Origin of the sequence: Campylobacter massiliensis, assembly GCF_014253065.1 — a bacterium.
Classification (GTDB): Bacteria; Campylobacterota; Campylobacteria; order Campylobacterales; family Campylobacteraceae; genus Campylobacter_A; species Campylobacter_A massiliensis.
Genome location: NZ_JACLZK010000001.1, coordinates 1,093,203 through 1,150,873, shown reverse-complemented (window position 1 = coordinate 1,150,873; position 57,671 = coordinate 1,093,203). Strand labels below are relative to the sequence as shown.

Sequence of the window (57,671 nt, the reverse complement as noted above, 5' to 3'; positions counted from 1 at the left end):
GGAGAGGGCGACGACGACGAAAAATACGAGATCCTAGCGACGCTGAAATATGAAAATTTCATCCAAAATTTGCCAAAAGATAAATACGAATTTATCGACGCTAAAAATATCGTCGTAAGCGCGTTTAGCAAAGCAGAATTTGACGCGCTCATCGCAAAATGCGGCGAAGATGGGCTGGCGGACTGAGCCGTTTAGCTAGTGGCGGCGATTTGCCTCCTGTGCTATAAATTTAGTGGCATAGCTAAATTTATAGCCGAATTTGACCGCCGCCTTACCCCAAAACAGTGCCAAATTTGACTCAAGATAGATCAAATTCGGCGTCAAATTTAAAGCTCCGCAAAGCCGTAAATTTAACCACGATCCCAAAATATTGATTTGCGCCGTCCCCTTTAGATAAAATCAGCCGCAAGAAAACACAAAGGAGATCAAAAATGCGAAAAACTTTCCTGCCTATTTTATGCGCCTTCCTGCTAGGCGGATGTACTACGTACGGCATCGGCCCCTCTAATATATTTTTAGAAAACAAAGAGCTATCCCAGCTAAAAGGCCGCCATATCCTAGATATGGAAAAGTACTCCGGCGGCTGGTCGCATATCGAGATAGGTATGCTTTCAAACAAATTCTATATGCAATACGAGCCTCGCGAAGTGCTATCGGTTAATAGATCGTGCAACTTCTGGGGTTGCAGCGTAACAGGCGTCAACTACAGCACCTACGGTTTTGTATACTTTACCACCGATAAGGACGGCTATATCACGGACTACGCCGAGGACGGCGACGCGATAAGGAGCGTCAAGCATAAATTTAAAGACCTGCTAGTACTGGAGAACTAAGATGAAAAAGACGGTAATAACATTATGCGCATTTGCGATCACTGCGGCGTTTGGGCTCTCTAACGAGGATTACGATAAATTTATAGCGCTAGACGATAGCGGAAAATATAAAGAAGCACTGGCCTTTATCAAACCTAGAGCCGATAGCGGCGACGCCAGAGCGGTCGCGCTCGTGGGTTACCTATACGAGGTAAGGATGTCTAATATCGGTGAAGGCGTAAAATGGTACAAAAAAGCCATGGGACTAAATGATTCGCTCGCCCACTCCAATATGGCGCGGATCTACTACCGCATGACGGATTATAAGCTAGCCGCACAGACCTTTGAAAAGGCAAGCAAACTAGGCGACACTGGCGCGGACGCAATGCTAGGAAATATGTATCTAAACGGGATACATTTTAAAAAAGACTATAAAAAAGCGCTCATCTACATCCAAAAAGCCGTTGCCGACGACGACCCGCACGCTCTAACCGATCTAGCTATATGCTACGAGAACAGCTACGGCGTCGCAAGGGATATGGATAAAGCCATAGAGTTCTACAAGCGCGGAGCAGCGGGCGGTAACGAATACGCCAAAAGAGCGCTAGAGAGGTTGCAGTAGTAGGCTACGCCGGGCAATATCAAATATATTTACCGCCCGCAAACAACACGCATATCAAGCGGTAAATTTGACCGCATCAGTTGCGCAAATTTCTGCCCGTTTTTAGATTTGAAAATACTTTTGCATTTTGAGTATCTCGGTTAAATTTTATCCTTTTTAGACTAAATTTCTCACTCCGTCGTTGCAAATTTGACTAGCTTCGGCTGTGCGATGCGCTCGTAGTCCTTTGTGTTTAAAATGATAGAGCGATCTAACAAGCCTGCATTAAAGGCGAGCTCGGCATAGCGCGCAAGCAGGCTGGGATCAGCGATCAGCTCTAGCTCCTCGTGAAAGCTAAACGGCGGAACGCTACCAAAAACGCAGTCAGTGAGTCGCATAGCCTCGTCAGGGCTCGCTAGGCTAGCTCTCGTACCGCCAAACGCCTGTGCGATGAGCTGCAAATCGGCCTTGTAATCCGCCGGCAGCACGGCCAAAACATATCGTTTGGCGCCGCCGCCTTTTACGACGCAAACGAGCGCCTTAGCCCCCTGCCCTAGCTCTGTGCCGCGCGCTACGGCGACCTCGGCCGAGGTTTTAGCGCTAGCGTGAGATACCGCGCGAAAGTCCGCATTTTGCGTGCTTAGCAGCTCTTTTAGTTTCTCGAAAATTTGCTCGGACATTGTTGTTCCTTTATTTAAAATTTAGTTTAAATTATACAGCAAATTTTAAAACCGCCCTGCTCTTTTTTGAAAATTTAACAAGATAAACGCGTCCAAATTTGAGCCCGTCTTAAACCGCCTAAATTTAAATATTTTTTGGCTATCATTTTGCAAATTTGCCTTAAAATGAACGTAAAGAAAAAGAGCAAATTTGCAAAGGAAAATCATGCAAATCGATAAAATCCAAATCGAAGCAGGCTGGAAAGAGGTGCTAAAGGAGGAGTTTTTGAGCGAAAATTTCGCCCGCGTGAAGGAAAATTTCCTGCGAGCAAAGGCTGCTGGCGAGGTCTATCCGCCAAATGCGCTGATATTTAACGCCTTTAATCTCACGCCGTTTAACGCCGTCAAAGTCGTGATCCTAGGTCAAGACCCATATCACGGCGCGGGGCAGGCGATGGGGCTAAGCTTCTCCGTACCGCGCGGCGTCAAGATCCCGCCGAGCCTCGCCAATATCTATAAGGAAATCCACGACGATCTAGGTATCGCGGAGCCAAACTCGGGCGATCTGAGCTACTGGGCGAAGCAGGGCGTGCTACTGCTAAACGCGACGCTAACCGTTAGCGCTGGGCAGGCTAACTCGCACTCTGGTTTTGGCTGGCAGGAGTTTACGGATGCTGCGATTAGGAAGCTTAGCGAACGCGCCCAGAACGTCGTTTTCATGCTCTGGGGCAACCCAGCTAAGGCCAAAATCCCTCTCATCGACGCTAACAAACACCTTGTACTAACGGCGGCTCATCCAAGTCCGTTAGCGCGCGGCGCGTTTTTTGGTTGCAGGCACTTTTCAAAGGCGAATTTGTATCTCGCCGAACACGGCAAAGCGCCGATAGATTGGGATTTAAATAACGCGGTTTAGGATGGTTTGATTTTGGCTACGATAAAGCGCACTTTTGTGATTTGGACTAAATAGACTACGTCAAATTTGCAATAAAAAGCTCGTCAAACTATCTCTGGCGGGTTTAAAATTTGCTTTTGGCTTTACTCGATAAAAGCGGCTCAAATTTTCTATAAAACAGGCCTACTTTTGCGCTTTCTCCGCCCTCATCTCGTCTAGCATAGATTTTATCTTGGCCGATTCGCGCTCGCAAAATTTCTCGTCGCCGCTTTGTATGATTAGCGCCGCTTGGCCATCCTGCGCTTTTTGTAGCTCGCTAAATTTAAGCTCAAAGAGCCTAAAGGCCTGCGGATCGTCTTTTAACTGCTTGGATTTTATTTCGTAAAGCTCGTTTAGGTAAATTTTGCTTTGATTCACGTACTCCTCGCACGCGTTTTGAGCGCCAAAAGCCAGCGCGCCGAGTGCGCAAAATGTCAATACTTTTTTCATCATCGTCCTTTAAATTTGTAAAATTATACACTTTTTTAGGGTTTAAATTTTATAATTTTCAAAAATTTAAAGGCGGAAAATGAGACGAAAAGATAGAGAACTAAGCGCTCAGGAGGGGCTTGCGATCATCGATGCGTGCGAATACGGCACGATCTCTTGCATTGGTGAGGCGGGTGAGATCTTTAGCGTGCCGATTTCGGTCGTGCGCGAGGGAGAGAGCGTATTTTTGCACGGCGCTCCTGCGGGTTCTAAGGCAAGACTGCTAAAGGACGGCAAGAGCGTGACGCTAGTTTGCGTGAGCTACGCGCAAGTGCCGGTTTTGACGGATGAGCAGCTATACGCGATCAAGGACGACGGCAAGGCGCTTGGCGCGAAAGTCTTTACGACCGAATACAAATCCGCCGTCGCCGTAACCAAGGCCTACGCCGTGACGGACGAGGCGGCGAGGCTGCATGCGCTACGGCTACTTAGCGAAAAATACACGCCAAAGTATATGCGAACCTTTGGCGTCGCGGCGGCTCACGGGCTAAAGGCGATGAATATCTACGAGCTAAAGATCGCGAACATAACGGCAAAGGCGAAGATTATTCGGGATTAAATTTACGTTTTATGCTTCCTTGCGGCGGTAAATTTGACGTTAAATTTTGATAAATCTACATAAAATTTGATGGCGGCAAAAATTTGAAAAAGCGAATATTTACGAGTCAAATTTAAAGGTCGAAATCACAGCCAAATAGCTCAATCAAATTTGAGCAAATTTACTGCCGCTGTAAACGCCAAATTTAAAAAATTGCCGCAGTATTTTCGCCAAATTTACGCAATAAGCAAAAATTACTGCGTTTTGACAAACCTACATTTAAATATTATTGATATCTAATTTATTCTTAAGAAAAGAATCGTTAAAATCTGCTTATAATTTAGCACTAATTATCAATATTTATATCTTAACACAAAGGGTATGTCATGGGTAAATTTAGCATCATTGCGGCTACGGTTTTGTTAAGCGCAGCCTCGGCTCTCGCGCAGACTGGAGGAGTGGATAGCAAATTTAAGCGAGCCGATAGCAATGCAACCGGATCTGTAAAGCTAGATATGGTTTCCGTCACGGCAAACAGGAGTGAAACAGACGTCGCTAAATACGCGGGCCAAGTCAGCGTCCTAAATCAAAACGACCTAGTTAAATCGCCGTCCGTTATCGACGCTATCGGCTCGGTGCCTGGAGTGATGCTCGGTAACGACCACGGTAGACAAGTCGGCCAATACTACAACATCCGCGGCTTTGGTTATCAAAGCGAAGCGCGCGTCATCATCGAACAAGACGGCATAAAGCGCTCGCCTTCGCTTTTTTCTAATCAAATTTCAACCTTTCGCGTGGATAACGACTTGCTACAACGCGTCGAGGTCGTAAAGGGCGCTAGCTCCGTGCTACACGGTAGCGGCGCGGTCGGCGGTATCGTTAGTATGAGAACAAAAGACGTGAGCGACTTTATAAACCCGGGCAGCGACTACGGCGTCACGATCGGCCACCGCCAGGAAAGTAATCACATGAACTCGAATCGAGCCGCCGTCGCAGCTAAGCCGATGGAAAATTTCGGCATTTTACTATACGGCAAGCATGTGGATTTCGGCAAGATAAAGATGGCTAGAGACGGCAAGCGATCTGGCGTAAAATACGCGGAAAACGACGAACGCGTAAACACCGTCTTTGCTAAAACAGAGTGGGCTATAACCGACGAGCATGCCTTGGAGGCTAGCGTATTTAACTATCACGAAAATTTTATTAGCGGTTGGCAGTCTCTTTACTGGAGCGAGGCGGGTGCCATACCTACCGTGGGACGACTAAAACAGCGAGACTATAGCGTGATATACAAGTATACTCCGCTTAATAATAGATGGATAAATTTCTCCGCTCAGTACTACAACGCCAAAGCTCTAAATCATAGGGTTAGAACGGGCTTTAGCAGGGGCAATCCCGTCAATGTCGACTACAAAAATAAAGACGACAGGTGGGGCGTCAGGCTCAAAAACGAAAGCCTCTTTGACACCGGCGTGCTAGAGCACAGGCTAGTCACCGGTATTGACTACGAGCATAGAAAAGAGGACGCGATATTTTGGTACAACGGCGAGCTTAGCGACTTCGGTTCGTTTCCGAATTTTTATAAAGACCTCGGTATATACGCGCAAGACGTATTTAGCGTAGGTAGATTCGAGTTTACCCTGGGCGGTAGATTCGATAAATTTAAACGCGGAGTCAAAAAAGGCGATCGCAGCTCATACTCCGAGTCTAGATTTTCTCCAAAACTCGGCCTTGCGTACGAGGTCTTTGATGGCGTAAATTTACTCGCAGGTTATGCAGAGACCTTTAGGGGACCTACTCCAAACGAAACGTCATCGGCCGGCCCGCTAAATCCGCACTACTGGTACATACCAAACCCCGACCTAAAACCTGAAATCGCAAAAGAGTACGAAGTAGGCTTTTCTATCGACAAACAGGGGCTTTTAGCCGATGACGAGCTATATTTTAAGGCTACCTACTACGACGGCAATATCAAAGATATGATAAATTTAAAAGCAAGACCGGACAAAGGCAATCCGCCGTTTGACGCCGAAGCGCCGGGCAGACGCTACGGTATGTACGAAAACGTCGATAACGCAAAACGCCGCGGCATCGAGATCGAGTCCAAATATGCGATAAACAACCTTACATTTTCGCTTGGATACGACCACACGAAAATTTACGACAAAGCGACCAAAAAGATACTCACCGTCTATGCCGACAAGCTAACTTTAGGCGCAATGTATAGATACGAGCCGTGGGGACTGAGCCTCGGCGGCGATATGACGCACTGGTTTAGGCCTAACAACGACGAGAAATACTACGTCGTGCGCGGCCAAAAATACGAAAACGTAGATGAAACCTTTACTATCGTAAATTTTAAAGGCCGATGGGAACCGAAAAATTTCGACAGCCATCTGCTAAACAAGGGGCTAAAAATCAGCTTCGGCATCAACAATATCTTTAACAAAGAGTACATTTTCGCTAACGGCTTAAAAGATACTTCAAGGGTGGGCAAAGGCAGAAACTTCTACGTAGATTTTGAAAAGACGTTTTAAATTTGACGCGGCGAGCGAGCTAAATTTGGTTTAAATTCGGCTCGCTTTCGCCGTTAAATTTACCGTTTTTGACGGCTCGTTTTTGTCTAAATTTGAGTTTGCGAGGGCAGGGCGCTAACGTCAAATTTACCTTTTCTTGCCCGCCCAAATTTAACCCGTTCGCTCCGAAAATCCGCTTCTTAATTTAAATTTGACTATAATGTCTTAAAATTTAAAAGGAGCAAATTTGCAAAATTTCGCCTTGAAATTTCGTCCGACGAGTTTAGACGAGATCTGCGGACAGCGCGAGCTGGTGGGCGTTTTTAAAAAATTTATCGAAAATAAAAAAATCCCGCACAGTATATTTTACGGACCCGCAGGCTGTGGCAAGACGAGCTTTGCTCGCGTCATCGCGCGGTCGATGGAGTATGATTTTTATGAATTTGACGGCGGAAATCTCAAGATCGAGGAGTTTCGCAAAATCCTAAAAAACCACGAAAATGCGCTTTCTAAGCCGCTATTTTTCATCGACGAGATCCACCGCCTAAGCAAAACGCAGCAAGAAGCCCTGCTGATACCGATGGAAAACTACCGCGCCGCCATCATTGGAGCTAGCACCGAAAATCCATATTTCACGTTAAGCTCTGGCATCCGCAGCCGCTCGATGCTCTTTGAGTTTAAGCCGCTTGCGAGCGAGGATTTTGAAAAGCTGCTTGAGCGCGTGAGGGGCGAGGTTAAATTTGATATCTCAGACGATGCCAGAGCCTATCTCGTAAAAAGTAGCGGAGGAGATGCACGCGGGCTGCTAAATTTGCTCGAGTTTGCCGTGAGTCTGGGCGAAGAAATAACGTTAGAGAATTTAAAAACGCTGCGAGCTAACGCAGTTAGCGAAGGCGTTAGCGAGGACGACGTGCATTACGGGCTAGCAAGCGCATTTATAAAAAGCTTGCGCGGTAGCGATGAAAACGCCGTTATGTACTATCTGGCACGGCTTATCGACGCTGGCGAGAGTGCTGATTTTATCGCGCGAAGGATGGCGATATTTGCCAGCGAGGACATCGGTAACGCCAACCCTAACGCGTTAAATTTAGCCGCTAACGCACTTGCTGCCGTTAGCAAGATCGGCTTCCCAGAAGCGCGTATAATCCTCGCTCAGTGCGCGATGTATCTGGCTCACTCGCCAAAGTCAAACTCCAGCTACAAGGCCATAAATGCAGCGTTAGCCTACGTCAAAAACGAGCCGCCGCTAAAGATCCCGCCCTATCTCATAAACACCGCTCCTGAGGCCAAGGACTATCTGTATCCGCATAGCTTCGGCGGCTGGGTAGAGCAAAAATACCTCGAAAAGCCGCTTAAATTTTACGAGAGCAACGGCATCGGCTTTGAAAAAACGCTGGACGAGTGGCTGGTTAAGATAAAATCCAAAGTCTAAAATTTGTAAGGCTTGTAGCTGGCGGCAAAATTTAAATGGCTTACATTAAATTTATGCCGATCAAATTTGCCATGTCGTTTCGTCAAATTTTATAAAAAGCGGCGGGGTCAAATTTGCTGCGTTTTTAGTTTTTGGGTTTTACAGACTTGTTAAATTTCTCGGCAAAACCTCGTAAAACTGCCGTCAAATTTGTAAAGCAACGAGAAGGTTCAGCCAAAATAAAACCCGCTGCCTAAATCAAGAAATCCTTTAAAAATCGTCTGCCTTGTCAAATTTAACTCAAATTTTACCTATATTTTTAAAATAGGCTAAAAAATTTTTATTATTTATTTTAGTTTTATATTTTTTTAAATATACTTGAAAAATTTTAAAAAATAAAGGCAAATCCATGCTCACCGACCTCGTAAGCTCTATAAATTCATTCCTTTGGGGGCCGTATTTCCTCATCGCGCTACTTTGCGGTACGGGGCTTTACTTTACGATTAGGCTTCGTTTCGTGCAGATTTTTAAGTTTAAAATGGGACTTAATAGGCTTTTCGGTAACTTCTCCCTGCACGGCGAAGCGGCGGGAAAATCGGGCATGAGTTCGTTTCAGGCAGTCGCTACGGCTGTTGCGGCGCAGGTGGGCACGGGCAACCTCGTGGGTGCCACAACCGCGCTCATCATGGGCGGACCGGGCGCGATATTTTGGATGTGGTGCGCGGCGTTTTTGGGTATGGCGACGAATTTTGCGGAGATCTGCCTCGCGCAAATTTACCGCACCAAAGACGACAGCGGCCATATGATCGGCGGGCCGGCGTTTTATATCAGTCGCGGGCTAAAGAGCCGCTACGCCAAAGTTTTGGCGGCTTTTTTTGCGCTGGCGATCATTTTGGCGCTCGGATTTATGGGAAACATGGTTCAAGCCAACTCGATCTCGGACGGCTTTAAGGGCGCGTTTGGCATACCGCAGTGGGCGAGCGGACTATTTTTGGCGGCGATTTGCGCTATGATCTTTATCGGCGGCGTCAAAGCCATTGCCAGAGTCGCCGAAAAGATTGTGCCTATCATGGCGATCCTCTACGTCGCGGTCGGACTTGTGATCATTTGCTTTAATCTTGATAAAATTCCCGGCGTCATAGCGCTTATATTTGAAGCCGCGTTTAATCCGTCCGCAGCTTGGGGCGGCGCGACCGGAGCCACGATAGCTACGGCGATGAGATACGGTATCGCGCGCGGACTGTTTTCAAACGAAGCGGGCATGGGCTCAACCCCTCACGCGCACGCCGCGGCTAACGTCAAACACCCGGTAGATCAGGCGGTGCTCGGCATCATGAGCGTGTTCGTCGATACATTTATCGTCCTAAATATCACCGTTTTCGTCGTGCTTAGCGCCGACGTGATACATTTTGAAAACGGCAAAGCCGTGCTAACTGGCATCTCGCTCGTACAAGAGGCCTTTTCGACGCATGTTTTGGGGCACGCTGGCGGCTATGGATTCGTGGCGATTTGCTTGTTTTTCTTTGCGTTTACGACGATTTTGGGCTGGTACTATTTCGCAGAGATCAACGTGCGTTACCTTTTTGGAGCCAAATTCGTGCGAATTTTGCAGATATTTGTCGTCGGATTCGTCTTTGCTGGCAGCTTGCTAAAGATAAATTTCGTCTGGGAGCTAGCCGATATGTTTAACGGCCTCATGGTGCTTCCAAACCTGATCGCCATCATCGCGCTTAGTCCCGTCGTGGTTAAGCTTTTAAAGGATCACGACAAAGGCAAAGAATACGATCCAAAAAATTACATTTAGGATAAATTTCACTCCGAGAACTTAAAATTTATAGTAGTTATAACTATTGTAAATTTTAAGTATTTTTTATTTAAGTTTTTATTGTATTTTTCGACTTTTTAATCAAATTTTGAAGCATGTTGTATAAATATAGACGCTTTTATTCGTCCCTTAAAGCAAAATATAAGGCAAGTCAAAATAACTAGTAGGCAATATTATACCAACACCGATAACTATTACTACTCCACAAAATAGAATAGAACAGTATTAACAAAAATATAAAATAGAACAAATTATCTTTGTATTATGCTCGGCTTTACTGTCTCGAGATAGGGCAACCACACTAACAGTAATCGACTCTACTAAAAAGTATTGGATCAACAGAACCTACTTATCCCCTCTCCATGTTTGTATTGAGCTCTGTTGAGCCTTTTTAGTATGATTTTATAAATTCATAAGCAGCTTGCCTTTATTTAGACAATTAAGCTGCTAGAATATTTTGAATATAGGGGCTAGTATCTAACGTTATTAACCTTCAAAAAATCCCTCAGCGCTTCGTATTCGCCACTTTCAAAATATCGCCATTTACCGGGCTTTAGCATGCCAAGATCTACGCGACCGAAACTAACGCGTTTTAGATCCATCACCTCAAGGTCGAAATAGCCAAAAAAGCGGCGTAGCTCACGGTTTTGTCCCTCGTTTATCACGACTTTTAGCTTCGTAAAGCCGCCGCTCGAGCCAAAAATTTTATAGTCCAAAAACGGCTTAAATTCCATCGATTTTATCGCAGTTTTAGCATGCGCGCCCTTGGTGGCGTCCGCAGCAAAAAAACCCTCGTTCATCGCCGTTACCACCTCAGGCGTTATCTCGCCCTTTACTTTTAGATAGTATTCGCGCTCTACGTCGCTGTTCATCAGCGCAGTAGCGATTGCTGGAGCGTCCGTTAGCAAAAGTAGCCCCTCGCTAGCGTAGTCAAGCCGCCCGATACTAACAAATTTTGCAAACTGACGATCCAAACTATCATAGATCGTTTTGCGTCCGCGGTCGTCCTTTTTACTAACGAGTTCGCCCTTTTGTTTGTGATAAACGATCACGGTAAATTCTTTTTTTAGCCTTACTATGCGGCTGTTTATCTTTACTTTATCCTCTTCGCTAACGCTAGTAGCCAGCTCGCTAACGACGCGGCCGTTTACGCTAACTTTGCCCTGCTTTATTAGCTCGTCAGCCTCTCTACGCGAATAACTCGTGTTATGCGATATAAATTTGTTTAGTCTGCTTTTTTGCATTTTATAGTCCTAAATTTGCAAGGTCGTGTATATGTAAAACACCGACCGGAACGCCGTTTTCTACGACGGCTAGGAGCTGGATCTTGTACCGCTCGATGAGCGCTAACGCATCGATTGCTAACATCTCTTTATCGTTTAGCTCTTTTGGCTTTAGCGTCGCGTATTTGATAGCAGCATCGTTTAGATCAAAGTCCTCTCTCATCAGCGCGCGCCTAAGGTCTCCGTCGCTTAAAATCGCATCCAAAACGTCGTCTTTATCGACGATCAAAACTGTACCGAGTTTGCCGTGCGTCATCGTGTCGATCGCCTGCTTTAAGCTCGCATTCCAGCGTACTATCGGTAAATTTTCGCTTCTCATTACGTCTTTTACCTTTAGAAATAGTCTCTTGCCGAGACTTCCGCCTGGATGAAAATTTGCAAAATCCTCTTTTTTAAAGCCCCGCTTTTCCATCAGACAAACGGCTAACGCGTCACCCAAAGCTAACGTTAGTGTCGTCGAGCTAGTCGGCGCGGCATCTAGCGGGCAGGCCTCTTTGCTAACGTCAAGCTTCACAAAGGCGTCGCTAAATTTACCAAGCGTGCTAAATTTATCCCTCGCCATCGCAACTATCGGCACGCCAAAACGCTGCACGTGAGGCAGGATTTTGGTTAGCTCCTCGCTCTCGCCGCTAAAGCTAATAGCTAGTAGCGTATCATCCTTGCCGATCATACCTAGATCGCCGTGCATCGCCTCGGTCGGATGCATAAAAAAGCTAGGCGTACCAGTGCTAGCAAGCGTCGCGGCGATCTTGGCGCCGACGTGTCCGCTCTTGCCCACGCCCGTGACCACGACTTTGCCTTTGGTTTTGTATAAAACCTCAACCGCTTTTTCAAATTCGCCGTCTAAAATCTCGGCATTTCTCGTTAGCTCGTTAGCCTCTGTCTTTAGCACGTTAGCGGCTATTTTTATCATCTCGCTCATTTTGCGCCCTTACATCAGATATATGATCGGCACGATGGTCGGGTACTTTTTGACTTTTCTAAAGATGTGTTTTCGGATAACCTGGCGCACCTGGCCTTCGAGCATCCTGCCGTCTTTTAGAAGCTCCTCTTTGACGTTGCTTAGATACTGCTCCAGCACGCCCTCCATCTCTTTTCTAAACTCGCCGTCTTGCTTATCGCCCACGAGCCCGTAGCTGATGACGCGAGGCTTATTGATGAGCTTAGCGCCGTGGCGGGAAATTTGCGCGATGATCATCACGACGCCCGCTTCGGCCAAATTTTGCCTATCGATCACGACGTCGTCTGAAATTTGCTTGTTGATTTGGTTATCGATAAATACCTTGCCCGTTTTTACCGTCTTGGCGCGCTTCATGTATTTTTGGCAAATTTCCATCTGATCGCCGTCGCTCATCAGATAGATGTTTCGCTCGTCCACGCCGCAGGATACGGCCGTTTCTTTATGCTTTGCGATATGGTTGTACTCGCCGTGGACCGGGAGGAAAAATTTAGGCTTTATTAGGCGCAGCATCAGTTTTTGCTCCTCCTGTGCGGCGTGACCGCTCACGTGTATCTCGCTAAAGTCCTGATACGCGACGCTAGCGCCTGATTTGATGAGAAAATTTAGCACTGTAGAAACGCTGCTTTCGTTACCAGGAATAGCCTTTGAGCTGATGATGATCTGATCGGTCGGCTTTATTTTGATGTATTTGTGCTCATCCGTAGCCATGCGGTACAGCGCGCTCATCGTCTCGCCCTGAGAGCCGGTGGTGACGATCAGCACCTCGTTATCTTTAAATTTGCCGACTTCGTTAGCGTCGATAAAAATTTTCTTATCGAGTTTGATATAGCCAAGCTCCATCGCCGTATAGAGGTTGCGCTCCATGCTGCGGCCGATGACGCAGACCTTGCGGTTGTATTTTAGTCCCCAGTCGATCGCCTGATAGACGCGGTGGATGTTGGAGCTAAACGTGCTCATTATCACGCGGCCTTTGGCTTTGGAAAATATCGCGTCAAAGGTCTTACCCACGCTACTTTCGCTTTTAGTAAAGCCCTCTCTGTAGCTGTTCGTGCTATCGCTCATGAGGCACAGTACGCCGCGCTCACCGTAGTATGCGAGCCTGCCAAGGTCTGTTGGGTAGCCGTCGATCGGCGTGTGGTCGATCTTAAAATCGCCAGTATGGATGATGGTGCCCGCCTTTGTCGTGATGGCTAGCGCGCTAGCGTCGATGATAGAGTGGGTGATATGTATCCACTCGACCTCAAAGTCTCCTATCAAATACGGCTTGCGCTTTTCGACCGAACGGAAAAGCGAACGCTCCTGTTTTAGCCCGTGCTCTTCAAATTTATTATTTATCATACCGAGCGGTAGCGGCGTGGCGTAAATAGGAAATTTAAACTCTTTGTAAAAGTAGGGCACCGCGCCGATGTGATCCTCGTGTGCGTGCGTGATGATGACGCCTTTTATCTTATCTTTTATCTTGCGTACGTAGTCAAAGTCGGGGATCAGGATATCCACGCCGTGCATACTCTCGCTAGGAAAGCTCATGCCGATATCCACGATGATCGCGCTCGTGTCGGTCTCAAATATCGTCATATTTCCGCCGATCTCGCCCAGTCCGCCAAGAGGCGTGACGCGGATCCTGTGATCGGTCGAGTTTAGGTATTTCATCGGCTCGAGGCGTAGTTCATGGACGGCTTTGTTCGCCTCCATCGCGCTAGCTATATCTTGCTGCCACTGCTCGTTTCCGCTTAGCTTGGCGGGTAAATTTTTCTTAGGTTTTTTCTGTTTTTTAGGCTTAGCTTCAACTGTTTGATTTTCGGCGTTAGCGGCTTGCTTGTTAGCGTTTTTATTTTCGCCTTGCGCGCCGTTTTGGGAGTTTTGTTTATTGTTTTTACTGCGATTTTTTTTGCCGTTTTGTTTGTTAGCGTTAGTATGTTCGCCGTTTTGGGCATGCTGTTCGCCGCCGTCAAAAGGTTCTAAAAAGAAATTATCTATCACGCTTTGACTGGCTTTTTGTTCGCCGTTTTGCGCGTTTTGATCTAAATTTTCTTGTTTATTTTTATTTCTCGGGCGAAATCTGCGCTTTTTATTGCTCTTGCCCTGAGAGACCACCGCTTTTTCTTCGTTCTTGTCGTTCATTATCTTCCTTTAAATTTTTAAATACTTCTAGATAAAGATCGACATTTAGTTCGTGCGGACGGATGTTTGCGCTCAAATTTAACATGCTAAAAATTCGCTCGACTTCAGGCTTATTATAGCTTGAACTCAAATTTTTCATCAGCGTTTTTCTAGGCGCGCTAAAGGCGATTTTGAGGTAAGTTTTAAATTTTTCGTATTCAAATTTACTCTCAAATATACCCGTTTCGCCTATTAAATTTTTACTTTTTTGCAGTTTTATAACCGAGGAAGTCACCTTCGGTGGCGGGTTAAAGCAGCTCGCATCCACGTCAAAAAGCAGCTCGCAGCCGCCTTGAAGCGAGGCTAAAATCGCCAAAGAGCTAAAATCTCTATCGCCGCTTTTTGCGCTAAATTTGAGCGCGACTTCCTTTTGTATCATCACGACCAGGCCGCGACATTTCTCGTCTTCGATCGCATTTAGGATCATCTTCGTAGCGACGTAGTAGGGCAGGTTTGCCGCTAAAAAATACGGCTCGTCGTTTAGGCCGCCTTCGCTCCACTGATCCAGCGCATCTTTGCAAAAAAGTTTCAATCGTCCGTTTTGAATTTCGTTTGCGAATTTTTTCTGCAGCAGCGCAAAAAGCTCGGTATCTATCTCATAGCTAGTTACGCCGCAAATCCGCAAAATTCTAAATGTCAAATCACCTAAGCCAGGCCCAATTTCAACGATATTTTGCGTATCTTTGGGAATCGCTTGGATGATTTTGTTTAGCGTCGCTTCGTCTTGTAAAAAATTTTGCCCGAAGCATTTTTTTGCTTTAATATTTTCCATTTTAACTCCGCAGAGTAGCGAAGCCACTCTTTACGGGCGGGAGCAAGCTCCCTGCACCCACCTAAAGCACACCGATGTTTGCGGCATCGGCGTAAATTTACCTTAAAATTTCGCCGATTTTACCCAAAAATATCTTATGTAATGATTAGATAAGTCAAATTTAGCTAAAATAAAGCCAAATTTTAGCTAAAGAATAGTGATGAATCATTTTGCAAAACGCATAATCCCATGCCTAGACGTCAAAGACGGACGCGTGGTAAAGGGCGTAAATTTCGTAGGTCTCGTGGATGCGGGCGATCCGGTCGAGATAGCCAAACGCTACAACGAGGAGGGCGTGGACGAGCTGTGCTTCCTCGATATCACGGCGTCGCACCTTGAGCGCGATACGATCGTGGACGTCGTAGAGCGGGTCGCGCGCGAGCTTTTTATCCCGCTGACCGTGGGCGGCGGCATACGCACGATCGACGATATCTCGCGCCTGCTAAACGTCGGCTGCGACAAAATCAGCCTCAACTCAGCTGCGATAAAAAATCCGAATTTGATAGACGAAGCGGCGAATAAATTCGGCTCGCAGTGCGTCGTAGTCGCAATCGACGCGAAGAGGACGGGTGATGGTTATAGCGTTTTTATAAACGGTGGCAGGCTAGATACCGGCAGGGATGCACTTGCTTGGGCAAAAGAGGCGCAAGAGCGCGGTGCGGGCGAAATTTTACTCACGTCGATGGATTGCGACGGCGTTAAAAACGGCTTTGAGTTAAATTTGACGAGTATTTTTAGCGCGCTTGATATCCCCGTCATCGCAAGCGGCGGCGCGGGCAAAATGGAGCACTTTAAGGACGCATTTTTAGCGGGCGCAGACGCATGCCTAGCGGCATCGATCTTTCACTTTAGAGAGATCGAGATAAAGGCACTTAAAACATACCTCAGACAAAACGGCATCGAGGTCAGACTGTGAAATTTGAGCTCAAATTTAGCGCGCAAAAGGGCAGGGCGTGATTATCTCAGCGGGACGAAACGAGATATTTCCATTCGCGCTACCTATGGGCGTCGGGCTAGTGGATATGAGCATAAATTTGACAGCGCTTTTACAAAAGCGAGCTATGGTTGATGGTTGCGGTAGATACGAGCAAAATTTGACAGCTAATCGGCAGCTTGACGAGAGGCTAAATTTGATTGATTCGCCTATTTTGCAAAGCGCGAAAACTTCGCAAAATCCGGATAAAATTTTAAACGCACTGCCGAGAGAAATCATTTTTATAGGCTCGGCAGGACTTTACAAGGAAGGTGAAATTTTTGAAATTTACGAGAGCTCGTCTGTGGCAAATATCGAAATTTCAAGCCTAGAAAACAAGAGCTATTCGCCGATAGAAAGTGAAATCGCTTCTATTGTTCCACGTGGAACATGCAAGGTTAATTCATCAAATTTCATCACGACCGACCAAAATTTGGCTCACAAGCTTTTCGATCGCGGATATTTTTTAGAAAATATGGAATTTTTTGCCGTTCTTAAAGTCGCGCAAAAATTTCAAATCCCGGCTTACGGCATATTTGTAGCGACGAATTTTTGCGACAAAAACGCACATGTTGATTTTATAAAAAACCACGAGCAAGCCAAAAAAGAGCTCGAAAACTACCTAAAACAAAAGGAAATCATTTGAAAAATTTGCTTGATTTTACGTTAGACGAGCTAAAAGAACAGCTATCGCCGCCGTTTCGCGCGAAGCAAATTTTCGAGTGGCTATACAAGAAAAACGCGACGAGTTTTGACGAGATGCTAAATTTGCCAAAGGATCTGCGCGCAAATTTGGCGCAGGAGTTTTACCTCGACCCACTAAAATGCGTTAAATTTGAGCAGAGCAGCGACGGCTCGATCAAATATCTTTTTGAGCTCAAAGACGGACTACGGATAGAAAGCGTGCTGCTGCCGATGAAGGAGGAGCTCAGCGATGAAAACGGCGAGGTGGCGCGTCACGCTCGTTATACGATCTGCGTTAGTTCGCAGGTAGGCTGCCGCATGGGCTGTTCGTTTTGCCTGACGGGCAAGAGCGGACTAACGAGAAACCTAACGCCGGGCGAAATAGTGGGGCAAATTTTGTGGATAAAAAGAGAAAATAAAATCCCCTATGAACGCCGCGTAAACGTCGTATATATGGGTATGGGCGAGCCGCTAGATAACCTAGAAAACGTTAGTAAAGCTATAAAAATTTTAAAAGAAAACGATGGGTTAGCTATCGCTCCGCGCCGCCAAACCGTTAGCACGAGCGGGTTAGGCAGCCAGATAAAAAAGCTCGGCGAGATGGATCTGGGCGTGCTGTTAGCGATATCTTTGCACGCCGTTACTAACGAGCTACGCAGCAAACTAATGCCGATAAATAACGCCTACAAAATCGAATCCGTTATGGAGGCAGTGAGGGGCTTTCCGATCGATATGCGTAAGCGAGTGATGTTTGAGTATCTCGTCATAAAAGACATGAACGACGGTATAAAAGACGCTAAAAAGCTCGTTTCGCTGTTACACGGCATCAAAGCAAAGGTAAATTTGATCTACTTTAACCCGCACGAAGGCAGCGAATACGGACGCCCGAACACGGCCGATATGGAGGCATTTCAGACGTACCTACGCGATCACGGCGTGACCTGCACTATCAGGCAAAGCAAGGGCCTGGACATCAGCGCGGCGTGCGGTCAGCTAAAAGAGCGCGACAATCAAACAAGCGGCAAAACGATAGCCAAGACGGCAAAATGACTCTACTTGATATATCCCAGATAGTTTTCGTCTGCATCGTGGTTTTTATAGGGCTCGGTCTAATCATAAAGACGGTTTTTTATGACAAATCCAACCGATGAAATAGCATTTTTAAGAGAGCAAATAGACAGAAATAACGACAACTCGTTTTTCGTTTTACTCTATGATTTTTGCTATTTTGATAAGAAAATTTTTAAGAAAATTCTAAAAATCTGCCTAGAAACCGAGATAGAAGATAAAAATTTGCGTGCCGAAATTTTAGATATTTTACACTTTACGACCTATTTGATGCTCTGTCATCGCGATAAAAAAGATGCGTATAAGATAAAAAATTTCAAAAAAGTAGAAGAAAAATTCGGAGATTATTTTCAAACTATAAGGCAAATCAGTAGAAAATTTATAACACAATAGCGCTAAAGTAAAACCCTAGATTTTATTAGTTGCAATTAAATTTTATTTTTTAATAAACATACAACACTCCGTCACCGTAGCTAAATTTATCCTGCCGCTTTACGCTATCGCCCACAAATGTAATCGGATTATAAGCCTTCCGAAGCTTTGGTACATTATGCTTCCAACCGCAAGGAAGGTAGCCTAAATTTAATATTTTTATCAAATTTGTATTGAAGTCAATGCGGAAATTCGGACAAATTTTACGTATGCCGTACTCTTGAAATGCACGCAGAACAATCAGAAACACCGAATAATCATAAGTTTCGGTCGGCAAGCCGTTCGTCCGGATATCCTTAATAAAACGATCTTTTTTAACCGATAAAATCTCCCTAGCCGCGCCTGCGAGCTCATCCATCAGCGAGTATTGCCGTAAAATTTGATCGCTAAAACGACAAATTTCGGGAAATATATCAAGGTCGATATCGTTCCACTCGTTTGATTTTAGTAGCCTTGATAGCTGCTCAAATTTTGCAAATTTAACGCGAAACGGAGTGGAAATTTCATCGGCATCTAGCGAGTGTTTGCCAACGCTTTTAAACCAGTTTTGCGCATTTAGTCTGCTTTCAAATTCTGATTTTAACTGCTCGATATCTAACTTCATTGCTTATCTTTTATTTTGATTTTACGAGGCTATAAAACTCGTTTCTAGCGTCAAATTTGGATTTTATTTTGTACTCTACGCCGTCAAATTTAAAACTAATTTCATCCGAATGCAGCAGCAACCTCGGAGCGCCGGTCGTTAAAATTCGCTCGCTTTCGCTCATCTCTTTATCTAAAATTTTCTCGATTTGCGGTCGCGTTAGACCATATAGCGGTTCGCCCAAAATCTTATGTTCCACGTGGAACAAATGCAAACGAATTTGATGCTGTCTGCCCGTGAGCGGTACGGCTCGCACCAGAGTCGCATCGATATCGGCAAAATACTCTATCGGAGAAATCTCCGTCACAGCGCTTTTGCCATCCTCGCAAATTCGCATTCGCATTTTTACGTCGTCGTAGTCGTTTGCCAGATCCATATTTGCTTCGATACGCAAATTTTCGCTTATCTTTCCGTGCGCGAGTGCGACGTAGCTTTTATAAACCTGTCTGTTTTCAAAAAGTTTTTTCAAATTTACGACCGCATTTTTGTCTTTGCCTACGACGATGAGTCCGCTTGTTTCGCAGTCTAGACGGTGCGCAACCGACGCCTCTCGGCCGTAGAGCGACCAAATTTCGTCATTTAACGAGTACTCGCAGTGTCTGCCGTTTGGGTGACTGAGCACGCCGCTAGGTTTATCAAAAACCGCAAATTTATCGCACTCAAAAATCGGCTTTAGCCCGCGCGGATTCGTCTCGTACTCTATCAGGCAAATTTCGCCGCTTAGCAAGGTATTTTTTTCACCGACGACCGCGCCGTCGCAGATAAGTCGGCCTTTGTCGATTAGGCACTGAGCTTCGCGCATTTTATAGCCGTTTTGCAGCAAAATTTCATACGCTTTTTGCCCTTGGGCATACGCGATAAATTTATGAATATAAGGCAATTTTCACTCTTTAAATCTAAAATTTAAGGGCAAATTTAGCGGATACTAACCGCCTTTTCAGCCCAGTTTTTATATAATCTTTCCTTAAAAAATTATACAAAAATTCGCATAAAAAAGGCTAAAGAGATGGTAGAGAGATATTCGCGCGAACAGATGGCGCAAAAGTGGGATATGCAGGCAAAATACGGCGCATGGCTTGAGGTCGAAAAGGCTGCGGTCAAGGCATGGAATAAGCTAGGCTTCATCAGCGATGCGGACTGCGAGAAAATTTGCAAAAACGCAAATTTTGACGTGGCGCGTATCGACGAGATAGAAAAGACGACTAAGCACGACGTGATCGCGTTTCTAACGAGCGTGAGCGAGAGCCTGGGCGATGAGAGCCGCTTCGTGCACTACGGTATGACTAGCTCGGATTGCATCGACACCGCCGTCGCGCTTCAGATCAAAAGCAGCATGGAGCTCATCATAGAGGACGTAAAAGGCCTAATGAGCGCGATCAAAACCAGAGCGCAGGAACACAAAAACACGATGATGGTCGGCCGCAGCCACGGCATCCACGGCGAGCCGATCACATTCGGACTCGTGCTCGCGGTGTGGTATGACGAGGTGGCGCGCGCGCTAAAGTTGCTACAAGATGCCAAAGAGGTCGCCGCCTACGGCAAATTAAGCGGCGCGATGGGGAATTTCGCTCACGCTCCGCTCGAGTTTGAGGAGCTAACCTGCGCCGAGCTCGGCCTAAAGCCAGCCCCAGCGTCAAACCAGGTCATCCAGCGCGACCGCTACGCCCACGTCATCAGCGCGATCGCCGTCCTAGCCGCCACCTGCGAAAAGATCGCCGTCGCCGTGCGCCACTTCCAAAGGACGGAAGTTTACGAGGCCGAGGAGTACTTTAGCCCCGGTCAAAAGGGTTCCAGCGCGATGCCGCACAAGCGCAATCCCGTGCTTAGCGAAAATATCACCGGCCTTTGCAGGATGCTGCGCTCATACGTGACGCCTGCGCTTGAAAACGTCGCGCTCTGGCACGAACGCGACATCAGCCACAGCTCGGTCGAGCGATTTATCCTGCCCGACGCCTTCATCACGGCCGATTTTATGCTCGCGCGCATTACGAATTTGATCGCAAATTTGGTAGTTTATCCGGAAAATATGATGAAAAATCTAAATTTAACCGGCGGGCTCGTTTTTTCTCAGCGCGTGCTTTTACAGCTTCCGCAGCGCGGGATTTCGCGCGAGGACGCGTACAAGATCGTACAGCGTAACGCGATGAAGGTCTGGGCGGATCTGCAAGAGGGTAAAAAAGCGATAAACGAAAACGGCGAGAGCCTATTTTTACAAAATTTGCTCGCCGACGAGGAACTACGAGCAAGCCTAGGCGAGGCAGAGATAAAAGAGTGCTTTGATTACGCGTATTACGCCAGGCACGTGGACGGGATTTTTAAAAGAGTTTTTGGAAAGTAAATTTAGAGGCAAAAATGTCAAATAGAAAACAGATAGAAATAATAGAAAAACATATTATAGAGGCAGAAGGATATTTAAATAAAAAGCCTAAAGAAATTTATGATTTTTTTACTCGTTTAAATGGAATATATAAACATATAGAAGAAATTTATATTCGTGCTCCATCGCCTGCTCTAACCAGCCATTATTATGGTACTCCAATAAATTACGATAATTATAAAAAATATCTTGAAATGTTGATAGATAAATTAAAATTACATATGGCTAAATTACAAGATGAGGATGAAAAAACTATGAGCTCAAATCAATCAAATTCCGTCACAATAAATAATAACAATACAAATACAGCGAGTGCTAATATTGCTCAAGATATTAGCATCAAAAGCACGATAGAAAAAATAGATCAGATTCCAGATGAAATTCTTGCTAAAAATTTAAAGGATGAATTAAAAGGAATGCTTAGAGAACTTGAATATTGCAAAGATGATCAAGAAAAAAAATCAAAGCTAATGGAAGTCGTTAAATGGCTTGGAGATAAAACAGCTGATGCTTTTATCGCTTGTTTGCAGCATTTTGCTGGACTTGGTTTATAAAATATAGATAAGGAACAAAATTTGAAAGTAATCAAACGAAACGGACGCACCGAGGAGCTTGACGTAAGCAAGATCAAAAAATACACGAGCGAGGCGGTCGCGGGGCTAGCAAACGTGAGTCTAAGCGAGCTTGAGGTGGACGCGAAAATTCAATTTCGCGATATGATAACGACCGAGGAGATCCAACAAACCCTCATCAAAACGGCCGTCGAAAAGATCGACATCGATCGCCCAAACTGGACCTTCGTCGCGGCGAGGCTGTTTTTATACGACCTTTATCACAAGGTTACGGGCTTTAGCGGCTACAACCACCTACGCGACTATCTGCAAAAAGGCGAAAAAGCAGGCCGTATCATCCCTGGACTAAAAGAAAAATACGACCTGGACGACCTAAACGACTACATCAGACCCGAGCGCGACTTGCAGTTTGCATATCTAGGCATCAAGACGCTATACGACCGCTACCTGATCAAAGACCGCAGCGGCGCGCCGATAGAGCTACCGCAGCAGATGTTTATGGCCATAGCGATGTTCCTCGCGCAAAATGAACTAGACTGCCAAGGCTGGGCGAAGAAATTTTACGACCTCATATCTAAATTTGAAGTCATGCTCGCCACTCCGACGCTATCAAACGCCCGCACGACGCGCCATCAGCTAAGTTCCTGCTACGTAGGAAGCACGCCCGATAATATCGAGGGGATTTTCGATAGCTACAAAGAGATGGCGCTTCTTAGCAAATTTGGCGGCGGTATCGGCTGGGACTGGTGCAAGGTGCGCGCGATGGGCGGTAGCATCGACGGACATAAAAACGCAGCCGGCGGCATCATCCCTTTTCTAAAAGTCACAAACGACATCGCCGTCGCCGTCGATCAGCTAGGCACGAGAAAGGGCGCGATAGCCGTCTACGTCGAGCCGTGGCACATGGACGTGAGCGACTTCCTGGATCTGCGCAAAAACTCGGGCGAAGAGCGCCGCAGAGCGCATGAGCTGTTCCCTGCGCTTTGGATAAACGACCTTTTCATGAAACGCGTAAAAGAAAACGCGCGCTGGAGCCTATTTGACCCCGCAGAGGTCGCCGATCTGTGCGATCTATACGGCGATGAGTTCGAGGCTCGCTACCTAGCGTACGAAAACGACGAAAAGATCCAAAAAAACGTCGTCATGGCAAAAGAACTGTGGAAGAAAATTTTAACTAGCTATTTTGAATCGGGCATGCCGTTTTTGTGCTTTAAAGATAACGCAAACAAAGCCAATCCGAACGACCACGACGGCATCATCAGGAGCTCAAATTTATGCACCGAAATTTTCCAAAATACGCAACCAAACTACTACAAGATCAAGATCACGTTTGAGAGCGGCTCCGAACGGCTATTTGACGAGGAAGAAGACGTCACCGTTGATAGCGGCATAACCAAAAAAGCCAAAAAACTAAGCGCTCTAGATAGCATCGGCGGCGAGCAAATTTTCATCGTCGAAAAAGAAAGCGTCGAGGGTAAAACCGCCGTGTGCAACCTCGCGAGTATAAATTTAAGCAAAATCAACAAAAAAGAGGACATCGAGCGCGTCGTGCCGATCGCCGTACGCATGCTAGATAACGTCATCGATCTAAATTTCTACCCGCACAAAAAGGTAAAACACACCAACCTAACCTCCCGCTCGATCGGCCTTGGCGTCATGGGCGAGGCGCAGATGCTAGCCGAACGCGGCGTGAAATGGGGCAGCTACGAGCACCTAGCGCTGATCGATAGCGTGATGGAAAATATTAGCTTCAACGCCATCTACGCCAGCTCAAATTTGGCGGTAGAAAAGGGCGTGTATCCGCTTTTTGAAGGCTCGAAGTGGAGCAGGGGAGTGATGCCTATCGACACGGCAAACGCAAACGCCAAAGCGCTTCTAAACGACAGAGGCGGGCTATTTGACGAGAACGCCTGCGACTGGAGTAAACTACGCGAAAAGGTCAAAAAAGACGGCATGCGAAACGGCTATCTGATGGCGATTGCGCCGACATCGAGTATCAGCATACTCGTAGGCACCACGCAGACGATCGAGCCCGTGTACAAGCGCAAGTGGTTCGAGCACAACCTAAGCGGTATGATACCAAACGTCGTGCCAAATCTCAGCCCTGAGACGTGGCAGTTCTACACGCCTGCCTATGAGCTAGATCAGCGCGTGCTCGTGCGTGCCGGCGCCATCCGCCAAAAGTGGATCGACCAGGGACAGAGTCTAAATATTTTCATGAGCCTAGACAAAGCTAGCGGCGGATATCTGAGCGAAATTTACACGCTTGCGTGGGAGCTGGGACTAAAATCAACCTACTATCTACGCTCCGAAAGCCCTGATAGCGAAAAACTAAACAACGTCGCCGATCGCTCGATCGAGTGCGAGGGATGTCAGTAAAATTTACATCAAATTTGACTGACGAGTGCTTAAATTTGCTTGGATTTCTGGCAAATTTAAGCTCGGCTCGCTTTTTACTGCATTTAAATTTACCCAAACCTCTACACAGCTAAATCGCTGGCGTTGACAAAAAATAATTTTAATTTTATGGATATTAGTTAAAATTTGATATCGTTATATTAAAAGATAAAAAGCAAATTTGACCGTAAAATTTGATAGTTTATGCAGAAAAGACCGCTCTTGCGGTCTTTAAATTTATCGGCTTACATGCACCCGCAGCCGCAGCCTCCGCTTGATTTTATCGCGTCAAATACCGCGTCGTAGTTTGGCTCCTCCGCGATCTCTGGGACGATTTGCTTATGGATGACGACGCCGTCTTTGATAACGAAAACGGCTCTAGCCAAAAGCCCCACAAGCGGTCCTTCGCCGATGATTACGCCGTATTTTTCGCCAAATTCTCTAGCTCTAAAGTCGCTGCCGACTTTTAAATTTTTGATGCCCTCCGTAGAGCAAAATCTACCCATCGCAAACGGCAGATCCATCGAGATCACGCTTAGTTTGATCGCCGCTTTGGCTGCCATTTTTTCGTTAAATTTACGCGTTTCCGTCGCGCAAACGCCCGTATCCAGAGACGGAACGGCGACTAGTATCTCGATGCCGTTATTGCCGCCGACCTTAAACTCGCCTAGATCCTGCCCTACGAGCGCGACTTCTGGCGCATATGAGCCCACAAATACCTCTTCGCCTTTTAGCGCGACGTCCGCGCCGTGAAATTTGACTTTTGTCATGTTTTTCCTTTGTTTTAAATTTAATCGTAACGCGGATATTACCATACTTTTAACAACGGCTGAAAAACAAAAGCATGCAGCGGAATTTAAGACGGTAGTTATCTACAAAGTGCTATACTATTTGACATCAATTATCAAGGAGTGACAAATGAGCGACAAAGAAATCCTAGCTTCGCTTGAGGCAAAGCGCACGAAATGTGTCGTTTATACCCGCGTAATGGGCTACCACCGCCCTGTAGAGAGCTTTAACCTCGGTAAAAAAGGCGAGCATAAAGAGCGCGTCAAATTTTGCGAGCCTAAATCCCGCTAAACTCCTGCGAGTAAAACGTGAAAAACGACGATTTTCCGCTTTACTCGCTCACCCCCTTTACGACCCTCGACTACCCCGACAAAACGGCCTGTATAGCGTGGTTTGCGGGCTGCAACATGCGCTGCGCCTACTGCTACAACGTTCCTATCGTCACGGGTGCCGGACAGATCAGCTGTGCCGAGTTTATCAATTTTTTAGACAAGCGCAAAGGCAAACTTAGCGGCGTAGTTTTTAGCGGCGGCGAATGCACGCTTAGCCCAGCGTTTTTACCGCTAGCTCGCGAAGTAAAGTCGCGCGGCTTTTCGCTCAAGGTCGATACCAACGGCTCAAATTTGACCATCATTGGGCAGGTTATCTCGCTAAATTTGATCGACTACATCGCGCTTGATTTTAAGGCGACGAAGGAGAAATTTATCAAGGTTACCGGCTCGAATTTGTATAAAAATTTCTTGCAAACGCTTGAGTTTTTGTTGCAAACCGGCTTTAAATTTGAGGTTAGAACGACGGTGCACGCGGACTTGCTAGACGAGGCCGATATCTCTGTTATGAGCGAGATTTTGTACGAGCACGGATACAGAGGCGTTTACTATCTACAAAATTTCCTCGACACGGGCGAAAATTTTGGAAATTTGATGCAGGCGAAGGCTAAATTTGATCCAAATTTGATCCGTTCAAATTTGGAAATAGGGCTTAGGAATTTTTAGTAAATTTAATCAAATTTGATGCTCAAAAGGACAAATTTGACGCGCAAAATCTCGCAAATCATCACTTCCAGTTGTGATATTTACTAATTTTAATAAACGTCACGATCTTTTTTAGCTCGGGCACATCGCTTAGAGCCTGTACTTTTACGCTATATTCGCCTTTTTCGAGCTCTGCTCGGAGCAAAACTTTATCGTGCGCAAAGCCTCCGTTTGGCGCGCTGTACCATGAAGTCGCGCCGTATTTTGACAGATCAAAGGTTTCGGTTAGGGCGCTTAAATTTTGTTTTAGATCGTTCGCCTCGCCGCCTTTTACGTAGCTTATTTTGCGGTTTTGTAGAGATTTGAGCATAACTTTTAGTAATATTTTTTCGCCCGTGCAGGCCGCTTTTTCCTCTTCACTCGTGCCAATTGGCTCAGGGACGCCTTGCGTCGTATAACCGTAGTATCCGGCTAGCTTAGCGGCTGTAGTTTTCCGGCAAAACCATTTCGTAAACTCGTCGCTGCCGTATCCCGGGAAGGCCTCCTCGCTGAGCTTTTCTTCCTCTTTTTGCTTTTGCGGATCTTGCGCGTAGATGAAACTTATCTCGTAGATACCGGCCTTTTTGACGGTAAAATTTATGTCGGTTGCGCTACCGACCTCCGACATATCGACCTCTTTGTAAATGCCGTCATCAAGCGCATCGCCTCCCAAAAAATCAAATCCGTAATAAGTAGCCGCATAAAAAGCGCCGCTAAAGAGCAGTAAAAATATGCAGAATTTGATCTTCAAATTTGAGGTTTTATCTGTTTGGCGCGTAGGTTTTTACCTCATATAGCAAGAAATCATACACGCGCTGTTGCACGAGGCCTTCGTATTCGTCGGCGTCGATGAGCCTGCGTAGGTGCTCGAAGTCGATCTTTAGTGCGTAGTTTTTATTCGCTCTGATGGCCTGATCGATCGCTAAGAGCAAGCTATCAAGCGTCATCGGGTCTTTGCGTTTAATACGGGAGACGTATTCTTTTGTGGTTTCGATAAGTACGCGTTTGCGGTTTTCGTCGCCGCCGTAAATTTCGCTCGAGATATCGTATAAATTTTCAAAATCGTCCTCTTCGGGATTGAGTTTGGCCGAGATGATAGCCGCAAAGACCTTCGCGCGAAACTCCAGCGAGCGATGGTGATAGACCAAAAACTCCCTAAACAACGACAAAAATTTACATTTTATATCAAATCCCATATTGCCGCCTAAAATATATTTAAGTAAAATTTGAGTAAAATCGCTCTTGCCCTTTCTTAGACCTGTGCAATGTCTCTTCTAGGCACCGCTTCAGGGTGGGAACACAGCAGAGCACTTAGGCTAGGCGTGTGCCGCAGTCATCTGAGAGAGGGTTTTTAAACCTGCAAAAGCGAAAAATGCTCCTTAAAATCATCGCAAACTTTTAAAAAATTCACTCCGTCCAAGCTCTGATTTTTCTGAAAAAATTTATCCATATTATTAAAGCCTTCGGTTAGTTCGTTTGACTTCACGCCGTAGCTGATCGATATCCCCGCCTCGAAAAACGCCGCGAGTTTATCGCAAAATTTAAGCGCTTTACCGTCGATCGCGTTAAATTTATCCTCGTTTACGTTTTCCATCGTGCCCTCGTGATGTAGAGGTTTTTTCTCGCAGATCCTGTTTTCAAACTCGTTTTTGATAAATTTGCCCTCTTCCATACGGATACCCAGGATATAGCTAAACTCGTCTCTAAAATTTTCAGGCACGAAAGGCAAAATTTTCTCGTCTATCAGGCGCATTTCGTATTCGCTGATTATCTCGTTTAGACCTTCGATACCGTATTTTACGGGGCTAATAATATCGCGCGTTAGCGACTCGGGCAGGTCGTGAAAGAGCGCGCAAAAGAAGTTGTTTTCTAGCCTTGATTTGCAGGCCTTAACCTCAAGAGAGTAAAAATAACTCAAAATCGCCACGACTAGCATGTGTCCTAAAACCGCCGTTTCAGGGATGCGCGGCGTCTGTGCCCAGCGCTTTTGAAAGCGCAGTCTGCCGGCTAGATCGACTAGCTTGGCTAGCTTTTGATTCATCACGATTTTGCGCACGCCTATTAGCTCGTAATAATCCTCCAACTCCTCCTCCACGCGCGCTTTTAGTTCGTCTATGTCGCTTAAAAATTTGCTCGTTTGATAAACGATCGAAAACTCCCAGCGCGTCGCGAGATAGCTAGCGGCCTTTAGGATCAGGCGCTCTTTGGCGTGAGCCTTGTCTTTGTGTGTGAGATAGCGGCGCATCCGCTCTAAAAATTTACCGCCCTCGACGTCCTTTACGAGCCCTTCTAGGATTGTTAGCACCCAAGCATTTATCTGCTCGTTTTTGGTTTTTTGCATCTGATGAAATACGTCCGGGCGTATATCCGTAACCACTACGCGCGCGAGAAACTCGAAAATACCCGCCTCGATGATGTAGTTCATATCGGCATTATGCTCGAGTTTTGCGATAAAATACGCGATGATAAATTTATGCGCCTGCTTATCAAGCTCGACTAAATTCGTCATCTTCGGATAGTCGTTCCAGCGCGAGATCGACGCGGCCTTAAAGATGTGCTCGATCAGCTGCGCGCTTATCATTTATCTTCCGATGATTTTTTCACGACTCTAGCGCGCTTTTCGCCGGCAAATTCAGGCTTTTTAAAGCCCTCTTTGCTGCCTGTTCTTCGCGGTTTATCGTCAAATTTATCTTTACTCGCGCGAGGTTTTCTATCGCCGGTTTTTGTATCTCTTCTATCGGCTCCGAAACTCTTACCGCGAGAGCCGTCTCTGCTAAATTTAGACTCGCGTCCGCCGTAACCGCCTCTATCGAAACTTCGCTCGCTATCTCGCGTAAATTTCTCAAATTTCGGCGCTTCAAAGCTTTGTTCTTGCGTTTTTTTGATTATCTCGTCCGAGCAAATTTCGATCACGGTATGGACGTTGCCGCGCGGATTAAAGTCGCCCGTGATCTTCATCCATTTTGGCGCTAGCTTTCGCTCTAAAACGTCGTAAATTTCGTTTATGCTATCTTCGTGGCTGATGTTACGCGTCATGAAACTGTTGATGTAGAGTTTGATCGCTTTTAGCTCGACGACGAATTTAGCCGGCACGTACTCAAGATATATCGTCGCAAAGTCAGGATACCCCGAGCGCGGGCATAGGCAGCAAAACTCCGGCAACGTGATCTTGATCTTATAGTCGCGTTCGTGATTGTTTTCCCATATTTCTAGGTCTTTTTCTACGTCAAATTCGCTTATTATTTTCTCGCCGTATTTTGGTTCTACGACCTCATTTTCTTGCATTTTTTTCCTTTAAATTTCTTTTGGCTTCTCTATGAAAAAGCCCTGCGCGAAGTCGGTCTGATAGCGCTCCGCGATGTTGTAAAACTCGTCGTCCTCCACAAATCTCACGATGGATTTTACGCCTACTCTTTTTGCGGTCAAATTTAGATTTTCTAACAGCGTTTTAAATTTGTCGTTTTTGATATTTTTGTTAAATTCGATGTCGTAGATAACGAAATCTATCGGCAAATATTTAAAATATTCAAAGCCCGCATTGTTGCCGCCGAATTTATTAAGCGCAAAGCGGAAACCAAGGTTTTTATACTCCGTCAAAATCTCTCTAAATCTGTTTATCTCATCATACACTAACTTCTCGCTAAACTCGAAAATAACGCGATTTGGATTAATTTTACCCAGTCCGACGAACTCTTTTATAAAATTCGTAAATTTTAAATTTCTAATCGAAACCGACGAAATTTCAATCACGATCGGATCTTCGTCTTTAAATTTAAGCTCGGATAGCTTTTTGATAACGTTTATGTCAAAAAGCACCTCATAGCCGTTTTTGTTCGCAATATTTTGCACCTTTGCTTTTGAGACTAGCCCTTGTTTATCGGTATAGACTTTTACAATGATATTTTTAAAATTCTGCCCGAAACGAAGGCTTTTAACAAGCTGAGTTTGAAAGATAAATCTTTGCATATCGATGCAGTTACATACGTCTTTTTCAAGATCGTCCGTGATGTCCACTTTATCTTCGCTATCACTCTCGTTTAGCTTTTGGATGAGATAAGAAACCGAGTTTTTGAGGCTTGCCGAGTGATTTATATCGATAGCGTCAAATTTGATCTTTAGCTCGATATTGTAGATTCCGTCGCTTAAAATGCTTTTTTCAAAAACGTTTAAAAGGTGGATGAGCTCGGTACTTTTACTCTCGCAAAATATTAGAAAATATTCGTTTGAATACCTACCGATGAGAGTGTTTTTAGACACTTTTTCATTTAGAAATTTCTCCAGCCTCTCGACTAATCGTTTTAGCAAAATATCGGTGCTAACAAAGCTGTAACGCTCGTTTAGATCGTTTAAATTTTCGATCTTTAGTATTAGAATATTGCCGCCGCTTTTGCCTTTAAATTTGAAAGCTTGCTTTGATAAAAGTCTTAAAATTTCATCTCTATTATAGGCTTTCGTAACTTGATCAAGCACGCTTGTTTGAAAGCTCTGATAAATTTTATAAGCCGTAAAATAAACCTGACACAAAACCAAAATCGCAATCAAAATGACATCGTCGGTACCAAAATCTATATCGTCTTTTTTAACAAAAATATACACCAAAATGATAATGGTTAAGATAAAAATCGAGGATACCTCGAGCGCGGTTTTAAACCTATTTGATCGTTCTTTTAGTTCTGATTTTAGCATTTTACACGTCCAAATGTTTCACGTCTTTTGCGTGCTCTTGTATATAGTTTCTTCGCGGTTCGACCTCGTCGCCCATGAAGAGATTAAACATATCCGATGCGCTTATAGCGTCGTTTATGTTTATTTTTAGCAAACGACGGTTTTCTGGATTCATCGTCGTTTCCCACAGCTGCTCGGGATTCATCTCGCCAAGGCCTTTATAACGCTGTATGTAGGCACCTTTTTTGGCATTTTTCTCGATCTCGTCTAGCACGTCTATCACGTCGCCTTTTAGCTCGATGCCGCGCTCTTTTATCTTTTGACTGATATAAAGCGCCTCTTCGTAAAGAGGATTTGTAAATAAATTTTCATTTACCAAAAGCTCTTCCAACCCGCTTTCGGTTTGTACGTAAATTCTAGCTTCCTCTTCGCTGACGTATGAGTTTAGGATATTGTGTCCCTGCGCTTCCAGATAATTTTTCAAAATTTCAAAAATTTCGCCGTAACTTTTTGAAACGATGTCTGGATTTTCGATCATATATCTAACCGCAGAAATCACGCTAAATCGCTTTTCAAGCTCTTTTAATACGCTTCTGTAAGCCGCAACTATCTTTAAAAAGTCTATGAGATCAGCATTTCCTATACCTTCAAACTCAACCCCTTCGATACCGGTTTCGATTAGAAATTCATTCAGCGCTCTTTCGTCTTTTAGATAAATTTCTTTTTTACCCTTTTTATAACGATAAAGCGGCGGCTGAGCTAGATAGATATGACCGTTTTCCACGACTTTGTGTAAAAATCTAAAGAAAAATGTTAAAAGTAGAGTCTGGATATGGCTACCGTCGACGTCGGCATCGGTCATGATTATGATTTTGTGGTAGCGAAGCCTCTCGGCATCAAATTCGTCGCCGATACCGCAACCTAGCGCAGTTATCATATTTTTTATTTCGTCCGATTTTAAAATTTTATCTAAACGCGATTTTTCGACGTTTAAAATTTTACCTTTTAACGGCAAAATCGCCTGAAACACTCTATCGCGTCCTTGTTTAGCAGAGCCGCCCGCGGAGTCGCCCTCCACCAGATAAAGCTCGCTGATAGTAGGATCTTTGCTTTGACAGTCGGCTAGTTTACCAGGCAGAGTTCCTATGCTTAGACCCTCTTTTTTACGCGTTAGATCGCGAGCTTTTTTAGCAGCTTCGCGTCCGCGCGCCGCCATCAGCGCTTTTTCCATTATCGCGCGAGCTTCGATCGGGTTTTCTTCAAAATACTTGCTAAGTACCTCAAAAACCATCTTTTGAACGATCGGTTTTACGTAGCTTGAGCCTAGTTTTCCTTTCGTTTGGCCTTCAAACTGCGGTTCGGGTACCTTTACGCTTATAACTGCGATTAGACCTTCGCGGATATCTTCGCCCGTGATTTTCGTGTCTTTTTCGCGTGCTGCGGCGTTTGCTGCGATATAGTTTGTTATCACGCGAGTTAAACCCGCGCGAAATCCCGCCTCGTGCGTACCGCCGTCAGGGGTTTTGATATTATTTACGAAGCTTAGTAAATTTTCGCTATAAGTATCGTTGTACATCAGCGCAAAATCGACTAAAACGTCCTCTTCGCCGCCGCTAAACGATACGGCTTTACTTACGGCTTCGTTTTTGTTTAAATCGGTTACGAAACTCTCAAGTCCGCCCTCGTAGTGAAAACTCTCGTTTCTACCGTTTCTTTGATCCTTAAAATTTATAGTGATTTTCGGGTTTAGGTAGGCTAGCTCTCTAAAGCGTTTAGTTAAAATTTCATCGTCAAATTCCGTAACCTCAAAGATGCTGTCGTCCGGCCAAAACTCTACCTGAGTTCCCGTTCTATTCGTAGTTTTTATGATCTCGAGGTCGCTTTGCGGGATACCTTTTGAAAATTCTTGTCTGTGTAGTTTACCGTCGCGTTTGATATTTACGACCAGTTTTTTAGAAAGCGCGTTTACTACGCTAACGCCTACGCCGTGCAGACCGCCTGAAACCTTATAAGTATCTTTATCAAATTTACCGCCTGCATGAAGTACGGTTAAAACGACCGTTGCGGCTGAAATTTTCTCCGTAGGGTGCATATCGACGGGTATACCGCGTCCGTTATCGCTGATGATCGCCGAGCCTTCGCGCGTTAGCTCGATATCGATCGTATCGCAGTAGCCCGCCATCGCCTCGTCTATGGAGTTATCGACGACCTCGTAGATCATGTGATGTAGGCCGCTTATGTTAGTGTCGCCGATATACATGCCGGGGCGTTTTCTAACCGCTTCGAGCCCTTTTAAAACTTTAATATTTTCCGCGCCGTAATTTTGCTGCATTATTTACCTTTTTATTTTTATAAATTTATCGGCATGATTACCGTTTTTAGCTCATTCGAGCTCACCGTAAAGGCTAAATTCGAGTCGTTAAATCCAAATTCGAAATGTTCCTCTTCGATGCTTTGTAAGAAATCAAGCAAGTATCTATTTTTCACGCCGACGTAGATTTCTTCTTCTAGTCCCGTTGCAAATTCTATCGTAGTTTTAGCTTCCGAGTTATCTTCTACGATACTTTCAAAGCTTATGGTTTGAGGCGCAAATACGATTTTCGTGCTCTCAGAGATGATTGAGACGGTTTTTATGCCTTCTATCATCTTATCTCTGCTTAGTCTTAGTCTTCGTTTTATCTCTTGCGGTATTACTCTGTTGTAGTCTGGGAATCTGCCATTTATCAGTTTTGTAAAAAACTCGAAATTTGCGCTTTGAGCGATCAGAGTCGTATCGTCGTAGTAGATCTCGATCTTGTCAAAAAACAACTTTTGTATCTCACTAATGGCTTTTTTTGGGATTATTAGCGAAAATTCGCTTTGAGTCGGCGTTTCAAATCTAAATACGCTAAGCCTTTTAGTATCGGTACCTACGATATTTATGTAGTTTTGCTTTATATCGATAAATGCGCCGTTTAGCTCAAATTTTGGGTTATTATTGTCGATACTTGGAAAAATTTTTTTTAAACTTCTTCCGAGCATTACTGCGTCGATTTCAAATTTATTTTTATTTTCTATCGTCGGAAAATTTGGAAAATCCTCAAATTTATACATCGGAAGTTTGTATTTTGAGTTTTTTTGTTTTATGTAGAGATAGTTATTTAGCGTCTCTAGCGTTACTTCCTCGTCTTTTAGGCTTCTTATGATGTCAAGCAACTTTTTACCGTTTGCAGTTGCGTTTCCTTCGTCCATGATTTTTACGTTTGATAGCTTATAGGCTAGACCGATCTCGTGGTCGGTTGCTTTGATGTTTAGGATACCGTCTTTAGCGCTGATAAATATATGCGAAGTTATAGCGCTTAGATCCTTTTTTTCTAGGTAAGAGTTGCTATTCATTACTACGCTTTCAAGAGCATTTTTATTAATCGCGACTTTCATTTTTTTCCTTTGTTTTTAAATTTCTTTTAGTAGCATTAGTAGGGGGCGTGAAAAGTTTAAAACAGCTCTTATTTGCTTTAAATAGGACATTTGCGGCGTTAAAAAAACGGTTTATTTTTTCACTTTTATTCACGTTTTTACTCTTTGGTTAAAATTTTATTCTTTAGTTCTTCGACGCGAACTTTAAAATATTCGTTCGTTTCGATTAGTTCGTTTATTTTTTTTATGCTGTGGCTTACAGCCGAGTGATCTTTCATGTTAAAAAACTGCGCGATCTGCGGCATCGAGTTTGGCGTCAAATTTTTAGCCAGATATATCACGATACGTCTAGCCTCGACGATATTTTTCGATCGCGATTTGCTTTTCATCTCGCTTGGTTTGACGTTTAGCTCTTTGCTTACGATTTCAACGATATTTTCTAGGTTTATATTTTCGCGTTTCTCTTTTATCTGATCGCGCAGGATATTTTTGGCAAATTCTAGAGTGATTTCCTGCCTCATCAGCCTTGCGTAAGCGTTTAAATTTATTATCGCGCTTTCGATTTCCCGGATATTATCGCCCATGTTTGTAGCGATGTAGTTTATGACGTCGGTACCAAGATAAATTTTATCAAATTCGCACTTTTTCTTGATGATTGCGATTTTGGTATCGAGCTCGGGCGGCGTAATATCGGCGATGATACCCCACTCAAAACGCGTTCTTAGCCTATCTTCAAAGCCTTTTAGCAGTTTTGGTTGGCGGTCCGAGGTCATCACGATCTGGCCGTTTTTAGCGTGAAGCTCGTTAAACGTATGGAAAAACTCCTCTTGAATTTTATCCGTTTTACCCAAAAACTGCACGTCGTCGATGAGTAAAACATCGCAGTTTCGGTACTTTTCGCGAAATCGCTCCATCGAGTGGTTGTTGAGGTTATAAGTAAAGTCCGTGATAAACTGCTCGCTCGTGACGCAAATAACCATTTTGCCGCCGTTTAGGCAAAAATTTCCGACCGATTGTAAAAGGTGAGTTTTACCCAGTCCCGTCGGGCCGTAGATAAAAAGGGGATTGTAAATTTTACCCAGCTGCTCGGATACGGCTTTCGCGCTTAAAAATGCAAATTGATTCGAGTCGCCGACGACGAAATTTTCGAAAGTATAGCTTGGATTTAGCAGGCTGCTTTGCGCTTTTATCTCTTTGACGTCCACTTTTTTAGCCGGTTTGCTTTGCGTTTTGGTCGCGGCTTGGACGTTAATCACGGGTTTTTGTCCGGTTTTTACTTCAAAAAGGTGAGCGATTTTTGAGGCGTATTTGGTCTGGATAAATTTGGCGATTATTTCGTTTGGCGCGTTAAATACGACGTTTGTCGAATTTGAGCTTTTTTCGTTAAATTTAAGCTGCTTGATATAGCATTCAAATTCCGACGGTAAAATTTCTTTGGAAAGTAGCTCCAAAACCTCGTTTGCGACCAAATTTTTGCCTTTAAGATTAATTCGCTAGATTTTATCTTAAATTTGTTAAAATGGCGTTGAAATTCGTTTTTCACACCGTGAAAAAAGCGTGAAAAACTGTTGAAAAGGACGAGATGAAAATTTTAGGAATCGATCCGGGATCGCGAAATTGCGGCTATGCGATCATCGAAAAGACGCCCGTGAAAACTGTTTTGATCGAGGCGGGACTAATCAAAATAAAACCGAATTCTTTGCAGTATCAAATCACCGAACTTTGCGAAGGACTTGACCTGATTTTTAAAAATCATAAATTTGACGAGGTGGCGATCGAGGACATATTTTTTGCTTATAATCCAAAAACGGTTTTGAAGCTTGCGCAGTTTCGAGGGGCGCTGAGTCTTAAAATTTTGCAGCTTCACGGCGATTTTGCCGAGTATACGCCGCTTCAGGTCAAAAAAACCGTCACTGGCAAAGCCAAGGCCGATAAAGAGCAGGTGGCCTTTATGGTTAAGAAAATTCTGGGTATAACAAAGGAGATCAAGCCGCTTGACATCACCGATGCCATCGCTATCGCGCTAACACATGCGAATAATCTACGTTTAAAATAAGCTCAAATTTTGCTATTTTTAGCGCAAAATTTGATGGCTTAAATTTTATTTTCGCGCTTAGTCAACTACCGTAATCCCCGCATCTGCTAATTTTTTTCGTGCCTTTTTTGATATGCCGATGCCGGTTGTCTCGATTTTTTTAAGATTTTTGAATTGTGCAAGCTCGGCAGCGTCAATGTTTTTGATATCGAAAAGCTCATCCTCGCCGTCCCAATCAGGCGCGATTTGCAGGTAAATTTCGTTTCCGCCGTCAAGATAGAGCTCGCTCACCTGCTCCGCCAAATTTACGGGGATTGGGTAATCCTTAAACCACTTTTTGGCTTGCGGCAGGGCGCCAAAATCCGCGTACGGATCAATGCCACGCTCCTCGCAGTACTCAAACACATCAAATTTGGGCTCCAGCAGTGCTTTTTCATACATCAGCTCGTTCATCACGGCGATTTTAAAATTGAAATTTTTAAACGCTAGCTTCTCGCCCGCCGCGTGCGGAAGCTTAAATTTATCGCTCGGCTTGCGTTTTAGCTTTTTCTCTTTTTGATTGATGCAGACGCGCCCTATCGGCATTTTCGCAGCTTGCACGATGTCTGCGATCTCGTCGGTGTCGCGCTTAGCAAAGCGCTCGGCGAAGTCCATCGCGCCTATGCGCTCCTGCACGACCTCGGCTAGAGCTAGCGAGACTTCGAATTTGCCCAGGCTAAGCTCCAAAAATATATATGCGCCGCGCAGCTCCTGCTCCGGCACGGCCTCAAGAGGCGGTCTGCCATCTATAGTAAATGCGCCGCCGTAGAGCTTGCGCGGAACCTCGTGCTGCACGCCCTTTGCGACCTCAAGCATCAAAATCATCTCGGTAAGCTTCGGCTCTGCGAACTCGCCTGCGCGCACAAAGGCAAAAATCCCCGCCTCATCCCAAAAATAGCGACTTTTGCCCTCTCCGTCATCTATCACACGCGGCTGACCCAAGGCTTCGTTAAGCTTAGCCAGATCAAACTCACAGTTTACGCCGCCGATGAAAATGCCGTCCGAGCGTACGTCGACGTCAAATTTTTGCTTTTTAAAAATGTCAAACAGCCCCATTTTACCGCTCCTGATTTTGCCTTAAATTTTCCAAAAACACGTAAAATTTACACGCGGCATTTGCTTGCAGCTTGTAGGTAGCACAAAGCGCTCTATTATTCCTGATTTACGTGATCCTCGAATATAAATTTATGCTCCTGCGGCAGCGACTCGTAAAGCTTTAACGAGAGATTTCTGATCTCCCAAAGCGCCGATTTTGAGCTGCGAAGCGAGAGGAAATTTTGTAAGCTGCGCGCGTTTACGCTCCACGTGAGTTCGGTTTTGTAGCACTCGGGTAAGCAGTATTTGACGATGTCGAGGCTTTTTGTGGTGTTTGCGAGGATTTCGCGCAGGTTTTCTAGCGCTTTGATGCTTGCGTTATCGACCGTTTCGTCGCCTGTTAATACTATAAATCTCGTCGCTCGCTCAAAGTCGCCAAGCTCAAATTTAGCCTCTTTTTTTAACTCTTTTAGCGTGTATCGCGTTGATTTGACGCTGAGGCTCGCTACGCGGTGACGGGCTAGCTCTTGCAGCAGGGCGCGCGAGATGCCTTGGATGTAGAAGTTGTAGGAGAGGTGCTCTAGTGTGCTGGCGTGTTTAAATTTATTGCCGACGCGTTCGATGAGCTCGACGTCTTTTTCGCCGCCGTTATCGCTCTTTTCGAAGCTTTGCCAGCACGTGCGGATAGCGTGCGAGCAGATGTTTAGCGGGGTGTAATTTAGAAGCGTTACTTGCATTTTTGACTCTTTTAGCTAAATTTAGCGGTAAATTTAGCTAAAAATGAATAAAAAGGGCTTTAGACGAAACTAAAGCCCGAAGAAATAAATTATTTTAGTTGAAGCAGCGTGTTTAGCATTTCGTCGCTAGTCGTGATCGTCTTTGAGTTGGCTTGGAAGCCGCGCTGTACGACGATGAGCTGAGTTAGCGAGCGAGATAGATCTACGTTACTCATCTCAAGGCTAGAGGCCGAGATCTTACCGCGTCCAGCCGTCTGTGCCGCGCCGATGATCGGATCGCCGGAGTTTGCCGTGCGGGAGAAAAGATTTCCGCCCTCGCTAGCCAATCCCTCGTTGTTGGCAAATTTAGCCACGCCTACTTGCGCTAGTCCTAGGCTTCGGCCGTTCGTAAACGAGCCGACTAGAGTTCCGCTTTGATCTATCCTGATGCCGTTTAGCTCGCCGCTAGCGTAGCCGTCCTGGCTGATGTCGGCGGTGCTCGAGTCGTTATCGGTGCTGGCTAGACCGTCCATCTGAGCCGTAGTTCCTAGTTTTAGCTCGATATGTTGGCCGTCGGCCGAGCCGTTTTGTGCGCCGAAGGTTATGCTAGCCGGGCTATAGGTTGCTAGCGAGCCGTCCGGGTTAAATCTCACGTAGCCCGTTATCACGTTTGCAGGCTCGCCGTTTTGATTGATGCGGTTTGGTTCGGCTACTTGGATAACCATCGTCCACTCGGTTCCGCCGTTTGGCGTGTAGCCGCGTTTTACGAAGTCCATTTTGATGTTGTGTTTCGTGCCCAAGCTATCGAAAAGATCGGTGCTAGAGCTGTGAGCGGCCATGTTTAGGCTATCTGTTACCCTTGCGGCGTTACCCGGGCTTATAGAGCCTGAAAGCGGCGCCATAGATGCCGTAAATTTGACGTTTTCGGTTATGTTGTTTGCAGCATTACTAAGACCCGTGATTGTTAAATTCATATTGTGGTCGTTAACGTCGGTGTTTGTGTTAGCTGTGCCTGCATTGCCGGTAGTATCGTCTGTATCGTCGCCGTCGTCTGAGTTAAATGCGTCGCCAGAAGGGTTTTTGATCTGAAACTGTCCGTGCTCGTTTACGGTTACCTCTACGCCGTCGTTTTTGTTATCGTTTAAAGCACCCGTAAAAGTTCCTTGATTAGGAGTTATGTTAGGAGGCGTTCCGGCATTTCCTACGACTGTTCCGGTGTAGTTCGTCCATAGTCTCGCGTCTCTTTGCATAGCTTCGCGAAGGTCTTCGGTAGTCGTTACCTCTCTAGCCATAGAGTCGTTATAGGTATGAGTGGTATTGACTTGCGTTTTGTTGTAGGTATATTGATACGCCGTGATGATATTAGTCGTTACGAAGTCATTTCCTATGTTATTTGCGCCGTTTACGGTCATCTTTATATTTTTAGTGTTGACGGTCGTGCCTAAATTATTTCTATTCGTTAAAACGAGCTGATTACCGTTTATAACGCTTGCTTCTACGCCGGTTTTAGTATATTTTTCGTTTATAGCCGATGCTAGTTCGCTGACGCTAGTTACGCTAGCGACTATTTTTTCGCCGTTTAGCGTGATATCAAGCTGCTTTGTAGCGCCAAATCTTCCGTCCGGCTGAGCGCCTACGTTTAGAGCCTTGGTTTTGGCATCTGCATAGCTGGCCCAGATACCTTGACCGGTGCGGAGATTATACGCGTCGCCGTTGTTGTTAAATAGCACTCCAAGATCTGCGCCGCGCTCCGTCATCTTTTGTTCGCCGTTTTTGTTCACGTAAAATCTATTTTCGCCGACGTTATTTTCCTCGTGCTTTTCGGCGTCTACTTTGATGCCGTCTTTGCCCGTATCGGCCCAGTTGTGGTATTGATCGAGTTGATAGATAGGGATCTTTTTAGCGCCTACGTCATTACCGCTATCTAAGTTTCCTTTTAACGTAATATTTGTCGTGGCGCGAGCCGGGACGGTTAGGCCTGCAGGGATATTTATGTCGCTGATAGGTCTAGTTGGATCTATCTCTCCGGTTTCTTCGTCTCTCATCCATCCTTGTACGATGTTTCCGCCGTTATCGACGAAATTTCCTACGCTATCTCTTGAAAAGTCGCCATTTCTGGTGTAGTAGGTAGTCTTGCCGCCATCCGGGCTAACCATGAAAAATCCGTCGCCTTGAAGCGCGATGTCGGTTTGTTTGTCGGTAGTTTGCAAAGAGCCTTGCTTAAAAATTTTAGTCGTCGAATTTACCTGCGTGCCAAGGCCGACTTGCATGCTATTTACGCCGCCGTGGCGATTTTGCGGGCCGGTAGCGATGCGTGAAGTTTGGTAGATAAGGTCGTCGAAATTTGCGCGGCTGTATTTAAATCCGACTGTGTTGACGTTGGCGATGTTGTTGCCCTCGACGTCCATAGCGATCTGGTGGGCTTGAAGTCCGGTAACGCCCGACCAAAGTGATCTCATCATAGCTTTATCCTTTTTGAAAAGTAAATTTTGAGATCACTTAAGCAAAAGATGTTCCAAATTTTAAATTTGGTTTAGTATTTGTGAAGGTAGTAGCGAAAAAGAGTATATGAGCAAAGATTAATGGTTTTTAGAAATTTTAAGATGAGGGTCTCGGCAACTCAAATTTATAAAATTTGACTTCAAATTTGAACGCAAAAAGGCAAGGCGCCGTATTTCTCCTTTTTAGACGAGGCGGAAATGAGCCGAGCGAGGACGCATACAAGCAGTATGTAACCGAGCTTCGGCGAAATTTCTAACGAAGTATAAAGGAGAAAGACAAGCCACCAAATTTACAAAATCATCGCGCCTATAACGCCGCCGATTAACAGCGGTATATTAAAGAATATAAACGTCGGCACGCACGTATCGTAAATATGATTGTGCTGTCCGTCGGCATTTAGACCGCTCGTAGGCCCTAGCGTGCTATCGCTAGCGGGACTGCCCGCATCGCCCAAGGCCGCCGCGATACCAACTAGCAAGATAATAGCCGCCGGAGAAAAACCCAGCGATAGCGAAAACGGCACGTAGATCGCCGCAATGATCGGTATCGTACCAAAGCTCGTGCCGATACCCATGGTAACTAGCAAACCGATAGCTAGCATAAGTATCGCGCCGCCCATTTTGCCGCCGGCGACCGCGCTAGCAAAGCTCACTAGCTGCTCGATACCGCCGCTCTCGCGCAAAACCGAGCCAAAGCCTGCCGCAACGAGCATGATAAATGCGATAAAACCCATCATCGCTAGGCCGCTGTCCATGATTTTGTCGATTTTACGGTACTCGATACCGCCGAAAACCACCATAACTAGCAGTCCTAAAAGCGCGCCAAGCGGCATACTTTCGGTATAAATTTGCACTCCAAACGCCGCTACCGCGCCGCCTAGCACCGCCCACTCTTTTTTCGTCATTTTTAGGTCTGCGGCCATCTGCGCCTCTTGCTCCTCGCTTGTTTCAAATTTAGTGTGCGCGTAGTCGCGTTTTTTGCGGTAAAAGACGAAAACCGCTAAAAGCAATCCAACTAGCATAGAAAGGCCGCCGATCCACATCACGCTTGAGATCTCGCTCATCTGCACCTCTACGCCGTTGTTTGCGAGCTCTTTTTTGATGATACCGTGAAAGATAAGTCCAAAGCCCACACTAAGGCTCACGTACGGCGCCTTTAGTCCAAAAGTAAGAGCGCACGCAACGGCTCGGCGGTCGATGCCTAGACGGTTCATCAGCGGCAAAAGCGGCGGGATGAGAATCGGGATGAAAGCTATGTGAACCGGGATCAAATTTTGCGAAAAGCACGCGATAGAAGCGATTATCAGAGCAAAATAGGTGCTGGTTTTTGCTAGAGCCTTGCTAACGGCGTTTATGAGGATCGCGGTTAGATTCGTGTTGGCTATCGCAGCTGCGAGCGCGCCGAGCAGTATGTAGCTGAGCGAGGTTTCTAGGTTGCCCTTCATGCCGGTTATCAGCGTAGAGGTGGTGGCCGTTAATGCGCCAAAAAAGGCTCCTACGCCGGCAAATCCGCCGTGATAGATGAGTCCCGCGACTAGGGAGGAGACGAGGATGGAAAGCAGGATGTTAAATCGCAGCAAACAAAGCGCGGTCATCACGAGGATACTGATCACGACGGGGTTGGTTAGCATTATTTTCCTTTTTGTAAATCAAATTCGTAAATCAAATTTCGCCGCCGGCCAAATTTGACGACTAGCGGCGAACGGGCGTCAAATTTATTTAACGCGGATGCCTATTTGCGGGCGAGGCGAATAGTAATAATCATCTCGTCTGTCGCGGTATCCGTCATCGTATCCGTCGTCGTAGCCTCTCTCGTAGCTTCGGTCGTCGGATTTATTTGAGCCGCCTTTTTTTATGTTGTTGTTTTTGATGTATTGATCTACTAGTTTGTCGCGGTAGTCTCTGCCTCGGTCGCTTTGTTTGTAGCGGCCGTAGGGAGGGTCCATATATATTATTACATCGTCGTCGTATCTATCTCGGTGGCGGCGTTTTTTGTATTTGTAGCTGTTATCCGGGATTACTATTAAAGATTCGTTTGAATAATTGTCGTAAGCATTTGCAAAATTTAAACAAAGCGCTGAAAAAATAGCGATTAAAACAAGTTTTTTCATGTCAAATCCTTTCTGGTTATTTCTAAATCATTTTATAACATCAAATTTAAAATAAAGTAAATTTTTAGCGCAAATATATTACAATTTTGTAAATTTCCCCAAGGAGTTATTAATGAAAAAATCGCTTTTTAGCGCATCGAAGATCGCGGTTTTGGCTTTGCCTTTTCTTTTGACGGGTTGCATGTCGTCTATGAGTATGGGTTCGCCAGGTGCTAAGACTGCAGCTACGGGCGCGGCTGCGGGCTCAAACGTCCAAAATGCAAATCCCGGACTAACCAGATGCACCGAGTCTATGGGTACGCTTACGATTTACGAGGACAGAAACAGCGACTGGTACTCCGTCGTAACTAAACAGTACAAGCTAACATCCACCGTTCCGGTTCTTAGACTCCTAGCTCAGCAGTCAAACTGCTTCGTCGTCGTCGAGCGTAGCAAGGCATTTAACCAAATGCTAGAAGAGCGCGCATTGATGGAATCGGGCGAGCTTAGAAAGAACTCGAATTTCAAAAAAGGTCAGATGGTCGCTGCGGACTACACCTTAACTCCTACGATAACTTTTAGCGAGAGCAACACTAGCGGCCTAGGCGGCGTCGTGGGCGCGCTATTTGGTTCGGTCGCGGGTTCGGTCGCGGGTAGTTTTAGCACGAGCGACGTGAGCACTATGCTAACCCTCATCGAAAACCGCTCCGGCGTACAACTAGCGGCAGCCGAGGGAAGCGCTAGAAATATGGACTTTGCGGGTCTTGGAAGCCTGTTTGGCAGCAAAGCCGGCGGATCGCTAGGAGCCTACGCCAACACTCCTGAGGGTAAAGTCATCGTCGCGGCCTTCACCGACTCGATGAATAACCTAATCGACGCTGTCAGAAACTACAAAATGCAAACCGTAAAAGGCGGTCTTGGCGCGGGCGGCGCGATGAAAGTAGCGGATTGATTTTATCTTCGCTAGGCTAGAGCGGCTAAAATCGCTCTAGCTTTTATAAGCGCGAGGCAAGCTCCGCTTTGCGCTTAAATTTGAGCTTTCTGGCTCAAATTTTCTCACGATAAAACGTAAATTTTAGATATTGTACATATAATTGCCGTGTCGTGCACACCCTTTCAAATTTTTATACTTATGTAATTAAATAATTGATAAAATCGACTAAATTCCACTAAAAGGATCAAATTTGAGAAGCGACATCATCAAAAAAGGCTATACGCGCGCGCCGCACAGAAGCTTGCTAAGAGCGACCGGGCTAAAGGACGAGGACTTTGAAAAGCCCTTCATCGGCGTGGCAAATAGCTTCATAGAGATCATACCGGGGCATTTTTTCCTCAACAAATACTCCGAAATTTTAAAAGACGAGATCCGCAAAAACGGCTGCGTGCCGTTTGAGTTTAACTGTATCGGCGTGGATGACGGCATCGCGATGGGGCATAGCGGGATGCTTTATAGCCTGCCTAGCCGCGAGCTGATCGCAAACTCGATCGAAACGGTGATGAATGCACACGCCCTAGACGCTCTCGTGTGCATGCCAAACTGCGATAAAATCGTGCCCGGCATGGTGATGGGCGCGCTTCGCGTGAACGTGCCGACGGTTTTCATAAGCGGCGGCCCGATGAAAAAGGGCTACACCAAAAAAGGCGAGCCGATCGACCTTGCGACTGCGTTTGAGGCGGTGGGTAAATTTGAAACCAAAGAGATCAGCGCCGAGGAGCTAAAAGAGATCGAGTGCGCCGCCTGTCCGAGCGGAGGCAGCTGCTCGGGGATGTTTACGGCAAACTCGATGAATACGCTGTGCGAAGCGATGGGTATCGCGCTAAAAGGCAACGGCACGGTGCCCGCGCTTACGCCTGAGCGTGAGGAGCTTATCCGCGAGGCGGGACGCCGAATTTGCGAGATAGCGCTCGATGAAAAATACAAAATCCGAAATATCGTGAATGAAAAATCGATCCAAAACGCCCTAGTAGTCGATATGGCGATGGGCGGCAGCAGCAACACCGTGCTGCACATCCTAGCTATCGCGCGCGAAGCTGGGGTAAATTTACAGATCGCGGGACTTAACGAGATCAGCCGAAAGATCGCTCACATCGCCAAAATCAGCCCTAGCCTGCCAAACGTGCATATGGAGGACATCGACCGTGCGGGCGGACTAAGCGCCGTGATAAATGAAATTTCGCGCCGCGACAACGGACTGCTGGGTCTAGACGCGCTAACGGTAAGCGGCGAAAGCCTAGGCGAGCGCGTCGGAGCTAGCGCCATAAAAGACGAATCGGTTATCCGTAAGATCGAAAACGCCTACTCGCAAGTCGGCGGGCTGGCGATTTTGTTTGGAAATTTAGCCGAGCAGGGCTGCGTCATCAAGACCGCGGGCATCATCGGCGAGCGTAAATTTAGCGGCAAGGCGGTCTGCTTTAACAGCCAAGACGAGGCGATAGAGGGCATCTCAAGCGGCAAGGTAAATAAAGGCGACGTGGTCGTTATCCGCTACGAAGGGCCGCGCGGAGGCCCGGGTATGCAGGAGATGCTAAGCCCTACGAGCCTAATCATGGGGCGAGGTCTCGGCGCGGACGTGGCGCTGATCACGGACGGGCGTTTTAGCGGCGCTACGAGAGGACTTAGCGTCGGGCACGTGAGCCCCGAAGCTGCCGAGGGCGGTATGATCGGATTGCTAGAAGACGGCGACATCATCGACATCGACGTGGATACATATGCGATCAACGTGCGCCTAAACGAGGCCGAGATAGCCGACCGCAGAGCTAAATTTAAACCGATTGAAAAACCGCTGCCGTATCGCTGGCTACGAATGTATCGCAAGCTGGTAACGAACGCTAGCAACGGAGCGATTTTGGAGGCGTAAACCAATAGTATAGTCGAGATAGACAAACTTTTTTAAATAAAACAAGGCCTTATGTTCCTCTGATTACATAGGGCTTTTGTAATCTGTGAAAATTTAAATATGTCCTTAAAATAATTTTTATCAAGAGTACTACAATAAGAATGAAAAAGCCTAGAATCGGCGTGATAATAGCTTCATCTTCAAATAGAAATGTTTTACTTTTTTCACGCTCATTATATTCTGTTCTTAATCAAAACCGAAGCCCCGATCATATCCTTATCGTCGACGATAATCAAAATGAATCTGCAAGCAAAGACATAGAGCGGAGAATTTTAGAACTAAAAAATAACAAAATTCATTACATAAAAAACTCACGAACCCCGCATATGAGTGGAACGGGGGCTTGGAATTCCGGGATTAAATGGTATGAAAAAATTTTTACCGAAGATGATTATGTAGCTATTTTAGATGACGATGATAGCTGGTGTAAAGAATATATCAATAGTTGTTATGATGCGGTGACGTCATCGCTTAAAACGCCTGATGCCGTCTTTGGTTTTATAAAACGAAGCGATTGCGATATATGTAGTTTCTTTGGCGTAGAGGATATAAACATTAACAACTTTTTGAAAGGTAATCCCGGTATTCAGGGCAGTAATATGTTTTTTCGTTTCGGTGCTTTAAGAAGCATAGGCGGCTTTGACGAAACGCTTGCAAGCTGTACAGATAGGGACTTGATGATTCGTTTTTTGCAAAAGTATTTAAATAAAAATATAAAGATTGTCCCAATAGCACTTATTAATCACTTTGTTTCAAAAGATAGCGTTACGTCAAATTTTACTACTAAAACAGATGGTTTAAATAGCTTTCATATAAAATATATCAGGCTCTACTCTCAAGACTTGCTTGATCAAGCTTTACAAAGAGCCAAAAGACTTTTTGGTTATCAAGAGTCCGATAATATTAAAAAAATTTTTAATCTTGTTCACAAATATTCAAAAACGGAAAAGATAGTGATTGGAGTTGCAGTCCATAATAATAAAAATACTTTACGTCGCTGTTTGGAGTCGATTCTTGCGCAAAAGGACGCAAAACGCGATGTTTGGATTTTGATAATGGATGATAATTCCGGTGATGGTTGGAAAAACAGCGTTAGCGATATCCTTAGAAACGAAAAAGTAATAGTTGTAGGTACGAAAAATTATCACGCAGCCAAAACGAGAAATGATATAAATCGATATATAAAAACTCTTTTTGAAAATGTAGCATTTGTCGGTCGGTTAGATGCAGATGATGAATATGCTAGCCAAAATGTTCTTTCAAAGATAGAGCGTAAATTTGATGATATCAAGCCCGATGTTCTGGTGGCGGGAAACTACCTAAGGCTTGATGGAAAAATTATTGATCGAGTTAATATAGCAACGCCAAAGCTAGCCGATATGACATATCTTTTAAATCGTTTAAAGCGCATGAGTGATGGTATCGCCGAGGCGGAGCTTCCCTCTTGCAATCTTTTTATAACACCAAATAGTTTGCAAGACTATCCTGAAATTGCGAGCGCGGAAGATCATTTTTTGTTTGTACGGCTTTTACTCAATGATAAAAATTTAAAAATAGAATTTGCCGAGGATATTTTGCTTACGATTTATAATCTAAGCGGAACCAAAACAGCAGACAACAAGCAAACAGAAAAATACCTAAGTGCTAGGAAACAACTATATGAGGAAGCGTTACGGCTATGCAAAATGAAGCAAGAAAAATAAAAGCTAAAGATATCTTAGATGATATGGGGATAAAAGATATTCATTATCTCGGACAAGGCTTTGAAGGTGTGGTGTTTCATGATAACGCGCATGTGTATAAAGTAATCATGCCGTTTTTTAAGGGTAAGAATAAATGGAGTACTTATAGGCATCTAACCTTTTTCTTTGAAAAAGAAGACTTTAAGTCATTTTATCATCTTGAAGAGGTGATAGAATACCAAAATGTATTTATTCAAAAATACAAATACGAACCGTCTACTCCAGTGGATAAATTTACGCAAAAAGATATTATTTTATTTTTGACTGAGTGCTGGCAAAAAAAGATTATAGTACAGGATTGCAAAAAAGAGAATTTTATTCGAGTAGGCGAAAATTTAAAATTAGTCGATATGGACGCTAGCGTATATTATAGCGATAATCTATTTTTAAATGCATGCATTAGAATGTATCTATTTTTGCATGAGCAGGATAATCCGCAATTAAAAAAACTGCAAAGAAGCGCGGTTAATAACTTTGACCTACCCCAACTAGAGGGCGCGCGTGAATTTATAAACGAAGTATTTTCCAGTATAATATTTGCAGAGTCGAAAATAGCATTTCAAGATATGCTAATAAATAAATTTTCAAATTTAGAGTATGAAATTTATAATGCAAAAACGCTCCCGCATCTTGAGGACTTATTTTTTTCAAAAATAAAAGAAAATCTCTATCTTTGTGATATTCAAATTTCGGATATTATTTTAAACGAAAACAATGATTTTGAACCGCGACTAATCGCCATTGGTTATAAAAATTTAACTCCAATAAAAGAGAAAGTCTCTTTACTTATAAAAACATGCGCGCAAGATGTGCAGACGATAGAAGCAAATATTAAACACATCGTCAAGCAACTCTCTTGCCCAAACGGTTTTTATGAAGTCGTAGTTTCTATCGATACGAAACAGGGTGATTTTGCTAGGCAGTTTACAGACAATGCCGATTTTGAAAAACTTATAGATGTTGTGGAAAATTTGCGTCAAAAACGTATTATTGATAGATTTGTGATTTATGATACCGATGAAACAACTAGGATAAACAAAGAATGGTTTAATGTCGAGACTAGCCAAACGCATTCCGCGACAAATATCCCCATAAGCTCGCAGCTTTACGCTTTTGAGAAATGCGAAGGGGATTATGTTTTACAGATGGATAGTGATGTACTTATCGGTAGGATAGATATTAATCACTCATTTTTAACCGATATGATAAGCGAAATTCAAAAAAATAAAAGTGTCTTGTTTGTCGGTTTTAATATCTATAATCAAGAATCCAAGGCTTATTTTGGCTTTGAAAACGGCGGTTTTGTGCCAGAAGTTAGAATGGGGCTTTTTGATAAAAGGCGACTTTTTAGCGTTAGACCTCTGCCAAATACGATTGATGAAAATTTAAAATTACAACTTACTTGGTACCGTTCATTAGAAAAACTGCAAAAAGATACTGGATTTTGCTCTATAAGAGGCGGAGATAGACGCAGCTACTATATCCATCCACAAAATTACCGAAAAACAAACGCTTATAGTTGGATGAATATCTTGGATAGGGTAGAGCAGGGCTGTATACCAAATTTACAGTTTAGCGAGTTTGATTGCAATGGTTCGTTTTATGAGTGGTGTGCACCGAAGCGTAGTGAAAAGATGATAGTGCTCTCTTGTTTTAAGGATTTGTCTATCCATAAATTTTTACGCATGTGGTTTTCTTTGATTAGTCAAACATTTCAAGAATTCGGAGTTATTTTTTATGACGATTGCTCAAACTCCGGTATTTCAATATTTATTGAGCAAATCATTAAGCCATATAAAGATAGGGTAACTTTTATCAAAGGTCGCACCTTGCAAACAAAAATGCAGTGCGAATATCTAGCAATTCATTATTATTGCGATAACCCAGAATCGATCATAGTATGTGTTGATACTGATGATGCGCTAATAGGCAAAGAAGCTCTTTTTGATATTTATAAAAAGTACGATATGTGGGGCGTAGATATGACTTGCGGGCGTGTGCATCAAACATATAGACTTGGGCCACACTATCGTTATCCGGTAAATTTTATGGAACCTCGAAAAACCGGTGGTAATGTATGGCAACATCTAAAAACATTTAAAAAATATCTTTTTGACTCGGTTCCGCTTTCTTATTTTATGTACGAGGACAAAGAAGCAAAGTTAAGTAAGCGAAAATGGATAGAAAAGTGCGATGACTACGCCATGATGGTTCCTATAGTTGAAATGAGTTCATCGCCGTTGCAGATGGATTTTATTAACTACTATTACGAGCGTGATTATGATAAAAAAGATGCAAATAGAGAAATTAAAGAGCAGTCTATAAAAGAGATTCTTGAAAAACCGCAGCTATCGCCAAAAGATGTAGTTAAAGGGCGAAAAAAGTTTCTTTCTAATTTGGATATGATCGAAATCGATATAACATTCGAGTGCAATCTAAAATGCAAGGGGTGCAATAGATCTTGCGGACACGCACCCTCAGCCGAGGTCATGACGATCGATGATATAAGGCATTTTGTTAGCGAGAGCAAATTTTTAGATAAAAAATGGAAGCTTATTAATATTTTGGGTGGTGAGCCTACTTTGCATAAAGATTTTTTGTGTATTGTTGAAATTTTACAAATAGAGTATGCGGATAGTTTTTATTCTGATGTTATTATTCAGGTTGTTTCAAATGGCTTTACAAAACAAGCAAAAGAGCTTTGTAAACAAGCCGAGCTATTTAAAAACGTTAGGATCGATTATGGTTCGTTTAAAACTAAAAATTTGGTCGATTATTTTACTCCTTTTAACGATGCCCCAATCGACGATATAAATTTTAAAGATGCGGATTACTCTGCAGCTTGCTGGGTTGCTTCTTATTGTGGTATAGGTCTAAATAAAAACGGCTATTATGGTTGCTCTGTTTGTGGTAGTATTGATAGGGTTTTGGAAGGCAACAAGGGGGTAAAAAGTCTAAAAGAAGTAACAGCCGAAAAGCTACAAGAGCATTTTAAGGAGTTTTGTAAATACTGCGGGAATTTTAAAGATTACGCGTCAAACCGAGGCGACTTTATCCCAAGATGTGAAAAGGCGCCATTTAAAGAGAAAATTTCTAGCTCATGGAAACAAATATACGATAAATACAAGAGGCGTTATGAATAAAACTATTTTAGTTACCGGTGGGGCCGGCTTTATCGGGTCTCATTTATGCACAAGGTTTGTAAAAGAGCATCATAATGTGCTATGTCTTGATGACTTAAGTACTGGAGCGAGCGAGAATATAGCCCATCTAAAAAATTATCCAAATTTTACTCTTATAGAGCATGATATTACTAAGCCGTTTGATTATTTTATCGATGAAATTTATAATCTAGCTTGTCCGGCTTCGCCCGTAAAATATCAAGCAGATCCTGTGAAGACTATTGAAACTTGTGTGTTTGGCGCAACAAATTGTTTGCGTCTTGCAAAAAAATACGGAGCGAAGATATTGCAAGCCTCAACCAGTGAAGTATACGGCGACCCAAAGCAGCATCCGCAAAAAGAGGACTACTGGGGGAATGTAAATCCTATCGGTATTAGAGCTTGTTATGACGAGGGAAAAAGAGCTGCCGAGGCCTTGTGCAGTAGTTATAAGCAGCAATATTATGTCGACGTAAAAATTGCGCGTCTTTTTAACTGCTATGGTCCAAATATGGCTAAAAACGATGGACGAGTAATCAGTAATTTTATAGTGCAAGCTCTTAAAAATAGCGATATAACGATCTTTGGTGACGGGTCGCAAACGAGAAGCTTTTGTTATATTGACGATACGTTGGATGCGCTTGTGAAATTTATGAACACAGATATAATGGGCCCAGTAAATATCGGCAATCCAGAAGAATATAGCATAAAAGAGATAGCACATATAATTATATCTTTGACGAATTCAAAATCATCCATCATACACAAAGAGCTCCCGTCCGATGATCCCAAAAGAAGAAAGCCGAATATTACTCTCGCAAAAGAATTACTTGGTTGGACACCTAAAATAGGTATCAAAGACGGGCTGGAACGTACAATAGAATATTTTAAAAATTTAAACTTGTGTTAAATTTAGACCAAGCGGATTAGCTCTGCTCACATCAATATAATTAAATTTCAGCTGTCAAATATCACTTCAAATTTGAGCTTGCCGGCCGTAATCCTTTTACTATCCATTGTGTGCCAAACGACCTCACGTACATTTTATAAAAGCGATAATCGATAAAATATATTTACTCAAATTTACTTCGCCAGCTCAAAAATCTCTTTGATATTTTCCTTCGTGTAGAGCTTATCTTTACGCCAGTTTGCCGCGTAGTCGTAGGCTAAATTTACGACTACGTCTAGCGTCTCGCCCTCTATGCCGACGGCTTTTAGGCTAACGGGAGCGCCGATTTTGCTAAGCCACGCTTTAAAGGCGGCGATACCCTCATCAGCCGAATTTACGCCGAAAATTTCCCGCGAAAAACGCTCGAATGCGCCCAAATTTCGGCTCTTATACCACTTCATCCACGCAGGCATTATGACTGCTAGACCCGCTCCGTGTGCGCAGTTTACGACCGCGCTCATGGCGTGTTCTAGCATGTGGTTGGGGTAGGAGTAGCCGTGCGTGCCGACGTATGTTAGGCCGTTTAGCGCCATCGTCGCCGCCCAGGCAAACTCGGCTCTAGCATCGTAGTTGTCGGGGTCAGCTAGTAAAATTTCAGTCGTTTTCATCACGGTTTTGATATTGGCTTCGATGTAGAGGTTGATGATGCTAGGCTGCACGCTTGCGGTGAAGTACCCCTCGATGCTGTGCGCTATGACGTCGGCGGCGGAGTAGGTTAGGTACTCGCGGCTCACGCTCTTTTGTAGCTGCGGATTTACGACCGAGACTAGCGGATATAGGACGTCGCCGTGGATGGAGAATTTTTGCTTCGTAGCTTCGTTTGTCACTACTGCGCCCGAGTTCATCTCGCTACCGGTCGCCGCAAGGGTGATGACGTCAAAAATTTTTAACGCGCGGCTCGGATCCTTGCCCGTGAAAAAGTCCCACACGTCGCCCTCGTATAGCGCACCCGCGGCGATAGCTTTGGCGCTATCTAGACAGGAGCCTCCGCCTACGCTTAGCACGCTATCGGCGTTAAATTTCCTAGCTAGCTCGATGCCTTCGTAAACTTTGCTTAGCACGGGGTTGCTAACTACGCCGCCAAGCTCTATAAACTCTATGCCGTTTTCTTTTAGGCTTGCTACTACTGCGTCAAAGAGTCCGTCTTTTTTGATGCGGTCGCTGCCGTAGATCAGTAGGGTTCTTTTAGCGTCAAATTCGCGCATATAAAGCCCGATATTTCGCTCTTTGCCTCTGCCGAATCGTATTTTTACGGGGTTGTGAAAAGTGAAGTCAAACATCTCGTTCTCCTTAAAATTTTAGCTTCATTATAGCGACAAAAGCTAAAATTTAAGTAGAACGAGATTTGCGGAGCAGCGCTTATTCGCGCAAATTTCCAAAGTATTTGTCGTCGTTTTTCTCGACGTGCTTGATGTTAAAATGGACGAATTTATATCCGCCAAAAAGCGCCAAAACCCAAAGAAAAAGAAAAACTATCGCTTCTATCATTTTTATCCTTAATATGCGTGATGATCGCGCTCTATCTCGCTTGCGGTGATCTTTTTGCTGTCCATCGCGCGCCAAACGACGAAAATATAGCCCAAAACAAACGGCACTAGTAGGCTCACGTAAGCCATGACGTTTAGCGTGTAGTGGCTAGAGCTTGCGTTTTTGATCGTGAGCGAGCTTTGTAAATTTGAAAACGACGGATAAAACGCCGTGTCTGCAAGTCCGGCTATCAAAAATAGCCCCATAACCGTTAGCACTACGCCCGTACCGTAAGGCACTACGCCGTAGATGCTAGTAGTAAACGCGCCTTTAAATATACCGAAAAGCACTAGTCCGACGCCTATAACTATCATCGCGGCTACAAGCGGCATTTGGAGTAAATTTAGAGCGTATTTAAAGCCAACTAAGCTCACTACGCCGCTCTCGTCGTAGGCAAAACCGGTCTTTGTAAATACCCAAGCGATGAAGATCAAAAAGAACGGCAAAAACAAAATCGTATTTTTTAGCACCGCTTTTCTAGCATTGACTCTTATCTCCGCATCGTCGATGTTGTTGATGAGGTAGAGCGCTCCGCCCACGCGAGCTAGGAAAAACATCGCTATGCCTAGCGGATAGAGCATGATGTTGCCCAGCGCTTCAAGTCCGCGAAACGGCGTGCGCCACTGTACGAAGTTGTGTTCGTTTAGTAAAAAGTCGCTACCCGAAAAAAACGTGCTAACCGCCATACCGATGAGTATAACGCCTAAAGAGCCGTTTATAAAAAGGAAAATTTCATAGGTTTTTTGACCTAGGAAGTTGTCCGGTTTTTTGCGGTATTCGTAGCTCACGGCTTGAAGGATAAAGCAAAACAAAATCGCCAGCCATACCCAGTACGCGCCGCCAAAGCTCGTGGCATAAAACAGCGGAAACGCCGCAAAGCACGCACCGCCGAACATTACGAGCGTGGTAAAAGTAAGCTCCCATTTGCGCCCGATAGAATTTATCACCATGTCCTTTTGAAGCTCGTTTTTGCAAAGCCCAAAAAGCAGCGTCTGTCCGCCCTGAACGAACATCATAAACACTAGCAAACCGCCTAGCAAGCTAACTACGCACCACCAGTAAATTTGTAAAAATTCTAAACTAAGCATGGTTTTCAAATCCTATTTTTATCTGTTTTAGCATGATTTTTATCTCGGCTATCAAAAGCACCGTAAATAAAACGGCAAATAGCCAGAACGAAATTTTGACGTTGGTGTCGGCTAAATTCGTAGCTCCCACGCCCACGGTCATGAGGTCTTGCACGACCCACGGCTGACGCCCTACTTCGGCTACTATCCAGCCCGCCTCGATCGCCACTAGTCCTAGCGGGATACTAAATACGCACACCCACAGCAGCTTTTTGAAATTTTCGATATCGTTTGCCATCGTAAGATACGTAACGACCAAAAATAAAGCCAAAAAGTAAGTACCAAGAGCCACCATCAAGTGAAAGCTATAAAACGTAATGCCTACCGGCGGCACGGCGCTTTCCGGGGATTTTAGGTAGCCGTAGCCTAGAAATTTCATATTTTGAGCCAGAGTTTGCTCGGCTTGCACCATCGCGGCTTTATCGCCCGATTTTTTAGCGGCGTTGTAGCTAGCTAGCGCGCTAACGGCTAGCGAGCCTTTGGCCATCTTGCTTGCGACGCTTTCTATATTTTGCGCTTCGTTGCCGTAGACTAGATCCTCGATGCCCGGAGTAAAACTGTCGAATTTTCTAGTAGCCATGATTCCAAGCGCGTAAGGTACTTTTAATTCGAGCAAAAACGCGTCCTTGCCGTCGCCCGGTTTTTTAGACGGATCTAGCACGCCCATGGCGACTAGGCCTGCGTTTTGTTCGCCTTTATAAAGGCCTTCCATCGCGGCTAGTTTCATCGGCTGGGTGCGTGCGACTTGATATGCGCTCTCGTCGCCGCTAAACATCAAAAACAGCGACGTCGCAAGCCCGAAGCTTGCCGCTACGATGATGGATTTTTTAGCCATGATCAGGTGGCGTCCTTTTAGGATAAACCACGCTGAAATTCCTATCACGAAAAGCGCGCTAGCGACGTAGCCGCTAGTTACGGTGTGTAAAAATTTGATGATACCTACCGGGCTAAGCGCTACTTCAAAGAAATTTTCCATTTCCATTCTTGCGGTTGCGGGGTTAAATTTCATACCTATCGGATACTGCATCCAGCCGTTTGCGATGAGGATCCAAAGCGCGCTCAAATTTGAACCGATAGCCACGAGCCAGGTCGAGACGAGGTGAAATTTCTTGCTAACCTTATCCCAGCCAAAAAACATAACGGCAAAGAACGTCGCCTCCATAAAGAACGCGAGTATGCCCTCGATAGCTAGCGGCGCACCGAATATATCGCCTACGAACCAGCTGTAGTTCGCCCAGTTTGTGCCGAACTCAAATTCCATTATGATACCGGTAGCTACGCCGATGGCGAAGTTTATACCGAAGAGTTTGAGCCAAAATTTGGTTATTTTTAGCCACTGCTCGTTGCCCGTTTTGACGTAGATACTCTCCATAATGGCGATGATAAAGCTAAGTCCCAGCGTGAGCGGAACAAACAAAAAATGGTATATGGCGGTGAGCGCAAACTGTGCTCTAGACCAATCGACCGAAGCGATTTCAGACATTTTATTCCTTTGTCAAATTTGAAATGACGAAGTTCGCTTTAGCCTCGTCGCTCTCAAATTTCGAATTTAAACTTTCATCAAAGATAAATACTTTTAAAATCCCGAACATTATAAGCAGTTTGATAGCTATCACGAGCCACAGGCTCTTTCCGAGCTTCATGTTCCTAAAGCCGTCGATATACAAAGACGAGATGTTTTTAATATATTTTTTAATCATAACTTAACATACTACAGAAATTTAACTTAAAATATTATTTTAAAGTTTTAGACTTGAAAAATTATTTATGCTCACAAGCGTTTATAAATTTTAAATAAGGTATAATCTCGCTAAAAATTTAAAAGGCGCGATATGCAAAAAAATCTAAACGAAACAAAGTATATTTTTATAACCGGCGGCGTGCTAAGCTCGCTAGGCAAGGGCATCGCGGCGGCTTCTATCGCCACGCTTCTTAAAAACACGGGCTTAAAGGTGAGCATGCTAAAGGCCGACCCATACATCAACGTAGATCCCGGAACCATGAGTCCGCTCGAGCACGGCGAGGTTTTCGTCACCGACGACGGCGCGGAGACGGATCTGGATCTGGGGCACTATGAGAGATTTTTAGACGAGAGCCTAAGCCAAGATAACAACTTCACGACCGGCCGCGTCTATAGCTCCGTTATCGAAAAAGAGCGCAGAGGCGACTATTTGGGCAAAACGATCCAAGTAATCCCGCACATCGTGGGCGAAATCGTTGACCGCATCAAAAAGGCGGGCGAGGGTCGCGACATACTGATCGTCGAGATCGGCGGCACGGTAGGCGACATCGAGGGTTTGCCGTTTTTGGAGGCTATACGTGCCCTTCGCGTCGAGGTAGGCCGCAAACGCGCGATGAATATCCACCTAACTCTCGTTCCGTTTATCAAGGTCGCAGGCGAGTTAAAAACCAAGCCTACTCAGCACAGCGTCGGCGAGCTGCGCCGTATCGGCATTAGCCCAGATATGATCATCTGCCGCGCCGAGCAGCCGCTAAACCGCGAGCTAAAGGATAAAATAGCCGCCAGCTGCGGCGTAGAGCGCAACTGCGTCATAGAGAGCATCGACTCGGCTAGCATCTATCAGGTGCCGCTCGCGTTTTATAACCAAGACGTTTTAACCCCGATCGCCGAAATTTTAAATTTGGGCGAACTGAAGCTTGATATGCGCAACTGGGACAGCCTGGTTAAGCGCATCATCGCTCCGACAAAAGAAACCACGATAGCGTTTGTGGGCAAATACGTCGATCTAAAAGAGAGCTACAAGAGCCTAACCGAGAGCATTATCCACGCGGGCGCGAGCCTTGATGCGAGGGTAAATTTAAAATGGATAGATAGTGAAAAAATCGAGCCTTCAAACGTCGATGAGCTACTAAAAGACGTGGGCGGCGTGCTAGTTGCCGGAGGATTTGGCGAGCGCGGCGTGAGCGGCAAGATCGAAGCGATCAAATACGCCCGCGAAAACGGCGTGCCGTATCTTGGTATTTGCCTAGGTATGCAGCTAGCGCTCATCGAGTTTGCCCGCAACGTGCTAAAGCTCGAGGACGCAAATTCGGTCGAATTTAAGCCCGAGTGCGTAAATCCTATCATCTACCTTATCGATAGTTTCATCGACGCGCACGGCCAAACGCAGATCCGCACGCATCAAAGCCCGGTCGGCGGCACTATGAGGCTTGGCGCGTATACTTGCGACGTGAAGCCCGGCTCGCTGCTGAGTCAAATCTACGGCGGCGCTAAAAGCGTCAAAGAGCGCCACCGCCACCGCTACGAGGCAAATCCGAAATATAGAGCCGAATTTGAAGCAAACGGCCTGATAGTTAGCGGCGAGAGCGACGGACTGATCGAGGCTGTCGAGCTTAGCTCGTCTGTGGCAGGCGCTAAAAACTCGCATCCGTGGTTTGTCGGAGTGCAGTTTCATCCGGAGTTCACCAGCCGCCTAACAAACCCAAATCCCGTAGTTTTGGGCTTTATCAAAGCTAGCCTAGAAAAATCGAAATAACCGAATTTAGAGCCGCTCGGCTCTAAATTTCTTTCCTTCTAAATTTAAAAATTTACGCCGCGTTTATTATTTTAAAATGTTAAATTTGTAAAGAGTATCAATTCTGCAGAGCTCTTAAACCCGCATCAGACCCGTAAATTCGCCGCTTTATTTACAATTATAAGAAATTAAATTTCAAAAAGCTATAATTTGCGCATTAGAAAATAAAAAAGAAGGAAAAAGATGAAATTTAAACCAAAATTTAGCCTTTTTTGCGGCGCGACAGGGGTAAATTTGACCCCCGAGGCGAGCGAAAATTTAGGCAAAAACGGTGGCAAGGCGGCGAAATTTGACGGCGAGGCTTACGCAA

Annotated in this window: 54 protein-coding genes and 1 other RNA gene (2 of these 55 cut by a window edge); 26 read left to right on the top strand and 29 right to left on the bottom strand. The window is 44.9% G+C overall.

Features of this window, described 5'->3' with window-relative positions; all coding sequences use genetic code 11:
* Positions 1-186, top strand: the end of a protein-coding gene (locus H7R39_RS05455) for a DUF4299 family protein (RefSeq protein WP_185898295.1). 756 nt of this gene lie to the left of the window's left edge; the window shows 186 of its 942 coding nt (coding positions 757-942); its start codon lies beyond the left edge, outside the window; the stop codon is at positions 184-186.
* 9 nt (positions 187-195) lie between these two features.
* Here H7R39_RS05455 and H7R39_RS05450 read toward each other — a convergent pair whose 3' ends face one another.
* Positions 196-366: a hypothetical protein gene (locus H7R39_RS05450; RefSeq protein WP_185898294.1), complete on the bottom strand. Its 171-nt coding sequence runs from the start codon at positions 364-366 to the stop codon at positions 196-198.
* 65 nt (positions 367-431) lie between these two features.
* On the opposite strand from H7R39_RS05450, the gene H7R39_RS05445 reads away from it, so the two are divergent.
* Complete coding sequence (locus H7R39_RS05445; protein ID WP_185898293.1) at positions 432-833, top strand: hypothetical protein; 402 nt, start codon at positions 432-434, stop codon at positions 831-833.
* Position 834: 1 nt separating this feature from the next.
* On the top strand, positions 835-1,434 hold the full coding sequence (locus H7R39_RS05440) for a tetratricopeptide repeat protein (RefSeq protein WP_185898292.1): 600 nt from the start codon (positions 835-837) through the stop codon (positions 1,432-1,434).
* A 170-nt stretch (positions 1,435-1,604) separates the two neighbouring features.
* On the opposite strand, the gene H7R39_RS05435 is transcribed toward H7R39_RS05440, so the two are convergent.
* Entirely contained in the window at positions 1,605-2,093 is a 489-nt protein-coding gene (locus tag H7R39_RS05435; RefSeq protein WP_185898291.1) for a YbaK/prolyl-tRNA synthetase associated domain-containing protein, read from the bottom strand.
* A gap of 205 nt (positions 2,094-2,298) precedes the next feature.
* Between H7R39_RS05435 and ung the strand changes: the two genes are divergently transcribed.
* Positions 2,299-2,985, top strand: a complete 687-nt coding sequence (gene ung, locus H7R39_RS05430; RefSeq protein ID WP_185898290.1) for a uracil-DNA glycosylase — start codon at positions 2,299-2,301, stop codon at positions 2,983-2,985.
* A gap of 162 nt (positions 2,986-3,147) precedes the next feature.
* Here the strand turns inward: ung and H7R39_RS05425 are convergent, their stop codons facing one another.
* Positions 3,148-3,453 (bottom strand): hypothetical protein, encoded by a 306-nt coding sequence (locus H7R39_RS05425; protein WP_185898289.1) that lies wholly within the window; start codon positions 3,451-3,453, stop codon positions 3,148-3,150.
* 79 nt (positions 3,454-3,532) lie between these two features.
* On the opposite strand from H7R39_RS05425, the gene H7R39_RS05420 reads away from it, so the two are divergent.
* Positions 3,533-4,051, top strand: coding sequence for a pyridoxamine 5'-phosphate oxidase family protein (locus H7R39_RS05420; RefSeq protein ID WP_185898288.1), 519 nt, complete (start codon positions 3,533-3,535; stop codon positions 4,049-4,051).
* A 365-nt stretch (positions 4,052-4,416) separates the two neighbouring features.
* A complete protein-coding gene (locus H7R39_RS05415; protein WP_185898287.1) occupies positions 4,417-6,567 on the top strand; it encodes a TonB-dependent receptor domain-containing protein in 2,151 nt (716 codons plus the stop codon).
* Between the two features lie 19 nt (positions 6,568-6,586).
* On the opposite strand, the gene H7R39_RS11460 is transcribed toward H7R39_RS05415, so the two are convergent.
* On the bottom strand, positions 6,587-6,715 hold the full coding sequence (locus H7R39_RS11460; protein ID WP_267454811.1) for a hypothetical protein: 129 nt from the start codon (positions 6,713-6,715) through the stop codon (positions 6,587-6,589).
* Between the two features lie 78 nt (positions 6,716-6,793).
* Here H7R39_RS11460 and H7R39_RS05410 point away from each other — a divergent pair, with 78 nt between their 5' ends.
* Both H7R39_RS05410 and H7R39_RS05405 read left to right on the top strand, forming a co-directional pair.
* Entirely contained in the window at positions 6,794-7,978 is a 1,185-nt protein-coding gene (locus H7R39_RS05410) for a replication-associated recombination protein A (RefSeq protein ID WP_185898286.1), read from the top strand.
* A 388-nt stretch (positions 7,979-8,366) separates the two neighbouring features.
* Positions 8,367-9,761, top strand: coding sequence for an alanine/glycine:cation symporter family protein (locus tag H7R39_RS05405; protein WP_185898285.1), 1,395 nt, complete (start codon positions 8,367-8,369; stop codon positions 9,759-9,761).
* 491 nt (positions 9,762-10,252) lie between these two features.
* On the opposite strand, the gene H7R39_RS05400 is transcribed toward H7R39_RS05405, so the two are convergent.
* Genes H7R39_RS05400 through rsmA form a run of 4 tightly spaced genes read right to left on the bottom strand, consistent with a single transcriptional unit; the run spans position 10,253 to position 14,958 of the window.
* Positions 10,253-11,026 (bottom strand): pseudouridine synthase, encoded by a 774-nt coding sequence (locus H7R39_RS05400; protein WP_185898284.1) that lies wholly within the window; start codon positions 11,024-11,026, stop codon positions 10,253-10,255.
* A gap of 1 nt (position 11,027) precedes the next feature.
* Positions 11,028-11,987, bottom strand: a complete 960-nt coding sequence (locus H7R39_RS05395) for a KpsF/GutQ family sugar-phosphate isomerase (protein ID WP_185898283.1) — start codon at positions 11,985-11,987, stop codon at positions 11,028-11,030.
* Between the two features lie 9 nt (positions 11,988-11,996).
* Positions 11,997-14,147, bottom strand: coding sequence for a ribonuclease J (locus H7R39_RS05390; protein ID WP_185898282.1), 2,151 nt, complete (start codon positions 14,145-14,147; stop codon positions 11,997-11,999).
* The gene (rsmA, locus tag H7R39_RS05385) at positions 14,095-14,958 is read right to left on the bottom strand and encodes a 16S rRNA (adenine(1518)-N(6)/adenine(1519)-N(6))-dimethyltransferase RsmA (RefSeq protein ID WP_185898281.1); all 864 of its coding nucleotides are present in this window, start codon (positions 14,956-14,958) and stop codon (positions 14,095-14,097) included. The genes H7R39_RS05390 and rsmA overlap by 53 nt, the downstream gene beginning before the upstream one ends.
* A gap of 199 nt (positions 14,959-15,157) precedes the next feature.
* Here rsmA and hisF point away from each other — a divergent pair, with 199 nt between their 5' ends.
* The 4 genes from hisF (at position 15,158) to H7R39_RS05360 (ending at position 18,115) form a co-directional block, all read left to right on the top strand.
* Positions 15,158-15,913, top strand: a complete 756-nt coding sequence (hisF, locus tag H7R39_RS05380) for an imidazole glycerol phosphate synthase subunit HisF (protein WP_185898280.1) — start codon at positions 15,158-15,160, stop codon at positions 15,911-15,913.
* Positions 15,914-15,950: 37 nt separating this feature from the next.
* A complete protein-coding gene (locus H7R39_RS05375) occupies positions 15,951-16,616 on the top strand; it encodes a purine-nucleoside phosphorylase (RefSeq protein WP_185898279.1) in 666 nt (221 codons plus the stop codon).
* Positions 16,613-17,704, top strand: coding sequence for a 23S rRNA (adenine(2503)-C(2))-methyltransferase RlmN (gene rlmN / locus H7R39_RS05370; RefSeq protein WP_185898278.1), 1,092 nt, complete (start codon positions 16,613-16,615; stop codon positions 17,702-17,704). The genes H7R39_RS05375 and rlmN overlap by 4 nt, the downstream gene beginning before the upstream one ends.
* An 81-nt stretch (positions 17,705-17,785) precedes the next feature.
* Entirely contained in the window at positions 17,786-18,115 is a 330-nt protein-coding gene (locus H7R39_RS05360) for a hypothetical protein (RefSeq protein ID WP_185898276.1), read from the top strand.
* 49 nt (positions 18,116-18,164) lie between these two features.
* Here the strand turns inward: H7R39_RS05360 and H7R39_RS05355 are convergent, their stop codons facing one another.
* Positions 18,165-18,758 carry a hypothetical protein gene (locus tag H7R39_RS05355; RefSeq protein WP_185898275.1) on the bottom strand — a complete coding sequence of 198 codons (594 nt, stop codon included), beginning with the start codon at positions 18,756-18,758 and terminating at the stop codon, positions 18,165-18,167.
* 10 nt (positions 18,759-18,768) lie between these two features.
* Complete coding sequence (locus H7R39_RS05350) at positions 18,769-19,677, bottom strand: pseudouridine synthase family protein (protein ID WP_185898274.1); 909 nt, start codon at positions 19,675-19,677, stop codon at positions 18,769-18,771.
* A gap of 126 nt (positions 19,678-19,803) precedes the next feature.
* On the opposite strand from H7R39_RS05350, the gene purB reads away from it, so the two are divergent.
* From purB to H7R39_RS05335, 3 genes are read left to right on the top strand one after another with little or no spacing between them, the layout of a single operon-like run.
* On the top strand, positions 19,804-21,135 hold the full coding sequence (gene purB / locus H7R39_RS05345; protein ID WP_185898273.1) for an adenylosuccinate lyase: 1,332 nt from the start codon (positions 19,804-19,806) through the stop codon (positions 21,133-21,135).
* Positions 21,136-21,149: 14 nt separating this feature from the next.
* Entirely contained in the window at positions 21,150-21,728 is a 579-nt protein-coding gene (locus H7R39_RS05340; RefSeq protein WP_185898272.1) for a hypothetical protein, read from the top strand.
* 21 nt (positions 21,729-21,749) lie between these two features.
* Positions 21,750-24,125 (top strand): ribonucleoside-diphosphate reductase subunit alpha, encoded by a 2,376-nt coding sequence (locus H7R39_RS05335; RefSeq protein ID WP_185898271.1) that lies wholly within the window; start codon positions 21,750-21,752, stop codon positions 24,123-24,125.
* Between the two features lie 263 nt (positions 24,126-24,388).
* Here the strand turns inward: H7R39_RS05335 and tpx are convergent, their stop codons facing one another.
* A complete protein-coding gene (tpx, locus tag H7R39_RS05330; protein WP_185898270.1) occupies positions 24,389-24,913 on the bottom strand; it encodes a thiol peroxidase in 525 nt (174 codons plus the stop codon).
* A gap of 148 nt (positions 24,914-25,061) precedes the next feature.
* Here tpx and nrdD point away from each other — a divergent pair, with 148 nt between their 5' ends.
* On the top strand, positions 25,062-25,223 hold the full coding sequence (gene nrdD, locus H7R39_RS05325) for an anaerobic ribonucleoside-triphosphate reductase (RefSeq protein WP_004321737.1): 162 nt from the start codon (positions 25,062-25,064) through the stop codon (positions 25,221-25,223).
* Between the two features lie 17 nt (positions 25,224-25,240).
* Positions 25,241-25,927, top strand: a complete 687-nt coding sequence (locus H7R39_RS05320) for an anaerobic ribonucleoside-triphosphate reductase activating protein (protein ID WP_185898269.1) — start codon at positions 25,241-25,243, stop codon at positions 25,925-25,927.
* Positions 25,928-25,988: 61 nt separating this feature from the next.
* Here the strand turns inward: H7R39_RS05320 and H7R39_RS05315 are convergent, their stop codons facing one another.
* Positions 25,989-26,696, bottom strand: a complete 708-nt coding sequence (locus H7R39_RS05315) for a DUF5625 family protein (protein ID WP_185898268.1) — start codon at positions 26,694-26,696, stop codon at positions 25,989-25,991.
* Between the two features lie 10 nt (positions 26,697-26,706).
* Complete coding sequence (locus H7R39_RS05310) at positions 26,707-27,141, bottom strand: hypothetical protein (protein WP_122863124.1); 435 nt, start codon at positions 27,139-27,141, stop codon at positions 26,707-26,709.
* A gap of 53 nt (positions 27,142-27,194) precedes the next feature.
* Between H7R39_RS05310 and ffs the strand changes: the two genes are divergently transcribed.
* Positions 27,195-27,292, top strand: an RNA gene (gene ffs / locus H7R39_RS05305) — signal recognition particle sRNA small type.
* 4 nt (positions 27,293-27,296) lie between these two features.
* Here ffs and H7R39_RS05300 read toward each other — a convergent pair.
* The 6 genes from H7R39_RS05300 to dnaA all read right to left on the bottom strand — a co-directional run bounded on the left by H7R39_RS05300 (position 27,297) and on the right by dnaA (position 35,475).
* Entirely contained in the window at positions 27,297-28,526 is a 1,230-nt protein-coding gene (locus H7R39_RS05300; protein WP_185898267.1) for an HD domain-containing protein, read from the bottom strand.
* Positions 28,523-29,230 (bottom strand): preQ(1) synthase, encoded by a 708-nt coding sequence (gene queF, locus H7R39_RS11625; protein WP_185898266.1) that lies wholly within the window; start codon positions 29,228-29,230, stop codon positions 28,523-28,525. Before queF ends, H7R39_RS05300 begins: the two co-directional genes overlap by 4 nt.
* A gap of 9 nt (positions 29,231-29,239) precedes the next feature.
* Entirely contained in the window at positions 29,240-30,631 is a 1,392-nt protein-coding gene (locus H7R39_RS05290) for an EAL domain-containing protein (RefSeq protein ID WP_185898265.1), read from the bottom strand.
* Between the two features lies 1 nt (position 30,632).
* Positions 30,633-32,942, bottom strand: coding sequence for a DNA topoisomerase (ATP-hydrolyzing) subunit B (gyrB, locus tag H7R39_RS05285; protein WP_185898264.1), 2,310 nt, complete (start codon positions 32,940-32,942; stop codon positions 30,633-30,635).
* Positions 32,943-32,959: 17 nt separating this feature from the next.
* Complete coding sequence (dnaN, locus tag H7R39_RS05280; protein ID WP_185898263.1) at positions 32,960-34,027, bottom strand: DNA polymerase III subunit beta; 1,068 nt, start codon at positions 34,025-34,027, stop codon at positions 32,960-32,962.
* Between the two features lie 137 nt (positions 34,028-34,164).
* Complete coding sequence (gene dnaA, locus H7R39_RS05275) at positions 34,165-35,475, bottom strand: chromosomal replication initiator protein DnaA (RefSeq protein WP_185898262.1); 1,311 nt, start codon at positions 35,473-35,475, stop codon at positions 34,165-34,167.
* Between the two features lie 113 nt (positions 35,476-35,588).
* On the opposite strand from dnaA, the gene ruvC reads away from it, so the two are divergent.
* Entirely contained in the window at positions 35,589-36,062 is a 474-nt protein-coding gene (gene ruvC, locus H7R39_RS05270) for a crossover junction endodeoxyribonuclease RuvC (RefSeq protein ID WP_185898261.1), read from the top strand.
* Between the two features lie 57 nt (positions 36,063-36,119).
* Here the strand turns inward: ruvC and H7R39_RS05265 are convergent, their stop codons facing one another.
* The 5 genes from H7R39_RS05265 to H7R39_RS05245 all read right to left on the bottom strand — a co-directional run bounded on the left by H7R39_RS05265 (position 36,120) and on the right by H7R39_RS05245 (position 42,443).
* A complete protein-coding gene (locus H7R39_RS05265; protein ID WP_185898260.1) occupies positions 36,120-37,136 on the bottom strand; it encodes a DUF6892 domain-containing protein in 1,017 nt (338 codons plus the stop codon).
* Between the two features lie 95 nt (positions 37,137-37,231).
* Positions 37,232-37,852 carry an FAD-dependent thymidylate synthase gene (gene thyX, locus H7R39_RS05260; protein WP_185898259.1) on the bottom strand — a complete coding sequence of 207 codons (621 nt, stop codon included), beginning with the start codon at positions 37,850-37,852 and terminating at the stop codon, positions 37,232-37,234.
* Between the two features lie 89 nt (positions 37,853-37,941).
* A complete protein-coding gene (gene flgE / locus H7R39_RS05255) occupies positions 37,942-40,293 on the bottom strand; it encodes a flagellar hook protein FlgE (RefSeq protein WP_185898258.1) in 2,352 nt (783 codons plus the stop codon).
* A gap of 329 nt (positions 40,294-40,622) precedes the next feature.
* Complete coding sequence (locus tag H7R39_RS05250; protein WP_185898257.1) at positions 40,623-41,963, bottom strand: Na+/H+ antiporter family protein; 1,341 nt, start codon at positions 41,961-41,963, stop codon at positions 40,623-40,625.
* An 84-nt stretch (positions 41,964-42,047) separates the two neighbouring features.
* Entirely contained in the window at positions 42,048-42,443 is a 396-nt protein-coding gene (locus H7R39_RS05245) for a hypothetical protein (protein ID WP_185898256.1), read from the bottom strand.
* A 112-nt stretch (positions 42,444-42,555) separates the two neighbouring features.
* On the opposite strand from H7R39_RS05245, the gene H7R39_RS05240 reads away from it, so the two are divergent.
* The 5 genes from H7R39_RS05240 to H7R39_RS05220 all read left to right on the top strand — a co-directional run bounded on the left by H7R39_RS05240 (position 42,556) and on the right by H7R39_RS05220 (position 51,132).
* Positions 42,556-43,374: a CsgG/HfaB family protein gene (locus tag H7R39_RS05240; RefSeq protein WP_185898255.1), complete on the top strand. Its 819-nt coding sequence runs from the start codon at positions 42,556-42,558 to the stop codon at positions 43,372-43,374.
* Positions 43,375-43,606: 232 nt separating this feature from the next.
* Positions 43,607-45,280 (top strand): dihydroxy-acid dehydratase, encoded by a 1,674-nt coding sequence (ilvD, locus tag H7R39_RS05235; protein WP_185898254.1) that lies wholly within the window; start codon positions 43,607-43,609, stop codon positions 45,278-45,280.
* Between the two features lie 140 nt (positions 45,281-45,420).
* A complete protein-coding gene (locus H7R39_RS05230) occupies positions 45,421-47,022 on the top strand; it encodes a glycosyltransferase family 2 protein (protein WP_185898253.1) in 1,602 nt (533 codons plus the stop codon).
* A complete protein-coding gene (locus H7R39_RS05225) occupies positions 46,998-50,204 on the top strand; it encodes a radical SAM protein (protein WP_185898252.1) in 3,207 nt (1,068 codons plus the stop codon). Before H7R39_RS05230 ends, H7R39_RS05225 begins: the two co-directional genes overlap by 25 nt.
* Entirely contained in the window at positions 50,197-51,132 is a 936-nt protein-coding gene (locus tag H7R39_RS05220) for a UDP-glucuronic acid decarboxylase family protein (protein WP_185898251.1), read from the top strand. Before H7R39_RS05225 ends, H7R39_RS05220 begins: the two co-directional genes overlap by 8 nt.
* A gap of 173 nt (positions 51,133-51,305) precedes the next feature.
* On the opposite strand, the gene H7R39_RS05215 is transcribed toward H7R39_RS05220, so the two are convergent.
* The 5 genes from H7R39_RS05215 to H7R39_RS05200 all read right to left on the bottom strand — a co-directional run bounded on the left by H7R39_RS05215 (position 51,306) and on the right by H7R39_RS05200 (position 55,525).
* Positions 51,306-52,451: an iron-containing alcohol dehydrogenase gene (locus H7R39_RS05215; RefSeq protein ID WP_185898250.1), complete on the bottom strand. Its 1,146-nt coding sequence runs from the start codon at positions 52,449-52,451 to the stop codon at positions 51,306-51,308.
* A 79-nt stretch (positions 52,452-52,530) separates the two neighbouring features.
* Positions 52,531-52,659, bottom strand: coding sequence for a hypothetical protein (locus H7R39_RS11455; RefSeq protein ID WP_002943393.1), 129 nt, complete (start codon positions 52,657-52,659; stop codon positions 52,531-52,533).
* Positions 52,660-52,667: 8 nt separating this feature from the next.
* Positions 52,668-53,786 (bottom strand): cytochrome d ubiquinol oxidase subunit II, encoded by a 1,119-nt coding sequence (locus H7R39_RS05210; RefSeq protein ID WP_185898249.1) that lies wholly within the window; start codon positions 53,784-53,786, stop codon positions 52,668-52,670.
* Entirely contained in the window at positions 53,779-55,308 is a 1,530-nt protein-coding gene (locus tag H7R39_RS05205; RefSeq protein ID WP_185898248.1) for a cytochrome ubiquinol oxidase subunit I, read from the bottom strand. Before H7R39_RS05205 ends, H7R39_RS05210 begins: the two co-directional genes overlap by 8 nt.
* 1 nt (position 55,309) lies before the next feature.
* A complete protein-coding gene (locus tag H7R39_RS05200) occupies positions 55,310-55,525 on the bottom strand; it encodes a DUF4492 domain-containing protein (protein WP_004321680.1) in 216 nt (71 codons plus the stop codon).
* Between the two features lie 132 nt (positions 55,526-55,657).
* On the opposite strand from H7R39_RS05200, the gene H7R39_RS05195 reads away from it, so the two are divergent.
* A complete protein-coding gene (locus H7R39_RS05195) occupies positions 55,658-57,322 on the top strand; it encodes a CTP synthase (RefSeq protein WP_185898247.1) in 1,665 nt (554 codons plus the stop codon).
* Positions 57,323-57,544: 222 nt separating this feature from the next.
* Positions 57,545-57,671, top strand: the 5' portion of a protein-coding gene (locus H7R39_RS05190) for a hypothetical protein (RefSeq protein ID WP_185898246.1). It continues 26 nt past the right edge of the window; 127 of the gene's 153 nt are visible here — the first part of the coding sequence; the start codon lies at positions 57,545-57,547; the stop codon falls past the right edge of the window.

What these genes read in the sequence shown, in the direction of transcription:
- H7R39_RS05445 (WP_185898293.1), top strand. Translation starts at nt 432, where the DNA reads ATGCGAAAAACTTTCCTGCCTATTTTATGCGCCTTCCTGCTAGGCGGA.
- H7R39_RS05440 (WP_185898292.1), top strand. Translation starts at nt 835, where the DNA reads ATGAAAAAGACGGTAATAACATTATGCGCATTTGCGATCACTGCGGCG.
- H7R39_RS05435 (WP_185898291.1), bottom strand. Translation starts at nt 2,093, where the DNA reads ATGTCCGAGCAAATTTTCGAGAAACTAAAAGAGCTGCTAAGCACGCAA.
- ung (WP_185898290.1), top strand. Translation starts at nt 2,299, where the DNA reads ATGCAAATCGATAAAATCCAAATCGAAGCAGGCTGGAAAGAGGTGCTA.
- H7R39_RS05425 (WP_185898289.1), bottom strand. Translation starts at nt 3,453, where the DNA reads ATGAAAAAAGTATTGACATTTTGCGCACTCGGCGCGCTGGCTTTTGGC.
- H7R39_RS05420 (WP_185898288.1), top strand. Translation starts at nt 3,533, where the DNA reads ATGAGACGAAAAGATAGAGAACTAAGCGCTCAGGAGGGGCTTGCGATC.
- H7R39_RS05415 (WP_185898287.1), top strand. Translation starts at nt 4,417, where the DNA reads ATGGGTAAATTTAGCATCATTGCGGCTACGGTTTTGTTAAGCGCAGCC.
- H7R39_RS05405 (WP_185898285.1), top strand. Translation starts at nt 8,367, where the DNA reads ATGCTCACCGACCTCGTAAGCTCTATAAATTCATTCCTTTGGGGGCCG.
- H7R39_RS05400 (WP_185898284.1), bottom strand. Translation starts at nt 11,026, where the DNA reads ATGCAAAAAAGCAGACTAAACAAATTTATATCGCATAACACGAGTTAT.
- H7R39_RS05395 (WP_185898283.1), bottom strand. Translation starts at nt 11,987, where the DNA reads ATGAGCGAGATGATAAAAATAGCCGCTAACGTGCTAAAGACAGAGGCT.
- H7R39_RS05390 (WP_185898282.1), bottom strand. Translation starts at nt 14,147, where the DNA reads ATGAACGACAAGAACGAAGAAAAAGCGGTGGTCTCTCAGGGCAAGAGC.
- rsmA (WP_185898281.1), bottom strand. Translation starts at nt 14,958, where the DNA reads ATGGAAAATATTAAAGCAAAAAAATGCTTCGGGCAAAATTTTTTACAA.
- hisF (WP_185898280.1), top strand. Translation starts at nt 15,158, where the DNA reads ATGAATCATTTTGCAAAACGCATAATCCCATGCCTAGACGTCAAAGAC.
- H7R39_RS05360 (WP_185898276.1), top strand. Translation starts at nt 17,786, where the DNA reads ATGACAAATCCAACCGATGAAATAGCATTTTTAAGAGAGCAAATAGAC.
- H7R39_RS05355 (WP_185898275.1), bottom strand. Translation starts at nt 18,758, where the DNA reads ATGAAGTTAGATATCGAGCAGTTAAAATCAGAATTTGAAAGCAGACTA.
- purB (WP_185898273.1), top strand. Translation starts at nt 19,804, where the DNA reads ATGGTAGAGAGATATTCGCGCGAACAGATGGCGCAAAAGTGGGATATG.
- H7R39_RS05340 (WP_185898272.1), top strand. Translation starts at nt 21,150, where the DNA reads ATGTCAAATAGAAAACAGATAGAAATAATAGAAAAACATATTATAGAG.
- tpx (WP_185898270.1), bottom strand. Translation starts at nt 24,913, where the DNA reads ATGACAAAAGTCAAATTTCACGGCGCGGACGTCGCGCTAAAAGGCGAA.
- nrdD (WP_004321737.1), top strand. Translation starts at nt 25,062, where the DNA reads ATGAGCGACAAAGAAATCCTAGCTTCGCTTGAGGCAAAGCGCACGAAA.
- H7R39_RS05310 (WP_122863124.1), bottom strand. Translation starts at nt 27,141, where the DNA reads ATGGGATTTGATATAAAATGTAAATTTTTGTCGTTGTTTAGGGAGTTT.
- H7R39_RS05300 (WP_185898267.1), bottom strand. Translation starts at nt 28,526, where the DNA reads ATGATAAGCGCGCAGCTGATCGAGCACATCTTTAAGGCCGCGTCGATC.
- queF (WP_185898266.1), bottom strand. Translation starts at nt 29,230, where the DNA reads ATGCAAGAAAATGAGGTCGTAGAACCAAAATACGGCGAGAAAATAATA.
- H7R39_RS05290 (WP_185898265.1), bottom strand. Translation starts at nt 30,631, where the DNA reads ATGCTAAAATCAGAACTAAAAGAACGATCAAATAGGTTTAAAACCGCG.
- gyrB (WP_185898264.1), bottom strand. Translation starts at nt 32,942, where the DNA reads ATGCAGCAAAATTACGGCGCGGAAAATATTAAAGTTTTAAAAGGGCTC.
- dnaN (WP_185898263.1), bottom strand. Translation starts at nt 34,027, where the DNA reads ATGAAAGTCGCGATTAATAAAAATGCTCTTGAAAGCGTAGTAATGAAT.
- ruvC (WP_185898261.1), top strand. Translation starts at nt 35,589, where the DNA reads ATGAAAATTTTAGGAATCGATCCGGGATCGCGAAATTGCGGCTATGCG.
- H7R39_RS05265 (WP_185898260.1), bottom strand. Translation starts at nt 37,136, where the DNA reads ATGGGGCTGTTTGACATTTTTAAAAAGCAAAAATTTGACGTCGACGTA.
- thyX (WP_185898259.1), bottom strand. Translation starts at nt 37,852, where the DNA reads ATGCAAGTAACGCTTCTAAATTACACCCCGCTAAACATCTGCTCGCAC.
- flgE (WP_185898258.1), bottom strand. Translation starts at nt 40,293, where the DNA reads ATGATGAGATCACTTTGGTCGGGCGTTACCGGACTTCAAGCCCACCAG.
- H7R39_RS05250 (WP_185898257.1), bottom strand. Translation starts at nt 41,963, where the DNA reads ATGCTAACCAACCCCGTCGTGATCAGTATCCTCGTGATGACCGCGCTT.
- H7R39_RS05245 (WP_185898256.1), bottom strand. Translation starts at nt 42,443, where the DNA reads ATGAAAAAACTTGTTTTAATCGCTATTTTTTCAGCGCTTTGTTTAAAT.
- H7R39_RS05240 (WP_185898255.1), top strand. Translation starts at nt 42,556, where the DNA reads ATGAAAAAATCGCTTTTTAGCGCATCGAAGATCGCGGTTTTGGCTTTG.
- H7R39_RS05230 (WP_185898253.1), top strand. Translation starts at nt 45,421, where the DNA reads ATGAAAAAGCCTAGAATCGGCGTGATAATAGCTTCATCTTCAAATAGA.
- H7R39_RS05225 (WP_185898252.1), top strand. Translation starts at nt 46,998, where the DNA reads ATGCAAAATGAAGCAAGAAAAATAAAAGCTAAAGATATCTTAGATGAT.
- H7R39_RS05220 (WP_185898251.1), top strand. Translation starts at nt 50,197, where the DNA reads ATGAATAAAACTATTTTAGTTACCGGTGGGGCCGGCTTTATCGGGTCT.
- H7R39_RS05215 (WP_185898250.1), bottom strand. Translation starts at nt 52,451, where the DNA reads ATGTTTGACTTCACTTTTCACAACCCCGTAAAAATACGATTCGGCAGA.
- H7R39_RS11455 (WP_002943393.1), bottom strand. Translation starts at nt 52,659, where the DNA reads ATGATAGAAGCGATAGTTTTTCTTTTTCTTTGGGTTTTGGCGCTTTTT.
- H7R39_RS05210 (WP_185898249.1), bottom strand. Translation starts at nt 53,786, where the DNA reads ATGCTTAGTTTAGAATTTTTACAAATTTACTGGTGGTGCGTAGTTAGC.
- H7R39_RS05205 (WP_185898248.1), bottom strand. Translation starts at nt 55,308, where the DNA reads ATGTCTGAAATCGCTTCGGTCGATTGGTCTAGAGCACAGTTTGCGCTC.
- H7R39_RS05200 (WP_004321680.1), bottom strand. Translation starts at nt 55,525, where the DNA reads ATGATTAAAAAATATATTAAAAACATCTCGTCTTTGTATATCGACGGC.
- H7R39_RS05195 (WP_185898247.1), top strand. Translation starts at nt 55,658, where the DNA reads ATGCAAAAAAATCTAAACGAAACAAAGTATATTTTTATAACCGGCGGC.